Source organism: Stieleria bergensis (assembly GCA_007745635.1).
GTDB classification, from domain to species: domain Bacteria; phylum Planctomycetota; class Planctomycetia; order Pirellulales; family Pirellulaceae; genus Stieleria; species Stieleria bergensis.
The window spans coordinates 2,537,266-2,594,936 of sequence record CP036272.1 but is presented as its reverse complement, the minus strand read 5'-3'; the positions used below and the strand labels follow the sequence as shown (position 1 = coordinate 2,594,936).

Sequence of the window (57,671 nt, the reverse complement as noted above, 5' to 3'; positions counted from 1 at the left end):
GGGCCTGAATCTGCAACCCGGCTTTGCCGCGGAAATGGTCTACAAGGTCGACAAGAGTAAGTTTGGCTCGTGGATCACATTGGTTTTTGATCCGCAGGGTCGGTTGATTGTTTCCGACCAAGGTGGTGCAGGTGTCTTTCGCATCACCCTTCCGAAGGTTGGCGAGAAGTTCTCCGAAGCAAACATCGAGAAACTGAATCTAAAGAATTCCGTGCAGGGATTTCTGTTCGCCTTTGACCATCTTTACATGGTTCGATTTGGAACACTGTCTCGAGCGCCGGTTTCAGCCAGCGGCGAGATTGGGCCCGAAGAGGTGATCTCTGAACTGAACGGTGGCGGTGAACATGGACCGCACTCGGCGATTGTTTCCGAAGATGGAAAAAGCATCTACGTCATCGGCGGCAACATGACCCAAACGCCCGAGCACGAGTTTTCTCGTATTCAACGCAATTGGAAAAACGATGTCCTGCTGGGGCATTACACCTACGGGCACAACGCCGGGGGTAAAGCGCCTGCTGGATTCGTGATGAAGTTCAGCCCCGACGGCAAACGTCGCGAACTGATGCACATGGGATACCGCAACCCGGTCGACTTTTGCCTGAACCGTCATGGCGAAATGTTTGTCTACGATGCCGACATGGAATATGACATCGGTGCACCTTGGTACCGACCGACACGAATCAACCATGGTGTCTCTGGTGGCGAAAACGGTTGGCGAGCGACGACGCAGAAGTGGCGAAAATACTACGCCGACACGGTCGGCTCTGTGGTCGACCTTGGCCCCGGTTGCCCAACGGGAGTGATTGCCGGAACCAACGCCAAGTTCCCCACTCACTATCGCGACTCACTGTTTGTTTGCGACTGGACCTTCGCAACGATGTATTCCGTTCATCTAACGCCCAAGGGTTCGTCCTACACCGCAGAAAGTCGAGAGTTCCTGTCCAACACCAAGGGCGCCTTGCCGCTGACGGACGTCCAGATTGGCCCCGATGGACACATGTATTTCACCGTCGGAGGTCGCGGCGGCCAATCGTATCTGTATCGAGTCTATTACAAGGGCGATGAATCCACCGAGTTGTCCAAACTGGACAACACCGGATCCGAAGCCCGAGCGACGCGACACCTGTTGGAATCATTCCACGGACATGCCGATGCAAGCGCCGTCAAAACCGCGTGGCCTTACCTTGGAAGTGATGATCGTCACCTGCGATATGCCGCTCGCATCGCAGTCGAATGGCAGGACACAGCGACCTGGGCAGACAAGGCGTACAACGAACCGAACGATTTGATCGCGATTCACGCCCTGCTTGGCCTCAGCCGACGCGACGTCGAAGGCAGTCTGCCCGCGATTCTTTCACGACTGATCAAGGTCGACTTTGATGCCTTGACCAAAGAAGGAAAGCTCGCCTTGCTGCGGACGTATGCCGTTGCCATGAGCCGCCACGGTATGCCCGAGGCAACGCTGCAGAAATCCGTGGGCGATCAACTCGACGCTCAATTCCCCAGTCAGGACGACAACATCAACGAGGAACTGTGCCGCGTACTCAGTTACCTTGAACATCCCAATGTCGTGCCGAAAACCGTGGCCTTGATGAAAGTCACCAAAGCCAAAGCGTCGCAGTACAACGCTGACATTCTGAAACGCAACAAAGGCTATGGCGGCAAGATTCTCCAGTCGATGGAAAACTCCCCCAACATCTTGAACATGCACTATCTGTTCTGCCTAAAAGATGTCAAGGCGGGCTGGACCATGGACGACCGCAAGTTCTACCTGGGCTGGGTCAAAGATCTAGCGTCACGCAGTGGCGGCAACATGTACCGCGGCTACATCGACAAGATTCGTGAGGCTGCCATCAACTCCGTCCCAGAAAAAGACCGACTGGCGCTGAAGTACCTGACCGGTGACATTAAAACCGTCGACATTGGCACCCTGCCCAAACCAAAGGGCCCTGGTGTGCAGTGGACCGTCGACTCCGCGCTTAAAGTGCTGACCGAACATGAGCTAACAGGCCGCAGCCTGGAGAACGGCAAGAAAATGTTCATGGCCGGCCAGTGCGTGGCTTGTCATTACCTGGGCAACACCGGCGCCGGTGTTGGCCCCGACCTGACAAACCTTGCCAAACGCGCTGATTACAAGTCGATGCTGGAATCGATCATCGCTCCCGACCTTGTTGTGTCTGATCAATTTGCACAACACATTTTCCTGTTGTCCGACGGACAAGTGGTCTCGGGACGCATCGTTTCCGAAGACGACAACGAAATCGCAGTGATGACTTCTGGAGTGACTCCAGACAAGTTGACACGTTTCAACGGAGAGGACATTGAATCAAGACGGTTGTCCAAAACCTCCATGATGCCCACCAAGCTGATTGACGGGATGAACGCTGAAGAGTTAAAGGACTTGATCGCCTACTTCGTTTCGCAGGGCAACCCGTCGCATGCGGTTTACAAACGGCCTAAGACGGTCAACCTGTCCGTCAAGAAACTGAATATCGAAATCATCAGTGCAATCTACGGAGCGCCAGACGACTCCAGCAAAAGCATTGATGTTCGCAAAGTGTTGCAGCGACAACTTGATCTGCGAGATTACAACTTTGCCATTCGCAATGATCTTGTTGGCAAAGATCCCGCACCGGGGATCGTCAAGGCTCTTACCCTGAAGTACACACTCGACGGTAAGACCATCACCAAGACGGTCCCAGAGAATCAGACGATTCAGTGGAAATAGTCCCTGGCGTATCTGTCCTGATGATCGCCACCGCTCGTTTCAGACCCCATGCTCGCCGGAGCGTGGGGCCTGACCCGTTTATTCGCTGACCCGTTTATTCTCATCGGGCAGCCCAACGCCACCTTCTCGCGCGAGTGGATACAAACAGAGTGTCAATTGAGCCACAACTGAATAGCATCATGAGCAAGCAGAAATCACGACGGACACTGCCTTTGAGATTAGGGCTCTTTTTCTTTTGCCTGATCGTTGGACACGTTGCGCCAGGACTGGTTGCACCAGTCAGTGCAGACCAACCGAACGTCATCGTCATCCTGACCGATGATCAAGGCTGGGGCGATCTGAGTGTGCATGGCAACACCAACATGAGCACCCCCAATATCGATCGACTCGCTTCACAGGGCATGGCACTGGAACGTTTTTATGTGTGCCCCATCTGCTCGCCAACGCGAGCTGAGTTCATGACCGGTCGCTACAACCCTCGCACCGGTGTCAAGTCGGCCAGTCGCGGTGAAGAACGCATGGATTTAGACGAGACAACCATTTTCGAAGCTTTCAAAACCGCCGGCTATAGAACGGCAGCGTTTGGAAAATGGCACAATGGAATGCAACCGCCTTACCATCCCAATGCCCGTGGTATCGACGAATACTATGGTTTCTGTTCCGGACACTGGGGGCATTACCATTCACCGATGTTGGAACACAACGGTCAGATCGTCACCGGCGAAGGCTTTGTGATCGACGATTTCACGAACCGAGCGATGAGCTATCTCGAAGAACACAAAGACGCTCCGTTCTTTGTTTATCTCCCTTTCTGCACGCCTCACTCTCCGATGCAAGTTCCAGATCGCTGGTGGGACAAGTTCGAAAACCACGACCTGCCACTTCGCGCTCGTGAAGATCAACCAGAAAACCTCTCCCACGCTCGGGCCGCACTGGCGATGTGTGAAAACATCGACTGGAACGTTGGACGCCTGATGAAAAAGTTGGACGATCTAGAAATCGCCGACAACACCATCGTCATCTATTTCTCGGACAATGGGCCCAACGGATTTCGCTGGAATGGCGATATGAAAGGCAAGAAAGGCAGTGTCGATGAAGGCGGCGTCCGCTCCCCTTGCTTTATTCGCTGGCCAGCAAAGATCCCCGCCGGTAGCAAAACGGACACCATTGCTGGAAGCATTGATTTGAAACCAACCTTGCTTGATCTCGCCGGCATCCGTGACACCGGAACCTTGCCGATGGACGGAGTCAGTCTCAAACCACTTCTTTTGCAGGACACTGTTAACTGGCCTGATCGACTGTATATCAATCACTTCAGGGGCAAAACCAGCGTGCGAAGCCAGCGCTTCAGGCTTGGGTACAAGGGCGGGCTGTACGAGATGCAGAACGATCCCGGGCAGCGCGTTGACGTAAAAGACAAGTTCCCCAAAGTCTATCGTCAGCTCACTGCGGCCGGAGAGAAGTTTGACAGGGAAGTTGTGGGCGAACTACCCGAGGGCAACGACCAGCGTCCGTTCACCATTGGTCATCCTGATCTCACCTTCACTCAGCTACCTGCGCGCGACGCCGTTGCGACCGGACAGATTCAGCGCTCCGGCAGAGCCCCAAACTGCTCGTTCTTCACGAACTGGGTCAATCTCGAGGACAGCATTTCCTGGAACACCGATGTGCAGATCGAAGGTGATTATCAAGTCTGGGTCTATTACACGTGTTCAGAAGCTAATTTAGGGACAGTCCTGGAACTACGCTGCCATCATTCAGCCATTACCAAAGAAGTCACCATCGCAAACGATCCACCTCTCGTGGGCGAAAACTCCGATCGCTCGCCCCGCAAAAGCGAGTCCTATGTGAAAGAGTTTGTTCCTCTGAATTTCGGCATCCTTCACTTGGAAAAAGGAAAGAACCCCTTGGTACTTTCAGCGCAAAAGATTCCAGGCGATCAATCGATCGAGATGCGACTCATCATGCTCAATCGCCTTTCGAACGTGAAAGAATGAAGCAGGCAGAGCAGGGGACCAGAGCCGGAACCGGCTCCCTTCCGACGTCCCGCTCCAACAGACAAGATAGCGACAGATTGGCATAACATTCATGCTGGAACCCACATTCCTTGCGCGACTTCCTTCACAGCATTCCATGACCACCGTGAGACACGTCGTTCGCTTCACGACCTTCGCCGTACTCTTTCTGCTGGCCGCCCCGTTGCTGGCCGATGAGCCAACGGCCGATTCCAAACGCAGGCCGAATCCCAACGGGGAACAGGTGGCGTTTGAAAAGGCCGCAATGAGCGTTACCTGGGCGGAAGCCTTGGCCGATCCCTGTGATAGGGACTGGCGGAAACATTGGTTCCTTGATGGCAAAGTGGGCACCGTCACGAATCGCCCCAACGGCATGACGCTGACCGCCGGCCCGAAATTCAAAAACGATGCTCATCACATGGTGCTGTGGACACAGGACAACTTTGTCGGTGACTTGAAAATCGAATACGAATACACGCGACTGGACAAGGCCCCAAACTGCGTCACCATTCTGTACATCCAGGCCACCGGCAGTGACGCCGGCCCTTACGCCAAGGACATCACAAAATGGAGCGAACTGCGTCAGGTGCCGGCGATGAAGATGTATTACAACCACATGAATACGTATCACATCAGTTATGCCGCCAACCCCGAAACAGAGGACGCCTACCTGCGCGGGCGCCGATACATGCCTGAGAAACAGGGATTAAAGGGAACCGGCTTGAAACCGGACTACTCTGCGGCCGGACTGTTCGCCACCGGAGTCAAACACCACATCACAGTGATCAAGAAAGAACGCGACCTCTATCTGAAGATCAAAAATCCAGACACGGTACGCTATTTCCACCTGGCAAACCAAGATCTGCCCGTGATCATCGAAGGCCGCATCGGATTGCGTCATATGTTCACGCGTTCGGCCCGGTATTCGAATTTCCGCGTCAGCCGAGCGACGGCAGCACCGCAAGCAGCACAGGACGGGAATCTTGCAGAGCCACTTTCCGAGCTTCGTTGCGACCTTCAAACGTCCGCGAGCGAGTCCGCGACCTTGTCGGACACTGCGGAATTGGACACCGTAAAGACACACTTCGGAGCTTCCGACTCTGAATTCCAGCAGCTTCAACCAAATGCTGACACCCGCTGTCGAGCAATGCTTGAATCCGAATCCGGCAAACCGTCCGCTCCAGGGAAGATTCAAAAAGGACTGGACTCGCCGAGTGGCCACCATCGCGTTCGGTGAGAAGAAACGCGTCCTCGATTTCAACGAAAATAAAAAGCAATGATATGAGAATCCTCGTCTTAGTCTTCGCAACCTTTCTTGGCCTCTCTGCAGTAGAGGCTCAGCCGAAGCCTGTGCTGGTCGGTTTGATAGGCGATTCGACCGTGGCGGTGCAATCGGGCTGGGGGCCTGCTTTTTCAAAGCGTTTTAATCGTCACGCAACGATTGTGAACGACGCCAAGAACGGAGCCACGCTGCAAGCCTTATCAAAGAAGCTGGATGAACTTGTTCTGCGACAACCCGATTATGTTCTGATTCAATTCGGACACAATGATCAGAAACGCTATGACACCGCTGTCTACAGCGCTCATCTAAAATCTTACGTCCAACGCATCAGGCAGTCGGGTGGCAAGGCGGTGATTGTAAGCTCGGTCACTCGTCGCAGTTTTGATAAGCACGGCAAAATCGTGTCCAACCTGGTCAACAACGACAAGTACAGCTACAAGGGAACGCTGACAGACTACGCCAAAGCCGCCGAAGCGGTGGCGCAAGAATTGAATTTGCCTTTCATCGACCTGCATCGAGCGAGCATTGCGCACCATAATCAGATCGGCTACGAAGCCAGCATGACTTACAACTTTGCAGAAGGTGACACGACCCACTTCAATGAAACTGGTGCCGAAGCGATCACCGATCTAATCATTGAAGAACTCGCAACAAACCTCCCGGAGCTAGCGAGCTACCTAAAGGTGCCAGTGCCTGCAACCCGAGCAAACAAAGCCCCAACAGAACTGGCAACCGGTCGCCTGCGACGCGTCCCCGGCGAGAACGCCGACAAGCTCTTTGAATCCGTGCTAAGTGCGAACAAGCCCTGGCCGCTTCAAGGCGGTTTCGCACATCTGTGGCTCAACCGTGATCTGGTTAAAGGCAACCAACTGATTCGCCAAGCTCAACAGGCAATCATCACCAACGAGGGCGGTGCAGATGAAATGACGCCGGAGATCGCCGCGTCAGAGCATGTTAAATGGCAAATGCGGACGTGGAACCGAATCTACCTTCTCTTTAACGATAAAAGCCGCTTCCATCCCGGGCGTCTCGATCCCGAAACGCAGGCGATGATCGAGAAAATGTTTTGGCACTACGTGTGCGACAAGAGTCGCTATCAGAGGGCTGCTCTCCAGCATGTGTGGGGCATTCATGGTTCCGAAAACCACGAAATGATGCACTACAGCAATGTGCTGCTGGCCTTGCAGGCGATCAAGGATCGGCCCGCTTATCAAGATCGCAAACTTCCCGACGGTCGCAGCATCACGGAACATCACCAAGCCTGGAACGCCTATTACAAACGCTACTGCGTCGAGCGTGCCAAGCATGGCCTGTTGATTGAAATCTTTTCCGGCTACGGCAAATACACCATGCCGGAACTCTTCAACATGCACGACCTGGCCGAAGATCCAGTGCTACGTTCGCGCATGGGAAAACTCATCGACTTGATCTGGGCCGACTGGGCGATCAGCCAGTTGAATGGCGTGCGCGGCGGCGGACGACTGCGTCTGTACCAGGATGACCCTGCGAAACCTGAAAGCAGTTTCCAATGGGGTGCCAGAGACACATGGCTTAGCATGAGCCACTTCATTCTTGACAACAAACCGTGGTGGAATGCACGCTCCTATCACCCCCATCCCATCATCGGCTACCCTTGGGTTTTGGCCACGACACAGTACCGCCTGCCGGATGTGATCAAGGACATCGCAAGCGATGCCGAGGACCGTGGCGAATACAATGCTGTCGCGCGACGAGTTGCCAAACAGCGCCCAATGGATGGCAAACAGGTCCCCGTCACCGAATCTCCCTGGTATGCCCTGGACCCTGAAGACCCGCGTATGCTGAGCTACGATCACTGCACACCGGACTATGTGATGGGTTCGCTGTTAATTGACCCGACGTTACCACGTGTCGGTTCCCACGATTATCTGGCGGGAAATGATCTGATCGAAGGCTATCCTGCGTTGACTTCACAAAACCGTTACCACGGCGTCACCTTCGCCTCGGATGTGAACGCGCGAGTGATCCCACAATGCGAAGGCCTGGCCAACGGCAAGACCTATGGCGAGCAGCAAGCAGTGCAACATGACAATGTCTTGCTGGTGCAACGTCACAAACAATCCAAGCAAACCGGAGACATGCGCATCCTGTTCGGCCTCCGTGGGATGAAGGCACGTCTTGTCGAGCAAGATGGCTGGGTCATCCTTCAAGAAGGCAATGCGTGGCTGGGGATCAAGGGATTCTCTCGCACCGATCCCAATCGATCATGCGGTTATCAGTGGGATAACGAGATCTTCCTGCGCATGGCTGACGGCAACGCCCCGGTGGCTCTGATCGCCGGTCGCAACACCGAGTTCGCGGACTTCGAAGCGTTTGCAAGCTACCTGGAAAGCTTTTCCGGCACCGCGCAGGACGGATGGTTTAAACTCTCGGGCGATAAGCTGACCCTTTCCCTGCAACTCGAATCCCTGGCGCTTCCAAGGGTCAATGGGACCGCCATCGACCTGCGTCCCCCAATGCTGTTCGACAGCCCATGGATGAGTTCAGAGCACGGCAGCGGAATCATTCGAATTCACAAGGACGGACGAGAACTGAAAATTGACTTGAATGAATGAGTCAAACGATGGGAACAGAATCCTGCCCCGTCAACACCGGGCAGATTTAGTCCGCCGAATCCCTTCAGGTACCAACCATGCTCCGGTCACTTTTGCTGCTCTGCGCTGTCTCAATCGCTACTCAAACGCTTCGTGCGGAAACGCCAAACGTCCAGGAAACTCGGATCTCATTCCTGGTTTGTGGCGACCCTCAGTACCTGGCTGAACACGCCGATCAACCGATGCAATTGGACCCACTTTCAGAGCAGGCCAATCGCGGGTTCGTCAAACGCGTGCTCGCGCTACCGGGATCAACGCTGCCTGAAGCGATGGGTGGTGGCGTTGTCGCCTCTGACCTGCGTGGTCTAATCAATACCGGTGACCTGATTGATAGCCTAGATAAAACTGGGGGACAATACCCCGCAATGCAGCGTTATGAGTGGCAGCGATTCCTCGCTGACTATGGTCTGACCGGACAAGATGGACGGATTCCTCTGCCCGTTTACGAGATCCACGGCAATCATGATGGACCACAGGGCGACACCTTCGTCGTTGACGCCATTATCAATCGCAACAAGCAGCGGCCCGGCGTCCTTCATCTCTCCAGCAACGGACTGCACTATTCATGGGATTGGGGGCCAGTGCACCTCATCAATCTGGGAATCTTCGTTGGCGCAGGCGAACGTCGACGGAAAGATCACCATTACGCACCGCGGGCGAGCTTGGAATTCTTAAAAGCAGACCTCGCTAAGCACGTCGGCGACAGCGGCCGGCCGGTGATTATTTCTCATCATCTGCACTTAGACGCGCCGGAGTACGATTGGCCCGCGGAGGACCTTGCTGCGTACTATGACGCGATCCGTGGCTACAACGTCGTCGCCATATTCAATGGACATACTCACGGCTCACCTCCAAAGCATCGGCGCTGGAATGGCAAACAGATCAGCCCAACGATCGAAGGCATCGACAACTACGATCCCGACGACGCGGGAGCCTCCAAGCTCCACAAAGGCAAGCCCGTCGGCCTCGCTCACGGGTTGCTATACGTCCAGATCATTGATCGCCCAGGCACCCAGCAGGACACGATGCTCGTTCGCTCCTATGTCACCCGAGACAACTGGAAAACAGCCCACTGGGACCGTCTCTGGAAGAAGCCGATCAAGTCACCCGACGACGACGACGCCCCCCGCTAAATCGCGTCTCGCCGATGGTCAACACGCTGTCGCCTGGTGTTCCGCGAATGATCAGACGACAGAACGAAGCTTCGCATCAGGCTTGACCAGCCACCAAGTTGCAACGGGCTCTTCTGCGTCGGTGTTTGAATCGTCTTGGCAAAGCTGGACCTCGATTTTGCACAGCAGGGCCAATGATTGCACTTCAGCGAACGGTTCACCATTTTATGGGGAAACCTGATCCCTGTTTCGTTGTTTCAACAAGAGGACTCCGCGGGCGTCGAGACAGCCAAGCGGAACCGGTATCATGGTAGACGTTGAATGAATGTGGTGCACTCGAAACGGTAATGCGTGTCTTCAATTCCCGTCCCCGCTGTGTTCCACCACACGCTTGTCATGACTTCCCCAAGCTTCCCCCCCAACCTTGAGTTCAAGATGAATCAACGCTGCATTCTTTGTTTCCTACTGGGCGTCTTGTTCGTGACCGGTGCACGGGCACAGCAAGCTGATCGTGCACCGGCCGCTGGTCAGACCCTGCTTGAGAATTGGCTCAAGATGGACAGGGACGGAGATGGAAAGCTTAGCAACGATGAAACAACGGGGCTGATGAAGCGATTCTTCGATCGCAATGATGCGAACAAAGATGGCTTCCTCGATCGCCAGGAACTGGAGGCTTTGCAGAAACGGCTCGCGTCGAATCGGGGACAGTCAACGCAAAACGCCAATCGAAACCGGCAGCAAGGCATGTCCACCGAACAGTTGCTAAAGAACGCACCGGAGGATGTGATCATTGAAGCCGGGATCGCTTATCGCCCGGGAGACAGCAAGGCCTGGCAATTGGACCTTGTCCGCCCCAAAGCAGCCGCAAGTGAGCCTCGCCCGGGGATTGTTTTTGTCCACGGCGGTGGCTGGCGAAGTGGAGACAAACGCGCCGCAACCTTTCTGCGGGGTGCGATCGAGTACGCTCAAAAGGGATACGTGTGCATCACCGTCAACTACCGGCTGACCGGTGAAGCGCCGTTCCCTGCCTGTATAGAGGACGTTAAATGTGCGGTCCGCTGGTTCCGTGCCCATGCCAAGAAATACAACGTCGACCCGAATCGATTGGGAGGCTACGGAAACTCAGCCGGAGCTCACCTGGTCTCAATGCTTGGCTTGTGCCCGCCAGCAGCCAAGCTTGAAGGCGACGGCCCCTACCAAGACCAGTCAAGTCTGTTGCAAGCGGTTTGCGCCTCGGCGACTCCATCTGACTTTGGGCTGTTCCCTCGAAGCCCCCGGGGAGACAGCCGGTTCAAGGGAGAGGCCGATCAGCGTGAGACGCTAATCCGAGCGTGCTCACCGATCACCCATGTGCACCAACAAGCCCCGCCCTTCCTGTTGATCCATGGCACCGCTGATGGCACCGTGAACGTCAAGCACGGCGATGTTTTCGCAGAAGCGTTGAAAAAGGCGGGCGCTGATGTGACCTACATGCGCATCGACGGTGCAGGTCACGGGGTTTTCAACCAACACTCTGATCGCACCAAGCCTGCAATGGAAACGTTCTTCTCACGAACGTTGGGCAAGCAGAAACAGACTCCCTGATGGCCGCAGCTGAAAGGGCGAAATGGGATCAGCGGTAAATTGGCCAGTCGAGGCTTATCTTCGGCGGCGACGGACTCCGGCATACAGTCCCAGGACTGCAAAGACGGCCAGAGAACTCGGTTCCGGGACTGCATTCAGAAGGATCGTTTCAGAAGCATCGGGATACCAGCCAGGCCCTCCCCATCGGGAAAGCACCACCGACTCGGCATGCGTTTCTGGAAGGACGAATCCGGGAATTTCTGGAAGTTCGAATTCACCTGCTCGGATGATCATTTGGTCGCGACCACCTTGGTACAGCGCCCGGACTCGCTGAAAGGTATCGCTAAAGTAGATGCGAGTCTTTGTTCCGGTTCCCAGCAAGAGTGGACCGCTGCTAAGAGTGTCACTGCGGTCGTTGGTCGAGCCAACGTTATGGACAAATGGTTCATCACTCCACGGAATGTTTGCATCAATCTCCAGCGTGCCACCGGTGGTGGCAACCAGATCACTGTCACTGGAGAGGTTGGGCCACCGCGCTGTCCCCAGTCCCGTTTCCCATTCCAGCGTCATCATGAAGGGATCACTATTGGTGGTCATGTCAAAGACCAAGTCATCGCTGATGACTAGTTTGCCAGTTCCATTGGAGATCTCGCCGCTGATATAGATCATTCCAGCACCGGCTCGACTGGTCAAAAGCCCGGCCATTAGCACAGCGACAATCAGTCTCAACGTCAAACGTTGCATGGTGGTTCTCGTTACAGGAAAATGACGATCCGCCGAATCTTTCAGCGAGTCACGAGGTTTTGGGCAACTTCAATGCCAAGCACAACCAGCTCAATCTGCCAGCGGCACAAACATTCACAGCTTCGTGCATTTTAGTGAGAAGAGTTTACTTTTCAACACCAACGGAGCAGACTCTCCTGCTGTTTAGACTTGGTAGACGACTCCCCGACACCCACATAACCGCATCGCCAGCCACAAGAACAATCGCCCCCGCCAGCGCCCCCGCCAGCGCCCCCGCCAGCGCCCCCGCCAACGCCCCCAGCGCCAGCGTCCAAGCCCATTCGGACAGGGCTGTGGTTGCGACACTGGCGAGCATTGAACTCCATCACGAAGAGCAAGCGCAACGGTGACGGAGTTGCACTCGGTCCAAAATTCTGGGGCAGGTCAACGATCTCATGTCGCCCGCTTGGTAGCCAGGAAACTCAGATCGGTGATGTCGTGAAAACCACTGATTGGCGACCAAGTGACGATGCCACGGATCACGACTGGCGCAGGCAGCGCTCCCACTGAGGCGTGCTGCTTCGGCCCGGTGGCTTCGGCCCGGCAATTTGCCTGCGCAGATTCCCTGGTTGCTGCGTCTGCCAGAACACTAACAAGGTGAGCAATCAGATGATTGCGGCATCGGATTGCGTCAGACACGGCAGACGCCCTATCTCCCGGCTTGAGACGCAGATGATGTGCGAAAAATCCACGGCAAGGCTCCACGAGACGGAGATTTCTATCCAACCGGTGATCAGGGTCTGTTAAACTATCAGTCCCACCTGATTCCTACCTATTACTGCTTACCGATCGAGACTCGCCATGCTTGGATTCGGAAGTTTCAAAGCCCAAGACTGTTCGGGCCCGACTCGTCGTAGCTTCATCAAGACAGCCGCGGCGGTGCCGTTCACCGTTGGTTCCACCCACCAGGTGTTGCAGGCCGCTCAAGCGGCGCAGCAAGAGGGCCGCGTCAAGTCCGTGATTGTGCTATGGCTATGGGGCGGCCCCAGCCATATCGACACATTTGACCCCAAGCCGGATGCTCCGATGGAGTACCGTGGACCGTTTGGAACCATTCCCACCAAGACCTCAGGGATGCACTTCACGGAACTGCTGCCGAAAATGGCCTCCCGAAGCGACAAGTTCACGGTGATTCGGTCCATGGTCACCACCAACGGCGGACACCCTGGTGCTGGTACGGTTGGACTGACAGGTTACGAAGAAAATGCCGGTCCGATCCAACCGAACTTTGGTGCCATCGTTGCCAAGGACCGTGGGTCTACCGAAGCCTTGCCTCCTTTTTTCTATGTGGGACGCGGGATTCCTCGCGACTTGCCTCGGCGCATTGAAGGCTACGGTGGCGGGACACTGGGCAAAGCTTATGATCCGTTCTTGGTACGCGCCGACGAACGCGGGCATGTCAGTATTCCACAACTCGATCTGCTGGAAGGCATCACTCCTAAACGCATCCAAAACCGCAAAGCGCTCCTCAATCAACTCGACAACGCTCGTCGGCAACTTGATTCCGCTGGGATTGAACAATGGAATCGAACCCATCAAAGTGCCTACGGATTGCTTGCAGATGCAGAAGCTCGGCAAGCATTTGACTTAACACAAGAATCCGACAAAACACGTGGCCGCTATGGACAGACCACGTTTGGCCAAGGCTGCCTGCTGGCGCGAAGACTGGCCGAGGCCCGAGTCCCCTACATCCAGGTTAACTGGAGCGAATACGTCGAGACCTTTTCGCCCAACTGTGACTTTGGCTGGGACACGCATATTTTCAATTTCGAGTTACTGCAAGACCGACACTGTCCCATTTTGGACCGCGCTTACTCGGCGTTGATCGACGACTTACAAGATCGTGGCATGCTGGACGAGACGTTGCTAATCGCGATGGGCGAATTTGGCCGCACACCTCGAATTAGCAATCGAGCTGCCCGCGAACACCATCAGCATTGCTACTTCTCGATTTGGGCCGGCGGTGGAATCGAACCCGGCAGATGCATCGGAGAGAGCGACCCGCGTGCCGAGCATCCGATCACGCGGCCCATCACCCCCTTACAAGTCGGTACAACGATCGCCGAATTGTGCGGCATTGGAGCCAAACGACGTGCGGAATTGAAGGTGCTTGACGGCGGGAGCTTGATTCATGAACTGGTTTAAACTGCAAACGCTTGCCGGACTCTTGCTGATCATTCACTCGGCTAACCTTCCTGTGGCCGCTGACGAAATCAAACTCACCCACGACGGCAACATCAAACGGGACCCTCTTTTCATTCACGAAGGCAAGACACTGGTCTACAGCTATGACCAGCGTGAAGACCTGATCCGCGCGGTGCAGATCCCAATGGATGATCTGAGCAGTGCCCCCGAACCGCTGTTCGGCGAAGAACGCAGCCATCAAACGGAGATCGCCTTTTCGCCTGATGGTCGTTACGTCTCATTCGATCAGTGCACGGGAAACCTGACCGGAAAACTGGTGATTCGTGACTTGGAGTCTGAAAAGGAGGTGTCCATCTCCCATAGCGGTCGCGGTGCCTACCGCACACCAACGTTCACTCCCGACGGTCAACGCGTGATCTATGCCTTTGCAGAAAAAGGCCCCATGCAACTCTGGTCGGTCAACCTAGAAGGCAAAGACAAGCAACAGGTGACCGAAATCGAAGGCATGACTCACTGGCCCGGATTCACTCCCGACGGAAAACGGCTGGTGTTTTCCAACAGCCGCGAACACAACTACGAAATTTACATCCGCGACACCGATGGCAGTAACGAAACCAGACTGACCAACAACCGGTTGATGGACATTCGTCCACGAGTTTCTCCGGATGGAAAACGCATTTGTTTTGTCAGCACGCGAGATGGCAATTACGAAGTCTACGTGATGAACCTCGATGGCAGCCGAGTCGTCAGAGTCACCAACAACTCCGAACGCGACGACTATCCCAATTGGCATCCCAACAGCCAACAGCTTGTTTATGTCAGTGAGCGAGATGGACAGATGGACTTATATTTAGTCGATGTGCCACCTGCGGAATCAGCCCCGGAGGTTCACACGCGATGAGTTTTGGTGCCTTCTCTCGCCCCTGGGCCATGATTGCCTTGGCGTTCCTTTGTCTCGCCGGCCAAGCCAGCGCTGAACCGGTCATTCACCGCATCGAACCGCTGAACCTGACCATTGGTCAAACCACTCTGGTCACTGTCTTCGGCGATCGCCTGACCCAAGACGGGCGGGAACCGATTCTCTGGTCCAACGCCCCTATCACCTGGACCGTGGCTGAACCAGAGGATCCCAAACAAAGCAAAGACAACTCACGGGAACGACGTTTTTCGGTCACCGTAACCGATCAAGCCTCAGCGGGCGTTTGCGCGATCCGGCTTGCTAACCGTGATGGCATCTCTGCACCGGCGATGCTGTTGCTGGACACCGAACCAACGACAAAAAGCTTGCGACTGGAGAACAATCGTCCCTGCATCCAGACATTCACAGCGAAACAGGGACAAACGTTCTACTGTGAAGCGTGGTCACGGCGTCTGAATCAGGACACCGATCTGATCATGAGCGTCAAGAATGAAGCGGGCACCACCGTAGCCTCCGCAGACGATGACGAAGTCATTGGCTTTGATCCACAGCTCTCGTTTCGAGCGCCGGCAACGGGCACGTACACAGTGGAAGTCCACGACAATCAATGGCGTGGTGGTGGGCAATGCTGTGTCCGTGTCTCATCGAATCCGCTGATCACTTCTGATCCAACGGCAGCCGAGTTCATCACCCAGCAAACCGCGTCCCCGATCCCTCTGGAATTGGAATCCGATCAATACCTGACGGTCACACCACAGACTCGGGCGATCGGTTCCTCTGCCATGTTGCTAATGGAACTGCATAACACCGCTGGGCAGCGAGTTGCCCAGACCGGCACAGGCGACACTTCGGATGAACCGCTACGATTCAAAGTCACGCAAGCTGGCCAATACCAGTTGCATGCTTACGATTTGGTCGAGCGCGTCGGTTTGCCCTTTGACCTCAATATCTCGACGGATCAAGCTCCATTTGTTGTGCAACTTGATGGCGGTTCTAAAGATCGGCACGTGATCAAGCCAGAGGACGAGTTCAAGGTTCGGTTTCGGGTGACAAGATTTCGCTACGACGGGCCGATCACCATCACCTGCCCAGAACTGACACTCAAGGACAACATCATTCCAAAAAAACGCAACGACATCGAAGCCAAGTTGCAACTCCGCTCGCCCGCATCGGCAAACCCGCTGCTAACGTTTCAGTTCCAAGCCACGGCAACCCTGGATGGCAAAACCTATACAACCCCCGTGCGAACACCCCAGCAACTGAAGCGAGTCTCTAAAGGCATCACGCAATGGCCTCCTGGACTCGATGGAACCTGTTTTGCGTTCATCAAACAAGAGGGAGCAAAGAAATGACCATCCAAAAGCTCATTGCCAAGTCAGTGCTCGTTCTTCTGATCGTTGTGTCTGGCACGCCCCTGCAAGCGGAAAACGAACTGCATGAGGAAGCTGATCTCAAGATTGACACGATTCAAGTCGGCCAGCCAGTCAAACTGGTGATCTCCCCGAAGACGTTTACGCTCGATGGAAAACATCAGCAGTTACAGTTGATCGTCACCGGATTGTACGCCGATGGATCAGTGGCCGACCTGACTCGGGCCGCGAGTTATCAGCTGGATCAACCAGAGATCGCGACCGTGAATCAACGCGGCGCCGTGGTTCCCAAGTCCAACGGCGAAACAACGATTCGCGCGAAGGCTGGCGATGCAAGCATCGAAATGAAGCTCGCTGTAACGAACGCAGAGTCACCCGACCCCGTTTCCTTCCACTTCCAAACCCTGCCGATTTTGTCGAAGACGGGCTGCAGCATGGGCGCCTGTCATGGATCACCTCATGGCAAAGGCGGTTTCCGACTTTCCTTGCGTGCCTTTGATCCAAGCCTGGACTACCGCACGATTGTGGAAGAGGAATTTGGCCGCCGTGTCAATCTATTGGAACCTCAGCAGAGCCTGCTTCTAGCCAAACCACGAACTGAAATCGCCCACGGTGGTGGACAGAGGTTGCGTCCCGATGACGTCGAATACCAGCGACTGGTCCAGTGGATTCGGGAAGGATGCCAAGTTGATCCAGAGCCTGCGAGGTGCACGTCGATTCGTTTGGAGCCGGGTGAAGGACGGTTCCTGCGTCGTCCACATCACGTGCAACAGATGCGTGTCACCGCTTATTTCGACGATGGCTCCAAACGTGACGTCACGCACTTGGCGGTCTTTGAATCCTCCGACGACACCATTTGCAAAGTGAGCCGTCATGGGTTGGCAGTGGGACAACGTCGTGGCGAAGTCGCCGTCATCGCTCGCTTTCTTGATCAGATCGAGAGCACGGTCCTGGGCTTCATTGATACGGTGCCCAATTTTGATTGGCAGGCTCCTGAGCCCAAGAGCTATGTGGACGAACTGGTTTACCAGCGTCTGAAACAGTTCCAGTATCTGCCGGCAAAGATCTGCAGTGACGAAGTCTTTCTACGGCGAGTCTCTTTGGATCTGACCGGCCTGTTGCCGTCGGTCGAACAAACGGAGGCCTTTCTAGCCGATCCGTCCTCAGAGAAACGTCCCCAACTGATCGACCAGCTACTGGCATCAGATGAACACGCTCTGTTTTGGAGTCAGAAATGGGGCGATCTGCTGAAACTGTCCACCAGACAAATGGGGCACAGCGGTGTCTTGAAGTTTCACCGCTGGATCAAGCAATCGGTTGCCAACAATCAACCGTATGATCAGTTTGCTCGTGAAATCCTGTTGGCCTCTGGCAGCACGCTCAGCAACCCGGCGGGCAATTTTTATCGCACAGGTTCAGACACCTCCGACATCACTGAATCCACCTCCCAACTGTTCCTGGGAACTCGAATTGGCTGCGCCAAGTGCCACAACCATCCCTACGAGCGTTGGACTCAGGACAACTATTATGGCCTCAGTGCGTTCTTTCATCGTGTGGCGACGCGGCAAACCGGTCGCGGCGATGAAGCGGTGGTTTGGATGCGCCGTGAAGGCGAAGTCAAGCATCCGGTCAGCGGACAACCGGTGAGCCCTTGGTTACCAGCCGCTCAAGAGCACGACTTGGTCTCGCAGTCGACCGATCGCCGAGAGGCCTTTGCTCAGTGGCTGACCTCTGCCGGCAACCCCTTCTTTGCCAAGGTAGAAGTCAATCGCATCGCCGCCTACTTACTGGGACGGGGCATTGTGGAACCGTTCGATGACCATCGGGACAGCAACCCTCCGGCCAACGGACCGCTCCTGGAGGCCTTGGCCAAAGACTTCACCGATCACAAATTCGATCGCCGTCACATCATTCGCACGATCGTGAACTCCAACACCTACCAAGCGACGGCAGAAACCAACCGCTACAATGTCGATGATGCTCGGTTCTATTCGCACTTTCAACCGCGCAGGTTGACCGCCGAGCAATTGCTCGATGCGCTGGGGGAAGTCACGGGAGTGCCAGAGCGGTTTGTCTCGGTGCATCCCGATACAAAAGCAACGCAGTTGCCGGCCCCTGATCTAAAGGAACACAATCGCGGCCAGATTGGAGAGATTGAATTTCTAAAAGTCTTCGGCATGCCGGAACGACAAACCGTTTGCCAATGCGAACGGGGAACCGATTCTAGTCTGGGGCAAGCGCTAGAGCTCTTTAATGGCGGAACCGTCCATCGCATGGTTTCCAGCAAGCAAAACCGAATTCACCGCAGCCTTGCCGCTGGCGAACCTCACGATCAAATCTTAAAGGAACTTTACCTGCGTGCCTTTTCCCGAGCCCCCAATGCTCAGGAATTGCAAATTGGACTGGATTACTTGAGTCGCTCAGAAGATCCAGGCAGCGCGTTGGAAGACATTCTCTGGGCATTGATCAATCAAGACGAATTCCTGTTTCAACATTGAAATGATTTCCCAGATGCCTCCTTTAGTACGACGTTGTGCAGGCTTGACCCTGGCCTGCCTATTGCTTATCCACCCCGCCTGGCAACCCTGCGTTTGCGGCGACGATGTGGTTTCATTCCGTAACGACATTGCACCCGTCTTGATTGCCAAGTGCCAACCCTGCCACGGTCCCAAGAAATCTTCTGGAGACTACCGTGTGGATAGCTTTGAACGCGCCATGGTGGTGGGCGCTGATGAGATCGTTGACCGCATCGAGTCCGAAGATGACGACTTTCGAATGCCACCCGACGGCGACTCACTGCCCAAGCAACAACGAGAACTGTTTGCCCGCTGGCTAGATCAGGAGGCAACCTACGACGACTTGAACCCCAAGGCTTCCTTGATTTCAATCGTGCCCGGCATTCAGCATCCGGCTGCTCCTGGGCACTACCTGCGTTCAATTCCAGTGACAGCGTTGGCATTCAGCAAGAGTCACACAGAGCTGTACGTCAGCGGCTATCGCGAACTGCTGGTTTGGAACATTCCGGAACGAACGCTGACAAAACGCATCCCCAATCTGCCACCACGAATTCGCTGCATCGATATGCACCCCAGTCGCCCTTTACTAGCCGTCGCTGGCGGCATTCCAGGACGCCTGGGAGAGGTCCGCATCATTGACCAAAACACATCGCAGGTCCTGCGAGTTCTGCATCGATCCGATGACATGTGTTTCAGCGCTCGCTTCAGTCCTGACGGCCGCAAACTAGCCACCGCAGGGGCAGATGGCACCGTGCAAGTGTTCGAGACAGACAGCTGGATCCGAACGCATCGTTTTGCCAATCACTCCGACTGGGTGCAGCAGATTACCTGGAATCAAGCCAGCACGCGTCTGGCGTCGGCCAGTCGTGATCATACTGCAAAGGTCTTTGACTTGGAGTCGAATAAGCGATTGACCAGCTACACCGGCCACGACGGCAATGTTTACAGTGTTTGCTTTGCCCCCAAAGGAGATGACGTGTTCTCCGGCGGATCAGATGGAAAGCTTATGCGTTGGCGAGTGGAAGACGGAAAAACCGTCCGAGAGTTTGCTCGCCAACAAGAAGCCGTCTACCAAATCGGATTGCTGCCGCAAACACAGCGGGTGGCGATCGCAAGTGGAGACCCTTACCTGCTGTCGATCATTGCTCATAACGCTGGCGAACCCAAGCGTTTTTCACCCGGTGACACCGAAGGCCAAGCAGCAAACTTGAGCGCTGCAGTCTCGTTCGACGAACGACTGATTGCCGCCGGAGATCGTCACGGGACCGTCCGTGTCTGGACAACGGAGAACCACCAACTGATGGCAGAGTTTGCCGCCCGGCCTGAATAGCCTAAACCAAGACGTCATCGCAGATTCAAACCTCAAACCACGATCCCGCCCTCCGTGGTTTCACTGTGCTGAGTTGGTCCTGTGCTGAGTTGGTCCTGTGCTGAGTTGGTCCTGTGCTGAGTTGGTCCTGTGCTGAGTTGGTCCTGTGCTGAGTTGGTCCTGTGCTGCATTGATCTTTGTGCTCTTCGCGCCCGGGCTGGTTTCAACGCGACGAGATTCGCGGAACATCCCCGACCGCCAGCGGAGCAACACTCAGGGCAGGGCAGTGGATACAATGTGAAGCTTGCTGTGATCCACTGAACTGGAAAGCAAACCGCCCCAACAGAAAATGGAATCGTTGCCACAGCAACCGCTCGCAATCACTTCCCTGCCGTATCAGCTCACTTGATGGTTGCTTGTTTATTTTGGGCCTCACGATGCAACGTTGCCAATTGTTCCAAGGCAAGACGAAAATGAGAAGCATGTCACGAACGATTCAATCGGCGATTCGCATCATAGCAACTCTTTTAGCATGGACACTGCTGATCGGCAGTGTCAGGGTAGCCGATGCGCAGCAGAACGCAGCAGACAGCGTCGCCAAATCCGAGACCGAGTCCATCCCTGACGAAGCTGCTCGACGGGCTGATGCAGAGAAGACCTTCAAAAAGAACGTTTCTCAATTCGTCAACAAATACTGCGTCGATTGTCATGGCACGCGACCCGAGGCTGGTATCAATCTTCGCTCGGCACTCAATACGCCGGGGGCTGCATCGTCCGCCCTGCATTGGAAAAAATCCGTCGCCAACGTCAAGGTGCACGACATGCCGCCGCACGACGCCGCGCCACTGCCAAGCGACGCGGAGCGTCAACAATTCATTCAGTGGATCGGCAAGCTCAAGTATCTGGCCCCGCGCGATCCTGGCACCTTTGTCATTCGTCGTCTCAACAAAGTTGAATACGGCAACACGCTGCATGACCTGTATGGCGTTGACACATCGATCGCCAGCAGCCTGCCGGACGAGGTCGTTGGGGAAGGGTATCTCAATTCAATCTCTCCGTTGCAATCAGAGCGGTTCCTTGAAATTGCCAACAAAGTCGTTGGTCAAGTCATCGCCCCCGAGGGAAAGGCTCCCACGGCCGTTCAACAGCGTCTGTTTGGAACACTGCCTGCTGAGGGCACTGAGCTTCGTCAAACAGCCCGAAACATTGCTCGTTCTCTGGCTCGCGATGCTTACCGAAGGCCGCCCACCGAATCAGAGTTGGATGTCTTGGTAGAGATCTTCGATCTTGGCCAAGAGCATGACTTAAGCGAGATCGATTCACTTGGGCTGATGTGGAAAGCGGTTCTCGTCTCTCCTCAATTCCTGTTCATCACGCCCGCTGCAAGCGTCGACTCGAAAGAATCAATCGTGCCGCTAGACGACTATCAGCTAGCGTCTCGCTTGTCTTACCTGCTGTGGTCCGCGCCGCCTGACGCCGAGCTTTCGGCGCTCGCTGACAAGGGACAGCTCCACAACCCCGAGGTACTGCGAAAGCAAGCCGAACGTCTGCTGATGCATCCTCGTTCCCGAGCCCTCTTTGACGGCTTTGGTGCCCAATGGCTGGGGATCGGCCAGCTTGAACAGCAAACGTTTGACCCGGAAGTCTTTCCGCAAATGACGCCAGCATTGAGCCAGTCGATGGTGGATGAAGCACGTTTGCTTTTCCAGAACATCGTGCAAGAGAACCACACTATCTTTCGCTTTGTCGATAGCGACTACACTTTTTTGAACGCGTCGCTGGCGAAACTTTACGGGCTGAATCAAGCGATTGAAGGTCAGCAGATGCGACGGGTCAAGTTAGCCAACCCCAATCGCGGCGGCATCATTGGCATGCCAGCCACACTGGCCTCCACTTCCTTTCCCAACCGGACCAGCCCCGTGAGACGCGGCGTCTGGGTGCTGGAGCAAGTTCTGGGAGAACGCGTGCCTCCGCCTCCGCCAAACGTTCCCGAGCTTGATGACCTGAAACAGGAAAACCTTGATGGCTTGACCCTGCGTCAACAGACCGAGCTCCATCAATCAGAACCGACTTGCGCGAACTGTCACAAGGTGCTCGACCCGATTGGATTTGGGTTAGAAAACTTTGATGCAATCGGACGCTGGCGAGCAACTTACGACAACGGACTTGCCATTGATGCGACCGGACAGCTTCCGGCAGGAGAACGTTTCGCCACTCCCGCGGAACTGAAACGGCTGCTGGCAAACCGCAAAGCAGACATCGCTCGAAACCTGACCGAAAAATTGATGGCCTACGCACTTGGCAGACAACTGGAAGGCTATGACGAAATCGTCGTCGACAAGCTCATGCTTAAGATGGCTGAGGACGATTATCGCATGCGGACGATGATCACCGAAGTCATCACCTGTTATTTGTTCACGCACCGTAAAGTCAAAGGGTAAAGACTATGGACCACTCGTCGTCGATCAATCGTCGTGCGTTGCTCAAGAACGCTGCGTTAAAGGGAGCTGGCGTTTCACTCGCACTTCCGCTGATGAATTCGGTCAGCTGGGCTGCCGGTGCCAAGCCTGCCAAGCCGCCTGTCAGACTCGGCTTTATGTACATGCCTCACGGCGTGATCATGGACGAGTTCTGGCCTAAGAATCCGGAGTCGTTTCTCAAGTCACCCCCGCCAGCGATTGCATCACTGCGACCGATCCTGGATCAATGCTTGATGATGAAAGGGATTTCGGGCGTACCGATCACGCCTTTCAGCGGTGCCCCACACGCACTGGAGCTATCGACCTGGCTGACGGCACAACTGCCGGACGCAGATACCCGTGGCCGCGTCAATATCGCCATCTCTGCTGATCAAATCATGGCCAACTACGTGGGCGCGCACACGCTGTTGCCCTCGCTCGAACTGGCGACCATGCCGCAAACGTGGAAAGAGAACCAAGCCGGGCTTCACGAAGCCTACTATTCCCATTGCAGTTACCGCTCCCCGACTCAGCCAGTCCCCGCAGAGACCGATCCTCGGAATGTACTCAACAGACTGTTTGGCAAGAGAGGAAAAGCGGGACAGGTCAGCGAGGCGAATCCGCTGGATCGCAAAATGCTAGATCGCGTGCTTGACGGCGCACGCGACCTGCGCCGAACCCTGGCAAGCACCGACCAACAGAAACTGGATCAGTACCTCGACAGTGTGCGTGCCGTTGAACGACGGATTGCTGCGATTGAGCAACGACAGCAAGAAGCTGCATTAGAAAAAGCCGGCGTTCGCGCTTCCAAACGCGCTGCGAATGATTCGCCGCCCATCGAAGTCAAGATTCCTGAAGGAGAGAAACGCAGCGAATACATGCAAGTCATGTGCGATTTGACGGTACTGGCTTTTCAAACCGACACCACGCGGGTCAGCACGTACATCGGGTCGACACCGAATGGCGTGTCGTATCCGGAACTGGGATTCACTGACAAACACCACTCGCAAACTCACCACAAAAACCGCCAGGAGATGGTTCAAAAAGTCGCAGCGATCACCAAGTTTAATATCGATCAGTTCGCCTACATGGTTAATAAGATGGCAAGTCTTCGCGAAGCGGATGGCACGCTGCTGGACAACTGCATCATGATGTGGGGATCGGGCCTGGAAGACGGTGACAAGCATAGCCGCAAGAACTTGCCATTCATCGTTGCCGGTCGTGGTGGCGGTGCCATCAACACCGGTCGTTTTCTAAGCGATGTGAACGGCAATCAAGGTGATTTGCTGACAACGCTGCTCGCCTGCGCCGGCATCCCGCTGGATCGTCCTATCGGCATCGCAACCAAGCAAATTCCTGGAGTCGCTGCGAACGGCTAAGCACCAGTGACCGTCAGGCCGGAGTGTAAAAGAACGCAACTTTTTGACGTTTTGCGCGTAACCGATCTCTGAATGGCGTTATTTCCTAATAGCCGTTCCAAAGCTCCCCCCGTTTGCCGCGCAACATGTCCGATCATCAGCTTGAATTTGTCCAACTGCTGACCTCCCATCAGGGAAGGCTGTACGCCTATGTCATTTCGATGCTGGGCAATCCGGATCAGGCTCGCGATGTCATGCAGGAAACCAATGCCGTCCTCTGGCAGAAGTCAGACGATTTCCAGTCAGGCACCAACTTTGCCGCCTGGATGATGCAAACGGCCTACTATCAAGTCATGGCGCATCGACAAAAAATGAATCGAGAGCGTCTGGTGTTTGATGACGCAATGACTGCCGAGTTGGCCGAGGTGGCTGCCCAGCGCAACGACTTGATGGAACAACGCCATGCTAAGCTTCAAGACTGCTTGGCGAAGCTATCGGACACCCATCGCGACCTGATTCGAGCTCGATATCAAGACGGTTTTGAATTGGCTGTGATCGCGCAAACGATGAACCGTAAAACCAATGCGATCAAGCAAGCTCTGTTTCGCGCGCGTGCCGCGTTGATCGATTGTGTAAAGCTAAATTCCGATGACGCTCTTACCGGAGGCTCATCATGAGCGCCCGCGATTCCGATTCGGAACTACAACGACTGTTGACCGAGCTGTTCGATGGAGCACTCGACAACGATTCAGCAACACGGTTGCAGCAGCGACTAAGCACCGATGCGGATGCGCGGGGCTTGTATTTGGATTATTGCGAAATGCACGCCGCGCTAGCCTGGGAACACGGGCAAGTCATTGTGGACATCGAACCGGTAGCGGTGCCGCCAGAACCCTGGCGTCTTCGCGCGTCAATGATTTGGCTGGCCGCGATGGCTGCATCGTTACTTCTGATCGGTGCTGCGTCTTGGTGGCTGGACGACACCCATGCGGTTCCATCTGGGCCGGCAATTGCCTCGATTGAGCAACGGATTGACGCCAAAATTGTCGCTGGCGGACAGGAATGGAATCGCGACGCACTTTGCAAGGGCAGCTACGACTTGCGTCAAGGATTGTTGCAAGTCAAATACAACACCGGCGTGACGGTCTGCATTGAAGCTCCCGCTCAGTTCGAGGCGATCAGCGCCGACCGTTTAGTGCTTCATTCAGGGCGAGTGTCGGCCAACGTGCCGGCCGAAGGCATCGGCTTTACAGTGGAAACACCTGAGGCTGACGTTGTCGATTTTGGCACCGAGTTTTCCGTCGAAGCTGGCACGGGCGAAAGTGAAGTGCATGTCTTTGATGGACACGTCCAGGTTCAGCCAAAGGCCTTGCCCGACCAGCCAACAGAAACCGTGGACTTGCGAACCGACCAGGCAGTGCGAATCGCCGATGCGACGCACCAAGCATTTGGCATCGATTTGGCGAAAGACCGATTCATCCGCAGCTTTGTCGAACCGAAAGTCCAGTACGTTGAAGCAGTTCGTGCGCTGAATCCCACCGCCTACTACCGGATGCCGATTCGCCAACGGGGCTTGCTGTGTTCCCCCGCAGACTACTCAGGCCAAGTGCTAATCGGCGAAGGCCAACGGCCAGCATGCGCCCCTGGTTTTGTTGGAAGCTCTCTCCGGGTAGGCGGCAGGTCGATCGGGCGTGGCGCACGGGTTGAGAATACTCCAGAGATCGGCAGCCAGTTCACACTGATGGCGTGGGTCTACGCGGACGGGCGGCCAAACAACGCGATCTTGGCAACAAATGTGACGAAGAAGAGGGGATGCTTTGAATGGACATTGGACGACAAAACCGGACGATTGAAGATTCGTGTTGATAACCAAAACGGGGACGCAGTAGAGTGTTTTGATACAGAACCGATCAAGCTGCAGACCTGGCAGCACTACGCGGCAACTTGTGATGGCAAGATACTGAAATTATTTCGTGCCGGTCGGATGATTGATTCCAAACCGTGCGTTCCAATCAGCAAACAAGCTAGCCAACCGCTTTACTTCGGAACGAATTGGCGTGGTAAACACTTATGGGAAGGTCGCATCGACGAGTTTGCGATCTTCGATTACGCCGTTAGCGAAGAACAAATGAAAGAGTTGCTTTAATGTTTGCACTGACTGCCAAACAAACAAAGCAATTGCCAGCCAACTCTCCGCGAGAATCCACTGCAACGACGGTGGGCGCGGACAAGCAAACAAAGTCTCGCCAAGGAAAACGATCCACTCGATGAATCCAGAAACTTGATGAACAATCTGGCTGAATGAAATCCTGTGTTCAACAAAGCATTTTCCGCACTGCGAAAAGAACTGGAACTCCAAGCCATGCGAGGTCATCCGCTTGACATCAATGATGTTCGGCGCGATCTGCACGAGCGGCAATCATCTCAAAAACGTCTTCAACAGGACCGACCGAGATCAGTCTGGAAGCCTTAGTCAGCAAGAGACCACAGCCTACGTTCGAAGTGTCACTCATGGAAACCGGAGCAGCAAAACAAAACGCAAACGGGACTAGATCCTCCCACTGCACGTCAGCTCTGATCGAAAATGTAATTCAACTCCTCTTTCAGTTCACGCCATCGGCTTGGACCGCAACATCACCTAAAGAACAGTCATGAAAACTCGATCCATCCTTTACGCATTGGGCCTCAGTTGGTTCGCCGTCTCCTCGGTCACCTGGGCTGGCGAACAACCCAACATCGTCATCATTCTGACCGATGATCAAGGCTATGCCGATGTTAGCTACAATCCGGAATCACCACCGGAAGTCAGCACACCCAATATCGATGCCCTGGCACAGTCGTCGATCGTCTGCACTCAAGGCTACACCAGCGGACACGTCTGTTCACCGACGCGTGCCGGACTGATGACTGGCCGCTATCAGCAGCGATTTGGAATTTACACGGCGGGCGAAGGAGGCTCCGGAGTTCCCCTTGATGAGATCTTCATCCCTCAACGGTTGAAGCCAGCGGGTTACGTCTCGGGGGCCTTAGGGAAGTGGCATCTCGGACTGACAAAAGAATATCACGCCATGAATCGCGGGTTCGATGAGTTCTATGGCTTCATGGGACGCGGCGCCCATCCGTACTTCGATCACTCTGACATGGAGCATCCGATCTACCGTGGACTCAAACCAATTGAAGAAGAAGGCTACCTGACCACTCGCATCACCGAGGAAGCCGTAGATTTCATCAATCGCCACAAAGAAGACCCGTTTTTTCTCTATGTGGCCTACAACGCAGTTCACTCCCCACCAGAAGCGCCCGAAGAAGACATCAAGCACGTGACCGGCGACGAAACACGCGACACGCTGATGGCGATGATCAAGCATCTTGACATGGGAGTCGGGGAAATTGTCAACTCACTGAAGCAGAACGAGTTGTTTGACAACACGCTGTTGATCTTTCTCACCGACAACGGTGGTTCAGGTGCAATGCATGCGAATAACGCTCCACTTCGCGGCTTCAAACAAATGGACTACGAAGGCGGAATTCATGTGCCGTTCATCGTCTCTTGGCCAGCTCAACTCGAAGGTGGGAGCACCTGCGACGTTCCCGTCTGGTCCATCGATTTGTTTGCCACGGCTCTCGATGCGGCGGGGCTTCCCATGCCAGCGGAAAAACCTCTGGACGGCAAAAGCATTTTGCCCGCACTCAAAGGTGAAACCGACAAGCTCCACGACGAGTTGTACTGGAGCTCTGGGGGCGCGAACGGCAAGTGGGCCATACGCAGTGGAGACTGGAAACTGGTGGCGGTGAAAAACCAACTTGAACTCTTTGATCTCGACAAAGACCTCAGCGAAACGACCAACCTCGCCGCAAAACATCCGCAGGTGGTTGCTCAACTGAAGGACAAATACAACGCCTGGCTCGACGAGATGGCAGCACCGGTCAGCAAGCAAGCCAAACGCTGGAATCCTGATGCCAAATCACCGAGTAAAAAGATGACCAAAGAGGAAAGGAAAGCAGCACGCGAAAAAGCAAAAGCTGCTCGCATCAAAGCACGCGAAGCACAGAAGAGCAGCGAAACGTCTGAATCCTCCTAATGCCTTTGTCTGTCGCAGTCACTGTCTTTCGCGTTCACTCCCCCACACTTTCTTTCAGCCACCGGTCTCACCGTGAAAACGCTCCTTGCACTTTCCACACTCTGCTTTCTAACCGTGATTTCGACAACGACTCGGGCGGAGCGGCCAAACATCATCATGTTTCTGATTGATGATCAGAACCCCTCAAGCATCGGGGCGTTTGGAGGCGACACCTACACTCCGAATCTGGACCGCATGGCAGCCGAAGGCATGAAGTTCACGCGTGCCTATGTCAGCAGTTCGGTTTGCACTCCCTCGCGATACAGTTTCCTGACCGGTCGCTTTGCTGGCAACTCCCATAGCAAGCTCTATCTCGACGCTGTAGGCGGCAAAGAGAACCAAGGGCTTCCGAATTTTAATGTCGCGTTGGAACGCGATAAGATGAACGTGGGAAATGTTCTCCGCGAGGCTGGCTACACAACAGGGTTCGTAGGAAAATTCCATCTTAACTCCAAGTTGGATTTCCCAGAGTTCTACAAAGGCAAAGGCGGCTGGAGCGACATCCCCAAAGACGCCAGCCCTGGCCCCGAAACGTCGGCTCAGTTCAAACACAACGAACGCTGGATGCGCCGTTACCTCAACACCCTCGGATTCTCTTGGGCGAAGAACGTCTATCCAGAAAACATTCACTCACCCTATTCGATGCATAACCCAGAATGGACTACGGTGGCCGCTCTGGAATTCATTGAAGAGAATAGGGACCGTCCGTTCTACCTGCATCTGTGCAGCACACTACTGCATGGGCCGGATGGATCCTGGCGGAAATCAATGGATCACCCGCTGGTGACTGGGGAAGGGCAGGTTGAAAGTCTTCCAGAAGTGATGACGCCCCGCGCGGAGCTGCTCCAAACCATCGCTGAAAAGGGACTCGATCCCGACAGCCATGTCGCAGGCGAGGCGTGGATTGACGACTCCCTGGGTGCGATTCTGCGAAAGCTCAAGGAACTTGGCATCGACGACAATACGCTGGTCGTTTTTGCGCCCGATCACGGTCGCGATGGCAAAGCATCTGTGTTTTCACACGGTGGTTGTCAAGTGCCCATGATCATGCGGTGGCCGAATGAGATTCCCGCGGGACTGGTCTGTGAAGAGCTGGTGCAGAACATCGACTTGGTGCCTACTTTTTTCGAACTGGGTGAAGCCAAGAAGCCCGACTCGTACCGAATCGATGGCCAGAGCCTTCAACCGCTTTTCAAAACCGGAACAGCCGACACGTGGCGGGATCATCTGTACTTGGAAATGGGAGCCGCGCGTGCAACGGTCACCAAAGACTGGTCGTACATCGCCGTTCGCTACACCCAGGAACAGATCGCTTCCATCAAGAAAGCTTCGCTGCAGAACTTACCCAAATCCATGTCCTACATCGGACGTTTAGGCATCGGAGTCCGAGGCGCCGACCACCCCGGCTTCTTCGACGAAGATCAACTCTATCACCTGAAGCGTGATCCCAAAGAAATGGAGAACTTGGCTGGCAATAGAAGTAGCGCAGGTCGCCTACGCGAAATGCAATCTTTGATGCAACAAGACCTTGAATCGATCGGTCGGCCTTTCGGAGAATTCATTCCGGGAAAAAACACCACTGAACCCGGCCAATTGAATGAGCAGATTGATCTGGTGAAACAACTTGAAATCAAGGGTAAAACGGTGACGGTGCCAAACGCTCTGCGCAACGAATCCGATGCCAGCGATGAGTCGACGGATCAATCGACTGGGGACGACAAAGCCAAGCGAAAAGCGGAACGCGAAGCGCGCCGGAAGACGCGTCAAGCGACTCGATCAAACAACCAGAACGATTCAGAGAACTGAACCAAAGCATGATCGCTGATGCAGACGACAGCATCTGAGAAGACAACGATCGGATGGAACGGCGGTTGACAACCAAATGAACACCGCTGGGCCTTCGCCGCTGGGCCTTCGCCGCTGGGCAGCGAAGCGCAAGCCGTCACAAGCTTGCCACTGATTCGATTGAAACGCGATCCGCTCTTTACGGAGCGATTTTCACCAAACTTGCTTCAGCATTGATTCGTGATGTTGAGGCGGTGTCGATAATCACGTCTAAGCGATCATCGACGCGTACTCGGGTTGCTCCCAGCAATTGACCATGGTGTTCGTTGCCACTGAGATCTTCCACTTGGTCGTCGCGTTGAGCGCTAAAACGATAGAGCGCCAACGTGTCATCATCGGAGTCAAACATTCCTTGGGGCTGGTACTGGACCCCATAACGGGCAACCGCCTCAAACGCTGACCCACACTGGCACGAGTTCCTGTACGATGGAAGCACCGGAGCACAGTTCTTTGACGACGATTCCGATGGAGACGCTGATCGCGTGGTGCTGCACTACGTCGATGGCGGACGCGGCGATGATGACTTGGTAACCAATGGAACCATTGCCAATCTCGGAGCTCCAGGGGTCACACTGAACCAAGCGCCAACCATCGAAGCACAGGGCTTCGAGATCCTGGAGAACGCAACGGCAGTCGGGACCGTGATTGCCGATGACGCAGATCTTCCCGACGAAAGCTTGTCCTTCGAAATCTCCGGCGGAGCGGACGCAGATCAGTTCTCCATCGATGCCGACGGACAACTCAGTTTCAATGCTGCACCAGACTTTGAAAACCCAGCGGATAACGATGGCGACAACACCTATGAAATCGAAGTCCAAGTGACCGACGCTTCGGGGGCCAGCGACACCGCAACCGTTAGCGTCGTTGTCAACAACCAAACCGCAATCATCAGCGGACAAGTTTTCATTGATGTCGATGCAGACGGTGCCTTCGATGTCGGATCGGACAGCGCCATGGACGGTGTGGCCATCGATCTGATCATGGGCAACGAAGTCCTCGCTAGCGACGTCACCGAACTGGGCGGCGTGTTCGCCTTCGAAGTGGCCGACGAAATGGCAACCTATCACCTTTTGCAGCATCAGCCGTCCGGGGTTGCCGATGGGATCACCGTCCTTGGGGATGCTGGTGGCACCGTCATCAGCAGCAACGAAATGCAGGTCACGCTGACCGGTCAAGACGCTTCGGATTACATGTTCACCGAAACCGGTCAGGGAATCCAGCAGGGCGATACGGCCCCCATCTGATTCTGGCTCAGCCGACGCGGCCGAAGCCTGATCAAGCAAGGTGGACAGGAACTTGTCAACTGGCTGAACGACAACTTCAGCAACATCTTTGGTGACTCCTTCAGCACCGCCGAAGAAGTGGCCACGTTCTACCGTCGCGAATTCTTTATCAAGAAGTTCCGCGGCCAGAGCCTCCGAGAGCTGTTCCGCTCATCACCCAAAGCCGACGCTCAATTCATGGCAACTGCGTTGTCCACGTTCTTCACCAATCAAACTCTGGCCGGGAACGCCGCCACTCGCTATGGGTTTAATGTCACCGGCACCGGACTGGGAAGCAAACTCGTCAATGTCGGAGACAGCGGCGAAGCCTTTGGAGTTCAAGACGGCACCAGCATGACCGTCATGTCGCTTCTGTTGGCAACCAACACCCTGACCGGCGTGGACGATGATGATGACGACAATCATTACAGCTACATCTACGACACCAACGGTGATGGCATGTTGGACGAGACTGAAAAAGGCCTTCGCGACCTTGCCAATCAGATCTATCGCCGCATCAATCACAGTGGGAGTTAAGGTTAAACCCACGAGAGCTGGATCTGGCAACCAACGCGGGGAGACCCAATGGTGACGCCAGCGCAATAGCAGAAACCAAGGTCAACACGACGAGCACGAAGTCGGAAAACGAGCCGACTGTGCTGGTTGGGGCGACCTTTCAGCGATGTGTCTGCGGGCTCCATTGTCCTGCTGCTTCCATTGTCCTGCTGCTTCAAGTGTCCTGCGACTTGCTGTGTCAGTGGGCTTCACGAGTGACTCACAAGCGTTCAGAATGTGCGAGGCGTCTTTGAACCGGTCCCGTATCCGTTTTCGGCTGCGTGGTGACGGACGGTTGCCTCAAACACTCTTGCCAACCAGGATTCACTTTGCCCTCTGCCTCAAGTCAAATCGTTGCCCAGCGCCGACCCTGTATCGGCGTTGTCGGCGGGATGGGTGCCATCGCCACCTGCTACGTGGTCGAGACCATTCTGCGGCGCAGTGGCGGGCAGACCGATCACACGTACCCTCGCACGTTGGTTGATTTTAATTCGACGGTGCCCAGTCGCACCGAAGCGATTTTGGGTCATGGAGAATCACCTGCGGCGGTGGTTTCGCAAAGCTTGCAGACCTTGGCGGATGCCGGTGCAACGGTGCTGGGAATCGCCTGCAACACGGTTCATCATTTTTTGCCGAGCATGACGATTCCTTCGGGTGCCGTCTTTGTAAACATCGTTGAAACGGCATTGTCTGAAGTCACGCATCGCTGGGAAAACTCACGAATTGGGCTGTTGCAGTCACCCGGTGCAGCCCGTGTGTGTTTCTGGAGTGAGGCGTTGTCGACCTGTCCTCAGGTGGATGTCGTGACGGCCACCCCGGAGCAGCAGTTGGCTGTGAACGAGGCAATTGAGCGTGTGAAAGCCGGCCGACCGGTCGCCGCAGATCTGGTCCGCGAAGTCGCGAAGCAGATTCAGCAAATGGAAGTCGATGCGGTGTTGGTGGGCTGTACGGAACTTTCGATGGCATTCGAAAACAAACTGCCCGTTCCCAGCATCGACACGACTGATTTGTTTGCCAAAGAACTGATTCGTGTCTGGCACCAGCAGCAGCAAACGCCAGAGCCCTAGCACCGCCTCGTTCGCCGGCAATGCCCTTGCCGGCAATGCCCTCGCCATGATCGAGCGAAGTACGATCCGAGTGAGGACAACCGCACGCGAACCTATCACCATTCATCGAGCATCAAAAGGCCTGGCGAAATGGTGTTTCAAACCAACCGACAAGACGATGCGTCTTTCAACGCCAGGCCGAGCACGCATTTTTCTTGACGGCCCAAAAAATGCCGTCGTTTGCACGATCACTGATTGTGGATTTAGTATACTTCAGATGGTTTGGTGGCGCCATCCAACTGGATAGCCGACGGGCGCCAAAGCTCTCGGCTATCATTCCTGCCTGACAACCTTCTCTTGGTGGCCGCTAGCGGTACGCAGAAGCCTGCCAGCAAATGCTAACGGTCTTGCACCAATCTTATCCCAGTGTATTCCTTGCGACCATCGATCAGGCCGATGTACCGCAGGACAGAGAACGTGTCTCGTTCGCGATCATCGATAGAACATGCAATGACGAATCAACCAGATGACATTCAGGCCGTGGAAAGACTCGGCCAAGCAAGGGATGCAATTGTCGGCGAACTGCGCAAGACCATCGTTGGGATGGACGATGTCATCGAGGAGATGATGATCGCGATCTTTTCACGCGGGCACTGCCTTCTGGTAGGCGTGCCAGGACTGGCCAAAACCTTGCTGGTCAGCTCGCTAGCACAAACCATGTCGCTGTCATTTAAACGCATTCAATTCACTCCTGACCTGATGCCTTCGGACATTACCGGCACGGAATTATTGCAGGAGGATCCAGAAACGCACGCGCGGCGTTTTCAATTTGAAAAAGGACCGATCTTTACCAATCTATTGCTTGCCGACGAAATCAACCGGACCCCGCCCAAGACACAGGCGGCGCTGTTAGAGGCGATGCAAGAGAAACGCGTTTCCTCAGGCGGAGAGGACTACAAACTAGACGAGCCGTTCTTTGTGCTCGCGACGCAAAATCCTATCGAACAGGAAGGCACGTACCCGCTTCCCGAGGCGCAACTCGATCGGTTCCTCTTTAATGTTCTGGTCAAGTACCCCACGCGATCGGAGGAGCTTGACATCATGAAGAGCATCACCACCGATAGCGAGCCCGAGTTGAAAGAAGTGGTCGATGCCCCAACGATCATTGAATTCCAACATCTTGTCCGGCGCATCCCGGTGGCCGACCATGTGTTTGAATACGCAGCGTCGATCGTCCGGGCTACCCGTCCCAACGAACCGGATGCCCGTGACTTTATCAAGCAGTTTCTGGCTTGGGGCGCCGGCCCGCGCGCATCGCTTAATCTCATCCTGGCTGGCAAAGCGCGTGCCGCACTGCAGGGGCGAACCCACGTCGCAATCGAAGACATTCAGAAGGTCAGCCTGCCGATCTTACGCCATCGTATTGTCCCCAGCTTCGCCGCTCGATCCGCAGGCATGACTCCCGACGCGTTGATCGAACGGTTATTGGAGGCCATTCCTGCCGACGAGAAGCTCTACGCCAAGAGCGCTAGCTAATCTGGACTGGGACAAACACATGTCAGAGCATTTGAACCGAGTCCACTATCTCAAGCCGGAGATGCTTCACCAGCTTGATGACCTGGAAATGATCGCCCGTGAAGTTGTTGAGGGTCTGCGAGTTGGCAGCCACCGCAGTCCCCTGCGCGGTTTCAGCACGGAGTTTTCTCATCACCGTCAGTACGCCCCCGGCGACGCGATTCGCGACATTGATTGGCGTGTCTACGGGCGAACCAGTCGATACTACACCAAGCTCTACGAAGCGGAGACAAACTACGACTGCACGATCTTGATCGATGGCAGCGCGTCGATGACGTATGGCTCCGCAACGGTCAGCAAGCTGGAATACGCCAAGTACCTGGCCGCCTCACTGGCCTACATTGTGCTCAAGCAGCGTGATTCTGTTGGCCTGTCTGTGTTCGATTCAGAAGTACGGGCCTACCTGCCACCACGCTCGTCAATGAACTTATTGGTGCAACTAGATCGTCTGCTGCATGAGATCAAGTCAGAGCCGCGCACCACGATTGCCAAACAACTGCACGACATCGCATTAATGATGAAGCGCCGGTCCGTGGTTGTCGTGATTTCAGATTTTTTTGCCGATGTGAACGACATCATGTCCGGACTGGATCACTTACGACATGATGGCCACAACGTCATCGTTCTCCATACACTAGATCCTTACGAGCTATCCTTTCCGTTCAAAGGGACTTGGCAATTCGATGGTCTCGAGCAAGAAGAACCTCTGACGACACAGGGTGAACGGATCCGCGAAGACTATTTGCGGCAGTTCAACCGCTACCGCGAAGCATTTCAAACCGCGTGTGGTGGCAGTGGAATCGAGTACGCACTTGTCGAGACATCCCGTCCGCTTGATGGCGTTCTCAGTGAATTCTTCCATCAGAGAGAGGCGATGCTCTCTGGATCAGCGATTGGGGGGCGAACATGACGTTCCTCAACCCGCTGCTACTGATCGGCGCCTTGGGGTTGGCGTTACCAATCCTGGCGCACCTCATCAACCGACAACAAGTCCAGCGTACGGACTGGGCCGCGATGCAGTTCCTCAATCGCAGCATTCGTGTCCGTTCGCGACAGATCCGCCTACGTGACCTGTTGTTATTGCTAATGCGATGCCTTGCACTTCTGCTCCTGGTCATTGCGCTCGCGCGTCCCGCCACCACCGGTGAAGGTTTTGCCTGGCTGCCTGGCGAAACAAGGGCTGGCGTGGTGATTGCAATCGATGGGTCCTTCAGCATGCAACATCGTGACGGGGATGCCTCACGGTTTGATCGAGCGTTGGAGCTCACGAGATTCATTGGCGAACGCCTTCAGCCCGGCGACCTAGTCTCGCTGGTTCTGTTGGGAGGGACGCATCGCGTCGTGCTGCGCAATGCGGCCTATGATCCAGCTCGGTTCGCGAAAGCCATGGAGGATTTGCAGCCGACCCCACAAGTGTTGGACCTAGAGAGCGTTCCCAAGCACCTCGCTGCACTGGTCGATGAGATGGACGCGATCCAGAAAGAGGTCTACCTGATTTCTGACATTCAAACGCGTCATTGGGAGCGGACTTCGGTTCCCTTGCGTGAATCCTTGGTCCAACTCGGGCACTCAGCGAAAGTGTTTCTGATCCCCGTCTCTGGGTCTGCTGAGAATTTGGCCGTCACGGATCTGGACTTCGTCTCGGGCTTTTTGCGCAAGGACGCCGTTGCTCGCTACCGGGCCACGGTGAACAATTTTGGCGAAAGCCCCGCGTCAGAGGTTGAAATCCGGTGCCGGGTGGAAGGTGTACAGATCGACACCAAACGAATTCCAATGATTGCTCCCGGACAATCCGAGACCGTGTCACTGTTTGTACCGTTCTATAACGCTGGGCCAAAGCGAATATCAGCGGAGGTCACCGATGCTTCGTTGGCTGTCGATAACGTCTGCCGCGTCGTTGCCTCCGTGCGTGAGCGTGTCTCGGTCTTGTGCTTTGATGGTTCCGGTGGCGATGCGAGCCGTCTCATCAAAGCTGGCTTGCTAGCGCGTCCCACCGGTGCCGAAGACGAAGGGTACTCGGTTCGCACCGTTCAATGGCCCGCCTTTCCTGTCGGAAGCCTCGACGCCTTCGACGTGATCGTGTTGACCGACGTTCCGGAAATCACGGCGGAGCAAGCAAAGAAGTTGCTGCAATTTGTTCGCCAGGGCAACAGCCTGGTTTGGTTCGCGGGCGAAAGTGTGAAGGCTGCCGCATGGAACAAGCTCGCCGAAGAAAACAGTGTCCCTCTACTGCCGGCTAAGCTTGGCCAGACCGTTGACACTCGAGACGAGTTAGGTGTCGGTAAGCCACTTGCTCCCACGCTGCCTGATCATGCGTTAACCCGGCCGTTGGCATCATTGCCAGAAGATCTGCTTAGCGAAACACGCTTTCTGAGACAGATTCAGGTTGAGCCCACTGACAGCAGTTTCCCCGTATTGAGTCTAGCCGGTGGTGGCTCGCCCGTTTTGTTGGAGCACTCTCTTGGCCGCGGCCATGTTTTTCTATTCACGACGTCGGCCAACAATGACTGGAACAACATGGCATTAACGCCTGTCTTCCCGATGCTGATGCAGCAGATTGTGACGCACTTAACGGGGAGGGAGTTTGAACAACCGCGTTTTGTAGGCGATGCGCTGACACTTGCCTACGTCGATCAACCCGACGCAAACGATGCGGTCTTTGAAACTCCTTCAGAGCAGACCATTGCAGTACCCGTCCGCTCTCATCGCAACCAGTATGTCGCCTTGCTGGAGCGAGCCGACGAGGCTGGCTTTTACACCGCCAAGGTGAGCGTTCAAGCACCAGGAATGCCAATTGCGGTGAACGTGGACTCCAAAGAGTCAGACGTTTCATGTCTGACAGCCACAGCGTTATCACAAGTCTTGCAAGGCACAGGAATCGAAGTGGCGGCGAACGAGGTTGAACTTGATGCTCGCATCAACATGGTTCGAACGCGTCGGTCATCGTGGCGTTTTTTCCTTGTTGCCGCACTCTGCCTGTTGATCGGCGAGAGTCTGTTGGCAGACCGTGTCCTGGGACGCAAGACTAGCCCAGCGAAGACGGCCTCGTCATCTCCAACCGGCGAGGCAACCTGAGATGACGCAAGCATCAACCAGTAATTCCGAACTGGAACAACTTTTCTGGGCCCGTCCGCTTGAGACACCGCTCATGATCGCAGCGTTCGCAGCGGTCCTGTTGTGGAGCCTTTATCTATACCGTCGCTCCTGGGGACTTTCCCCGTGGCTGCGTTTCACGCTAGGGTTCGCACGTTTGCTTGTGCTGCTACTGATCGTGGCAGCACTTTTTGAGCCGATGGCCGTTGTCCGTGAGACTCGAACGTCCCAGCGAACACTTCCCGTGCTGATTGACGTTTCGGAGAGCATGTCCATCATCGACCCGCGAAGGCGGTCGGTTGATCTTGCTGAAGCAGCCACGGCGTTAAACCTGGTCGTGCCTTCGGCAGAAGATATCAGCCTGAACCTGGACAGTCAGCAGCGTCAGTTGATCGCGACATCGACTCGACTGAATCTTGCCACCACACTCCTCTCCGAGACCGCTCAACCAACGCTTGAAACTCTGGGACAATCGCTCGACGTGAGCTACCACGCGTTTGGGGAAGAGTCTCGTTTGATTAGCGACTCGATCGCACTCACGGCGAAAGACGCTGCGTCGCTCAACGCTCAGGCCTCGCAAACATCCATCACGAACGCATTAAAATCTGTCACAACATCGGGCGCCGGTCCAACTGCGGGAGTCGTGATTCTGTCCGATGGACTTGAGACGGGTTCCTCTCAAGAAGCCGAAGCCGTACTGCAGGATCTCAGCGCGCGTGGCATCCCTGTCTTCACAGTGCCACTGGGGCTGTCTGATCCCGATGACGTTTCGATTCAGAGCATTGTGATGCAGGAAGTTGCCTATTCGGGCGACAAGGTCCCGGTACGGGTCCAACTGCAATCCAAGGGCTACGAAAAACGCACGGCAACACTCTCGGTGATGCTCAACGACCGACGTGTCTCCTCTCGGACGGTCCGCTTCGAAGGCGGGCTGCAATTCGAGGACATCGATTTTCGCGTCGATGTCTACGACAAAGGTGCCGCAGAGATCGAGATCAAGATTGAAGCCTTCAATGATGAAGTCTCAGTGGAAAACAATCGGGTGTTGCGCAGTATCCGCGTCGTCAACGAAAAAGTGAACGTCCTTTACATTGAGGGCAACGCACGTTGGGAGTATCGATACCTGCGCGCGATTCTCAAACGTGATCCCCGCATCAATGCGACGTTCATCGCGTCCAACGTTGGCCCCGAAGTTGCTCGCAACTCAACGGAACATATCGAACGCTTTCCCAACAACCGTGAAGAGGCGTTTCAGTACGACTTGGTCATCCTCGGTGATGTCGACGCCGCGTTTTTCACAGATGATGAATTTGGATTGCTTGAGGAACTGGTTCGTGATCGAGGAGCCTCGTTGCTGATGCTCTGTGGCCCCATGTATTCGCCTACTTCTTACCAGAACACGCCTGTTCAAGCGATGCTGCCGGTTCGTTTTGAGCCCGAAGGTCGCTGGGAAGAAGTCGCCGACTCGGTCTATCCTGGGCTCACGGCCGAAGGTGCCAGCAGTCTCGTGATGACACTGGAGAACGACCCGGACAGCAATGACCGAGTTTGGAGTCGGATGGCGCCGATGGATCATTTGCCGCCACTGTTAGGCCCGAAATCTGGAGCAACGGTGCTCACGGTCTTGTCAGACAGCGTTGATCGAGACCAAGGATATCCGCTGGTGGCCTGGCAACGTTACGGGACCGGCAAGTGCATGTCGATTGCGACGGATCGCCTTTGGCGTTTGCGGTACCGTACGGGTGACAAATACCATTGGCGGGTCTGGTCGCAATGCATTCAGTTCATGACGCTCTCGCGGTTGATGGGTGAACACAAACGCATTCGGTTAGAAACGGACCGAGCGATCTACAACCTCGGTAACCAATGCCGGCTCTACGCCCACGTGCTTGACGATAACTTTGATCCGGTTCTGCAACCTGAGTTCGATGTGTTTGTTGTCAGCATGGATGAAGGAGAATCACAGACTCGCATCAGCCTGCGGCCGGACCGATCGCAACCGGGCCTCTACGAAGGTTACTTCGCTCCACAAACTTCCGGTCGATTCCGACTCGAATCAACGGCGGACGATCAGGAGATTTCCAACACCACTGAGTTTCAGGTGGCAAACATCAACCCGGAACTGACCGATACCAACACCGATGTTGCGCATCTCAAACGGATCGCCAAGCTGACAGGCGGACAGTGCCTGACGATTCAAGAATTCGCAACACTGCCGTCGTTCATTGATCAGTCGCCGGTCACAGCCACGGTCCGAACCGAACGAAGCCTGTGGGATAATAGCTGGATCGCTTGCCTGTTGATCGGTTTGTTAGGCATTGAGTGGATTCAGAGAAGGAGGCACGATCTACCGTGAGTACCGCTGACCCCATTCGATTAGACAAACTCAATGCAGTCATGCGTTCGGTCTGGGGCCGAGGGCAAACACTGCACTTGATTGCCGGTGCGATGACGTTCTTGTACTGGATGATCCCGCTGTTCTTATTGGGAATGCTGATCGATTGGTTGACCGATGTGCCAACTGCGGGGCGAGTGGTGATTTTAGCCACGCTGTTGTTCGTCTCGCTCCAGCGCGCCTGGAACCATGGTTGGCGACACCTACGTCTGTTCAATCCAGTGCATACGGCGCTGCTCATCGAATCTCGCCACAACGACCTGAAGAGTCTCCTTGTCTCAGCCATCCAACTCAAAAGACAAGCCGAGCCAAAGACCTCATCATTGGCGCTTAGCAACCACACCTGCCAGTTGGCCGAGCAGGCAGCCGCCGGACTGCGTCCCCAGCAAACAGTACCGTTTAGTCCACTGCATCGCCCCGCGGTCTATGCTGCGATCGGTGTCACCATCATTGGACTATTTGCTGCGTTCAATGGTTCGTTCCTGGCGGTGGGTTTCGCAAGACTCTTCCCCCCTTGGTTGTCGATCGAGTATCCGACCAAGACGCAGATCATCCTCGACCAGCCAGAGCTGGTGGTTAAAGAAGGGGACAGTGCAAAGATCACTGCTCAGCTCTCTGGGATCATTCCTGATCGAGCCACAATCTACGTGCGCACCGGAGAGGGCAGGGCTCGGGCGATCGATCTCGGTGTCTTAGATAACGCTTGTGAATACACCATCACGTCGGCCGCCCGTGACTTTGATTACCGACTCACTGCCGGCGACGATCGCACGTCATGGCATCGCGTGCGTGTGGTGCCGGCGCCACGGATTGAATCGGTCACCGTTACACTAGACTACCCTAACTATCAACAACGGGCGACTCAGTCCATTGAAGCCCTTACACTCACCGTCCCTGAAGCCACACGCTTGCACTGGTCGATCACCCTGGATCGTCCGATCGAAACGGCGGCGTTCGTACGCGACGGCGAGTCACCCGTTGTTCTCACTGTAAGCGAGGATGGCCGGTCGCTGGACTTCTCCGAAGAAGCGGTGGCCTCGCAGGGCTATCACTTCTCCTGGGTTGATCAAGAGCAGGGCGATGAGTTCACCAGCCCGAGATACTTCCTGCAAGTCGCATCTGACCAATCCCCTCGAGTCGAGCTTACCTCGCCGACATCAAACCTTGTCGCGATGCTGAACCGGCCACTGGACCTGGCAGTGCGCGTTCAAGATGATCACGGAATCGGTTCCGCTCAAGTGATCCACCGCGTGAATCAGTTCGATGAAGAGTTTGTCGAGTTGCCCGCAGACGCGTTGACGGGCCAACGTGAACAGGCCATCGACTGGGACTATCGCCAGGCCATCACAGATTTAAAAGTTGGCGACACGGTTTCATTCTCCATCCAGGTTAACGATCGCTACCCTGGCGACGACGGTCCCCATATCGTCCGTTCTGAGACCAGAAGGATTACCTTTCTCTCCAGAGAACAGTACCTGGAGCAGATCGATAAACAGCGCAACCGCCTGCTCTCGCGGGTGCAAACGATCTATCGTCAACAGCGATCAGCACACGATTTGACCAGCAGCCTGTCTCCTAGGGGCGAAGGCTTCCTGCAGGCCTGTCAACTGGAAGGAATCCGACAGGAGATGATTCGCGGGCAGCTCAATGAAATCGCAGCGCGGCTCCAAGATCTGCGCGATGACCTTGCCGCAAACAATCTTGCAGATGTCCCTGAAGCGGACGCGATGCAAACGGTTCAAGCCAAGCTGACCAAGATTGCCGAGTCCCAAGTGGCTCAAGCGGCATCCCTGTTGCGTGATCTCTCCACCGCTTCGAATGAAGAACAGAATGCGGCGAATCCCGTCCCCGCCGCACGGGCTGTCAACGCTGCTGCACGGGAACTGGGCAGCCTCGTCATGCTTCGTGGCATTGAGGCCGCGCAAGATGTCTACGCCCGCGAGGTGCGGATGCTTGCCCAGCAGCAAGCAAACCTGCGTTGGCAAACCCTCATCGCCCCGGCATCAAGCGTCTCAAGCAAGCTGGTAGAACAGCAACACGAACTCGCGCAGTGGACCGAGCAGCTGATTAACGACTTACTAGCAACGATGCGTTACGATCAACGCCCGCTTGCAGTGCTGCGTTTAGTGCGAAGCATCAAAGATCTTCAGGCTGTCAAAGTTTCCGAGCAAATGCGCCTCGCCGGCACACAGATTGACCAGAAGCAGCGGACTGACGCATCGGCGTTGCAGGCTGAACTGGTGAAGTCTCTTCTCAATGCAGAGTTCAGCGTCCGGCTCAGCGGAGCCTACGCAACCCTCATCAAAACGCGCGACCTGATCGGATCCATGTTAGTCGTCCAAACTCGCCTGCAGACGAATGGACAGAAGCTTTCAGCGACCGAGTTCACCCGTCGACGTCGTGAGACTGCGGAAGTCCAGGCGACGCTTCGGAAACAGTTGCTGACCCTGATGCTGCCAACTGTCCCCGCGCGACGTGCCAACCTCTTCGATGAGACACTGCCCAAAGCCCCTCCCATCGATGCGTTGCTGGCCGAAGCTGACAACGCCATGAGCCAGGCATTGGCCGCGATCGAATCGGGAGAGCAGCAGACGATGGTCGACCACCAACGTCAGGCTCAGCAGACGATCGACAAGTTATTCTCGGAACTCGAACGCTGGTCCATTGAGATTGGGCTGGAGTCTCAAGGCCTAAGCACGGTTGTCGCGGCAACCAGCGAACGCATGTCTCGTCTCGAGGAATTTGAAGCTCGGGTCATTGGCCTGCTCGAGAAAACGGATCTCACTGCGGCCGAGGATGCCAGCCTCGACACACTTGCCGAGACGCAGCTCAATCTAGCCAGCGACTTGAGTGCCTTGATCAAGGCGTTCAAGAAAGAGGACTTAGCTCAGAACGACCGTGATCTACCGCCCGTGCTAAGCCAGGTCGAACTGGCGGAGCAGTTGCTCAACCAAGCCACCGCCGCTCTGAAGGCCAACGATGCGGACCAAGCCATCGATCTTCAGGAGCAGGCCGCCGATGCGTTAGCGGAAGGATACGCAATCGTTGTCGCTCAGAATCAGCGATTAGCCAGCCTGCAGGGCATGTTGATGTTCCAGCGTTCGGTCGGGTTTGCCAACCGGTCGATGGCTGACATTGTCGCTGAGCAACGCGAATTGCTGGCCGAGACTGAAGCACTGAAACCGGAGGAGATGAAGGTGCTGCTGCCACGGTGCGCGCACCTACAGCAATGCATGCACGACGTCGCCCCGCTGCTAGACCTGGTTGCTGCACGCCTGGACGTTGGAACGCCTTTAGCATTCGCCAAGGCAGACTTTGAAGATGCGATAGCGGCACTGAAGACAGGAGACCAATTTGAAGCGATCGACGCGCAAGACGTTGCCGCGGAATCTTTAGGCGACGTCCAGTTGCTAGTACAAGACATTCGAACGCAAACGGGCTACCTTGCCGAAATTGTTCATTACTTGCACCAACACGTCTCCGACGCCTCCTTAATGGCCTATCAACAAAGAGAACTTCGACAAGACGTAACGGCCTTTGAGCAACAAGATCTGTCTCGCTTCCTTCACGCACAGCAAACATTGCTAAAACGAGCGATTCAGCAGGACAAACGACTACGTGCCGCAGCGGGAAACCCCAAGCGAGTCCCACCGCCGGATCCACTGTTTCCCAGCGATGAACCCAACGAAGCGCAGCCGGTGCTCTCACTACCTTCACAAGACATGCAACTAGTTCTTGATGCCTTGCAAGACAATGACAAAGAGTCCGCCGCGGACGCGATGGAGCTTACTGAGCTGCTCTACGCAGAAAACGGCGAGGCTGTCCTCGTGGTGATCACCATGCTGGAGGGCTTGCCCCAGGTTGCCATCAACTCAGAAACAGATCCGGACTTGGTCCGATTGGTCGAGACGCTTGCCGTCGCCAGTGACTTCAAGACATTATTTCGCCAAACACAGGACGCCGGAGATTCGGAACTTGAATCGCTGAGCGAGCGGCAAAACGAACTCACTGATCGCCTGAGCAAGATCGCAGGCAAGGGCGAGACTCATCCGTTGCTGAACAGCGCGAGCAAGCATCTTGGCGATGCCGCCGGTGCGATCTCGACTGCAACTCGCGATCAGCTCCGCACGAGCCAACGCGCTGCCGACGAGCAACTGCGGCACTTCATTGTCGAACAAGCGTTGATTCTCAATACCGCGATCCCCCCCAGCTCCGCGAGCGATGCTCCGGCTGCCGATGGTCCCGGCAGCGATACCGAGTCAGCGATGACGGCTGGATTCATTGCCGACTTCGTCAGCGGTGAAACACCTTCAGACAAGCGTTCGGAGTGGAAGGTGCTTGGAGAACGCAATCGCGCCGCCCTGAATCAAAACTTCGCTCGTGAGTTACCGCTGGAATATCGGGGCCTTTTAAAGAACTACTACGAGAGGGTTTCCCAGTGAATGCACTCCTTCAACAACTGACGAAGCATCTGTCTTTAGTGATAGCGTTTGCTGTTGTCTTCCTGCCAGTCCCTTGTGCCTTGGCCGATGATGACGCATTGTTTGAACTAAGCGACGACGACAAAGCGCCCGAGCTCACCGAAGACGCCAAAAAGGCTATCGACCGTGGGCTCAAGTACCTCATCGCGAATCAGAATCAGGATGGCTCCTGGTCGATGCAGAACGGGGACTACGCCATCGCTGGCACCAGTTTGGGACTGATGGCTTTCATGGTGGAAGGACACTTTCCAGGCTTCGGCGAGTACGGCGACGCCTTGGACCGCGCGAAGGAGTATTTGCTCAAGCGTTCGGAAGAATCACCCAGCGGCGCCATGGGCGTCAAGATGTACGAGATCGGTCTGTATACGATTGCGATGTCCGAGCTCTGGGGCATGACCAAGGACCCCGAAGACAATAAAAGGATCCAGAAGTACCTGGAACGGGCAGTGCAGATCATTCTTCGTTCCCAGAGCCCGCTCGGTGGGTGGCGTTATGCACCGCGGCCCGACGCGGGACAGGACACCTCAGTCACCGCAATGGTATTTGTCTCACTTGCATCGGCACGTGAAGCCGGCATCCTCGTCCCGACTGAAACCATCGAACGGCTGACCGGCTACCTGCGTGATCAAGCCTTTGATGAGCAGCGCGGCGGCTTTGGCTATCAGGGCAGGGGATTCACGATTGCGTGTACAGCGGGCGGCGTCTATGCCGCACAGCTTGCAGGCAATCGTGAGACGGAATGGGTGCAAGCTGCCCTCAACACCCTAGAAAATGATCCCAAGATGTTCTCGCGCAAAGACAACGGCCATTTCTATTATTCGCATTACTATGCGATGCAAGCCATGGTCCAAGCGGGCGACGAGCGTTATTCCAAGTGGTATCCAAAGATCCGCGACGCACTGATCTCGTTACAGAAGCCCAACGGATCCTGGGTGGAACAAGAAGGCGACAAACCAGACTATCCGCACAAAACACCGATGGCAATCATTATCTTAGCCACCCCGAACCGGTATATCCCGGTGTACCAGCGATAACTCCACCGACCATTAAATGGAACAGAACCGAGTGATCACAAACAAGGAGCTGAAGATGACAAGAGCACGACAGAACAAGCCAGCCTTCGCGGTCAGAGGCGCGGCCTGCGTGATGCTCTATCTTGTCTCACAGGCCACATCATCCCATGCGGTTGATCCGGAACTGAATGACAAGGGGGAACAGATTCGTGATCGATACGCTGAGACGCTTGAAACGCTGAGCGCGGAGATCGCGGCAGCACTGCCGACAATTGATCCGCAAAAGCAGGCCGCTTTCGAGGACGCCCGCGCGAAGCTTGCCGCTTTAAAAAAGCCCGGCGATGACGCCGCAGGCGGTGCTCACAAAGCCTACCAGGAGTCACTGGCAACGGCCGAAGTCGCGGCACTTGCCAGCGTTCGTCCCTTGCTGGCCGATGTACAACCGATACTTAGCTCGAACTCGTTAGACAGCAAACTGGTCAAAGTCGCGATTCTTCGGCACGGCACGCCGGCGGGTCTGGCTGAGTTTGCGCAGCAGAGCGACGCACACCAAGCTCTGCTCAACAAGCTCTTCGCGGACGAAGAGTTGATGCTGCAAATGGTCCAGTCTGGCGGTGCGAACGGTGGCGAGTTCGGCGAGGCCATGCAGGTCTATACCGCGATCCTCGAGGCCAGCGAACGCGCTCGTGAACGAGGAACGATCTTCCACAGCCTTGCCTTGGGCACCGCGTTGCAACAGCCCTGGCTAGAGGGCAACGATCCAGCAAGCATCAACGGCCCGGTCTTTACAGACAACAAGACCACAGACGGCCAAGTCGCGCGTTACCTGCACTACGAGCAGGCGTTCCTGGACGAAGAACTGGATCCGGCGTTTGAAGACTTCAATGCCTGGGAGTGCCGGTTTATCACCAACGATCCCTACAGCAATGAAGAGCTCACCTGGGCGCGAGCGATGCTTCGCAATTTCCGCCCCGACCACATTACCAATCCGGATCACTCCTGGCGGTACGTGGCAATGGTCAAGAGTGACTTGCCGTACTGCAGCACCCGCCATGACGACACTCTCGGTCTACCCCAACAAGAAGCCCTCGCGCTCGGCGGCATCTGTGGACGACGTGCCTTCTTCGGTCGATTCATCACGCGCGCCTTCGGGATCCCGGCGCGACGTTCAACTCAAACCGGGCACGCAGCGATGAACCTTTGGACGCCCGATGGCTGGGTCACCCGCCTTGGCGCTTGGTGGTCGATGAACTGGTGCGGCCCCTGGGGTGGACTGGACTTTTACTTGGATTCGCGTGCTCGTGAATTTGAAAGCGACTACCTGCAAGTCCTCCGCGCACAGTGGATCGCCGATGCTTTAGACGAGGAAGACGTCAGCCTTCGGCAGTATGGAAAAGGGGGCGGGTTCTGGAATGGCCTGGCGTTTTACAAAAAGCGAACGATCGTCGAAGACAAGGCTGCGGCAAAGGTGGCCGCCGATGCTGAGCTCGCCAACCTGACCGAAGACGAAGCGCGACTGCTGGGCGAATCAGACAAAATCCTCGGCGCTGACGACGAGGTCAAAGAGATTGAGATCCCGGCAGCAGACAAGAAAATCATTGTCGCGGAAGACGGGACAATCACAGTCCCAGCAGTGGCCTGCGCAGGCCCCACCAACAGCACCGCCAAAGTCCTGTTCCTAAACAGTTTTGACGAAGGCATGCAGATCCACTACCAACGCATGGGTGATAGCCGCCCCGAGATCTTACGCTATTACGTGGAAGCCCCAGCGGCTGGCAAGTACACAGTCAGCGCACTGGTTTCGACGGTCTCTCACGAAGGCAACGAGGTGAAGTATCGTATTAACCGCCGCACGATCGTGGATTCGAAGCTGCCCTATACCAAAGGGATGTGGGAGCAAGGCAAGCCAGAAGCGATCGAGTTACGCGAAGGACGCAACTCGATCCAGATCACGTTCCGTCAAGGGAATCGTGGCATCAGCATTAAGGCACTGCAGTTCCAGCCAGTCAAGTAAAACACAAGGGAACGGAAAATGATTCACAAAGGTTGTCCCCATTTGACCAGCCTGTTCTCGCTCGCCCAGCAATCGATTGGCTGCTCAGTTTCTACAGGCGTCAGGATGCGTGCCTGCATCACAACGTCTGTTGTTTATGCAGTGTTCCTCGTAAGCACATTGTTCACGGCCACTCAGGTGGTCGCGCAGCAATCGATTCCTGCCGAAAAGATCGAAACGCTACAAACTCAACTCAGCGAGGCGATCACAGCTTCGTCCTCTGCGCGGAAAAAACTAGGTGTTCGGAGGGCGATCCGCGCCTGCGAAGCCTTGCTCGAAGAGAACGAGGCATCACCCAATCGTTTCGCTGTCTTGGGCCTGCTCTTCCAAGCCCAACAGGCGCAAGTCAAGCTTGACAATTCGGCCACCAATCGGCGTGCCTTTCTTACAACGTGTGAGAAACTTCTCGCAGCCCCCGACGAATACGCTGCCGTTCGTCTCGATGCAGACCTACTGCTTTCGCAAGCAAAGCTCGCCCAACAGGGCGCTGACCAGAAGGCGCGAGCGCAAGCGATCAAACCGTTGGTCCAACGCTATTTGGGGACTGAGGTCGATACCAAGGCCGTACGTGTTGCCTTGACCATGGGGATTGAGATGGGTGATGCGGGCCTGATCGGTCACCTGCGACAGGTCATCGCCGAGGAATTCCCGGGCGATCGGGAAATGATCAACTTCCAACGTGACAAGCTCGCCGGTCAGGTTTTCGGAGCGCCTTTCATCGGTCAGTTCAAGGGCGCCGATGGCAAAGCTTATCGCTTCCCCATGGACGCGCTCGGTAAGACCACTGCGCTGTACTTTTGGACGAAGGAAGGCGACGGGATCGAGGCACTGAAGGAAATGGTGGCCGGCTGGAACATTGTCTCGAGTGAAGCAGAACGCAACACGCCACTTCGGTACCAATTCATCAGCTTCAATCTCGACAACCTTCCCGACGCGGGAGCGAGCATTCTAAGTGAGCTGGGCTTGGACTGGCCGGCCCTGCATTTACCGAGCGGCACCGAGCATCCCGTCTACAAAACCTATGTTCGCAACACGCCCAAATTGCTCACCATGACACCGTCTGGATACACCGCAATGGTCATGAGCGGATCGACCCGAGTTAAACCAGGTGGTTGGGAACGCTCCTTCGGTTCGAGTCTCGCCCGCGTCTGGACCAAGCAAGACTACACAGCGCAAACTCGGGCCATGCTCAGTGGCGAGTTTACCGTCGTCGATCTTACGGGCGCGTTCGACCCGACGGCGCCTCCCGAGTGGCAGGCGATTCACGAGACGGGGATCGACTCAGCCAAGAAACTGACGCGAACGTCGACGTCCGTCCCAGAAGACACACTGAACGTGATCCAGGCATGCTTCTTGAAGCCACCAACCCGCTACGAACAGTCTTACGAACAGATTCACGCGAGGTTTCGCCGGGCTAATGAACTTTGTCAACAAGCGATCACCGCGCACCCGCAGGCCGAGGACCTCTGGATTGTCCGTAACCGCCGGATCGTCGCGCTCTTAGCCCTCTGGAAGATTGAGGGCAAACGCCAGCACTTCGATGCTGCCGCCCAGGAAGCGCAGGCCACGCTCGACAACGACTGCCCAGCGGGGACCGATGTCATCGCAAGGTTTTGCCTCGCACGTCAAACGCTGCGTTCTCACGAAGGAGACGCCCGTGACGTGATCGAAGAGTTTGCCCAGGTCGATTCTACCAAGCCTAGAGCCGTGACGACTGATACCCTGGCGTCACTACTGGCATTGGACATCGGAGATCGAGCCCTGCATGAGCGTTACCGGCGAGCGAGCCTCGACCAGTATGCTAACCACCCTGCGCTTTGGACCGCCACGGCGTGCCAACTGGATCGCTATCATCGATACTGGCTCTACCACCCTCCGTTCACCGCCGGCTGGACTTATGGTCGGAGAATGGATTACTTCTTTGGAATCGGCGACCATGAAAACGCAGAGCGGCGGATCAAGGGCGAGTTCATGACGCTTGACGGCAAGCCATTCCGAATTCCTGAGGATCTCAATGGTCAATTCACCATGCTTGAGTTCCTGCAAGATGCGGCTGCGAACCCCCGGCTGCGCCGTTATGGCACGTTTGTCAACCAGCGCCCGTTCGATGATGTCCAGACTGTGTACGCGGTTCTTGATGATGACGCCAAGGCGATGCGTGAGGCGCTCGAAACGTATAACCAAGAACAGCTCAAACGCAAGCAACCACCAGATTCCAGCACCTACATTCTCGTTCCCGATGGACTGGATCACCCAATCGTTGGTCAACTTAACGTGACACCTGGTGAGAAGCGGAACAACATTGCTTTCTTGCATTCCGACGGCAGAGTTGCCGCATTCAAATCAGGTTTGACGGCCGGTAGAAGCACCATGGCGCAGAGTGTCGTGGAGTGGAACGATGAGCAACTGGTAGACGACGCCTTAGCGCGAGGCGACCTCAAAGAAGCTCAGCGATTGGCGTTCGCCCATGCTCCGGTCAATCAGCAACCACCGCCTGACGCCCCGAAGAACTGGAAACCAAAGGAAATTGGCACGGTGCATCTGCGTGCCCGAGCCAAAGTCTATGCAGCCATGGGCGAGTGGGAGTTGGCAAAGGAAGATGCACAGGCAGCCTACCTCGCCATCAACAGCAAAGCCGGTCACATCAGCATGCGCACCGATGACTTGGACGAGATCGAGAAACTGCGTGACAGCATTCAAGCAGAACTCAATCAATCCGCCGCTGGAAAGTGATGGCAAGCTAGCTCATCACACGACGATCAACCTGCGTCGCCTGCAACAGTCACACACCAGCGTCTTGACAAGCCATTGTTGAAGCACACCTCGATGCCACGTGCTCAGCAACCGACGGCAAAGGACGACCCTGAAACGTTGGCAAACGATAAGGGGCTGAGTGCGATACCGGTGAGAAAGGACAAGCCGCAAACAGCGGGTTCATACTTCGACCGGTCTCAATCGAAACCAACGGCACTCGGTTCAAATACAGCCTGGTCACAGGAAGTAACAATCCAATTTACCAAATGAAACAGCGGGAACCTTGACGTGCTACGAATGGCCAACGCGCCCGCGCCTTGGATACTCGGGCATTCGCAATCATTCGCCACTCGGACTTATTTCGCAGGAATCCCGTGAGCATTTTTACTAGGTTCGCACAGCAAAATCCCAAGGGCGCGTTTGAGCTCAATAATTGCGAGTTCATACCTGACTTGGCTGGCGACAAAGTTACTCTCCTCTTCTGCCATGCGATCCTGGGAATCGAACAGGGCATCCAAGAACTGCAGTGACGCTCCGTCAGAGGCAACGTTACGCCATCGTGTCTCCGCGTACTCCGTTTCACGCGTTGCTTGGATCATTGAATTGTAGCAAGCCAGCATTTCGACGTAGGCACTGTTGACATCATTCACCGCCTGTTCGGTCTCGACCAGCCCCGTTTCTACGACGACCTCGAATTCCTTGAACGCTTTGGTCAACAGGAGTTCTTTTTGCTCTTTCGCAGCACGAGCCTTGCGATTACCAACAGGTAGCTCGTACACGAGCCCAGCTCCGACACCGGGGCCGTTAGAAAACTGATCCGCAAAACTGGAGCGGACCCGCTGGATGCCAGCGGTATACATGTAGAGATCAAGGTCGAATCTTGGCAGTAAATCGTTCTTCGACACCTCTAATTGAATGCTGGTGCGATGGATTTGTTTGATCGCCGCTGCAATGTCTTGTCGCTTTGTAAGCGCGGTTTGGAAAGAACCCTGCATCGATACCGATAGAGGATCATTGTTGGGAAGATCAAACGGTAGCAACTCCGCACTCAGATTGTTCTTTAGATCAGGAGAGTTGACGAGAAGACGCAATTGGGCCTGCGAATTCCTGACGGCAGCTCGTAACCGTGGAATCTCTGATTGTCGTTTCGCCACGACTGATCGTGTCCGCATGAGTTGGCCTTGGGTCGCATCGACATCTTGCCTCGCTTGGATGACCTTCATAATGTCACCGCCCTTTTCGAGAGCTTTTAGCTTTTGGAGCAAACTTGCGCGCTCGCGATAGAGAATCCAGTACGCCTCATGGACATCGCAGATGTGATCCTCGATGCTAACGACGGTATCATTCTCGCCGATATCACGGTTCAATCGGGCAATCACAACACGACTCTGATTCACCGCGAGCCCATTCCCACGGAGAAGCGGCTTTTTGACGTTGATTTCAAACCGCGCGGTGTTCGCTGGATTGGGATCAAGGAACGGTTGGTTATTGGAGAGAGAATCAAACTCCTGATACAGCTCCACTTCGCCTCCTTTACGAGACATCTTCCTCATGCCGCCTTGGACATTGAATTCATCGCTTTTCAAACGATCTGGGTTATAAACGATGCCCGGAACACCGCCGATAACGAGCGCATTATTGTAAATCCACGGCTCATCAAGATGGTCGTACGTGCCCTCGACGAAGGCGATCCAATCGAATTCGGCATCCTCTTGGACGATCCTTGTTTCATGGATTGCGGGATCGACTTGTAACGCAGCGATCTGGGGGGCAAACTGCATTGAAAATAGGACCAACGATTCAACGTCAACAGGGATGGAAGCTGCTCCTTCTCCCTGAAACGATTGCGTGACCGCATCGTGCCACCAGGCCCGATAGTCGCTCGGTAGTCGCTTCTGTTCTACAAAAACGGTTGTCTCCGAGTCATCCGGATAAGTGGATGCTCGGGCTTGATACTCCCCTAACAGCGAGTTTCCATCGATTACGGGATAACACTCGGGAGGATGGAAAATGTTGTCGCAAAGTCTGGAACGCGTTTGGAACCTCGTGTTATGACTGCATTGAGGACCGCAAGTATGAGGTTGGGTATATTGCTGGACAAACGGAGAGACCGTGCCGTGTTCAATGACCACTGGTGCGGGCGACGCAATATGGTGGACAACCTCTGGCGTGCCTACTGGCGTTGGTAACGCTTCGGCTGTCGACAGCGTTGACGTTGCTGTGGTCATGCCGGCGACAGAGGCTGAAACATTTCCAGCCGAGCTTGAATTCTCGCCAGCGACCACGGGTTGCGTCACGTCGAGGATCCCTTTGGCTAAAGACGACTGGACTTCGCCAAGCTGACCATCATTCGTTAAAGGCTTAAGCAGTTGAAACGTTGATGAATCCCGGTCGTCGCTAATCGTTGCGGCGGGACGCAACTTCGGACCCGCTGCTTCATCACCGAAAGCATGAGATGCCAGTCCAATCGCCCCGGGCTTGTCTACAGGCCTCTCCTCAGAGGCGACAGACAAAGCACCGCGGCCTTTTCCGTTGGCCGAACCAAACGAAACAGGCTGCCTCCAGTCAAGAGCAGAGTAGCTCGACTTTTCTTCGGACTTTGTATCTTTGGCGATGGACACCTTAACCCTCGCCCAACCAAGAGCGTCCTTTGGCCGATCGCTTTCTGAGTTGCTCGATTTACCGTCCAACTCCGACATTCGTCCAATGATTTGATCGACAAGTGTGTCCTTGACTGAATTCAGTAAGAGACCGTCGGGCGCTACCAATGCAACACGCCGCGCGGATTCGGTTGGAATTCGTTCGACATCGGCTCTGAGCTGTCGCGAAAACTCGTCAACTGCTTTGCTCACTATCGCGTACTCATCCGACCTACTGTGAGACGAAATTGAGTGCTTCACCCTGTGCTCAAATATTCCTAGAATCAGGTTAGACTCCCATTCCCGGGTCCGTGCCTCTGCAACCAATCTAGGAAGGATCTGCTGAGCGAAAGCGTCCACTGACTGGAGCATGGAACGCAGCTCAGCATGCTTCCGCAAATTGCCCGAGGCAGTCGTCTCAGATTTGACTTCCGTTTCCTGTGCGAACGAGATAGACGCCGGCGATCCCCAGATGCTTAAGGAGAGGACAGTGCCCGCGATCGTACCTTTAAGAATTTTTCTCGACATGTTTGATTGACTTAAACTGGCAACGGTAGTCGGGGCTAAGCAAATTTGCGCTGCCCGGTCCTACCATTCGTTCGGACAGCACTTTTTAAAACGAAGTTGTCCTTTGTATCGGCCATTCTGAATGAGCCACCCAAATATTTCGTGCAAGTCATCCGTGAGGGTATTCAGTCAAGCGTCACAGGAACTCTTTAAAACTGGAAACAGTGGGCTTAATCACTGTGTCTTTCCTCTGGCCTGCTGAGCGTCCGCCGCGCCCACTGCCGGCGTGCTGAACAATCAACGAATTAACTGCTGGAGTTGTGACAGTACCAGGCACCGCCTCCAGTTGCCGTGATCCAAAATAGGCGATACACCGGTAATTAAGAGTCAAGGGGCAAGACAAACAAAGGAAGAGTTTGCTCCCGATGAAGCATGAACGGGAAACGCGAGCGACTTGCTAGAAACACCTGAGAAAGCAAACGGTTGCTAGCGTTGGACAAGATCGATGAGTGGTAAATCGGTCTTACCTTGACAATCTCTAGCCAATTCACAGAAGTAATCTGTTTGGTCCCCTATTGGAGATGTAAGCGATCCAAGGCGATCCAATATTCAGGCGATGTGACAAATGACCTGAATTCCTCAGTGGGCACAACTGCAATTATCTCGCACAAATTCATCGCATCGGGGCCCTTTATCGCCTCTTCCAGTTGCTGGATGCATGGTCCGCCATGGGTTTCAACGGTCTGGCTCGCGGTGAGCGCTTATCATGCCAAGCATCCAGTGGTAGCGTTTGCTGAAGCGCATCCTTGGGTCGGCCACTGAAGATCGTTCAAACAGTCACTTCTACACAATGCCCAAGTTAAGCCTGTCTCCTGCGAAGTTGGCAGTCCAATTCACTGCTAGACAGTCAGTCGCGATGCTCATGACTTCGAGCCAGCACAAAAGACGTGGTCCACTAAAGTAAACGCTGCCTTCAAGACCGCGGACCAAGTTGCGACAGCCTCCCACGCCCGCTCGCAATTTGTCTTCAGATTCCGTTTTAAGATGCTCAACACTCTCCCGAGCCAATCTGATGCAACAGACTCTCGCCACCGTTCGCGAGTACCAACGATTCGAAAAAGGGACAGAGACTTATTTTCACATTGGAATCAGAGCGGCAAATCCTTCTAATCGGCATCCAGAAATGCAGTTCATGGCATAAAGACAACATCGGCTGAAAAAAAGAGACGGCAACAAGCCCAATGTTTCATTCGGCCAACATGCGTTGCACTTCTGAATTCCGAAAAAAACAGAGCAAATCACGATAAATACCGGCTGCAAAGAGACTTGCGCAAATCCGACATCAGTTTTCATTCGTTTGGCGCGACAGGTGCTTTTACCACGAGCAGAATCAAGCCCGGCGGCTTTGCAAACCCATCAATCGGTTCGTGAGCGGCCGGCTACCGACTCGAAGATCATCGCGACAAAGAGCTTCTAAAGCCGCAGGGCCACTTTACCCCAAAGCATCCCGAACGGCTTTAAACTCCGCCTGGCAAAGTTCAACGAGTTAACCCCTACCATTCGCTTACGCCATTAGTGTGACGCACAGCGATCATTTTTTTCTCGTTCCCAAATACTGACCGAAGCCATCTCATCATGAACTTGCTCTCTCTACTTCAACAGATTGAAACAACCGACATCCAAACCGCACTTACTTATGTCATTGGAGTGGTCTTGGTATTTAGCGCCACGACGGTTGGAATCATTTGGTTAACTCGGGACCTTAGCTCGCTTAGCCCCAGTGGTCTCGAGTCCCACACATAACATAACAAGTCACAATCGAAGACTGATCGCGACCGGTTCTCAAGTCGCCAAAAATTCACCGCTCAGTCAATGAGCATCTCTTCTCGGAATTCAACTTATCTGACATGACTACTCTTGCAGGACACTCCTTGACCATGAACACTCTCTCTTTAATAGGGCAAGCTGATCAATCGCAAATCCAAAACGCACTCTCGTGGGTGCTCGGAGTTGCATTCATCGCCACCATTCTTATCGTGGGCATCATTTGGGTCGCGAAAAGAGCCCCGTCGATGGTATCGCTCGCCTTGTATGGGATCGCCTTCCTACTTCTTTGCCTCCCCATTTTCGGACTAACGACACAGACCCAACAAAAAGAAACTTACAAAGCTGTCGCGATCCCTTGGAATATTACCGCGGTTCGATCCACTGCGGGAACGAAGTCCATCGAGATGGCTCCCTATGGTGAGATTAAGAAAGGAGACATGCTGCTCAAGGCTTCGTCTCCCGAACTCGATGCTAAACGCAGATCACTTGAATCACAAGCACGTAAATTAGAGTTCGACAAACGACTCATCGAAGCGAATCTCGCGTTACCCGGTGAGAAACCGATCTTGGACATCGATGGGATGCACGAATCGGAACCGAGCGAGGGGAATCGCCGCTTGCTACGCCAATATCGGGCAGAATTGCAGTCACTTGAGCTGCAAGGACTCCCGTTGAAACGAGAAATCGCCCGCTTGGAAATCGATTTGCAACATGCGAACGAGGAATGCGAACAGTTCCGTCGATTGCAATCGGACGGGTTCGCGAGCTCGGCGGAAGTTCGAGGTAAGGAAAAGGTGGCACTGAAAGTGAATACCGATGCGTCAGCGTACAGAACTCACTTGAAATCCATCGAAGTCCAATCCGCCGCGATTCAGGAAAAGATCGCAGCTTTGGACAGCGACGAAACGTTGATTGCTTCAACGGATGATGCTCAATCCGCCTCGGCAACCGCTCACCGCTCAACAACGCATCAAGTGATGCGCGATCATAAAACTACGAAGTTGGCCCAAATCGATTTGCAACTTGAGGCGATTCGCCACGAGATCGCATCGATCGAAAGCAAACTGATTCACGTTGCTCCTCACGATGGAGTCGTCGTGTGGCAACACCCGTCGCCTCGGTCGGCCGTTCCCGGCACTCCGCTTGTAGCCATGAGTAAGGCAGGCGAATCAGGTGTCTTGCTAAAGGTCTGCGACGAGAAGATGCGGAATGTACTAAATCAAGGAGACTCGGAACTTTCAATCGACGTGGTGCAACATGACTTCCGCAGCAAGGAATCAAAATTCGACGCAAAATGCGTTGTCTACCAAACGGGCTCGGAACAAGACTGTACCGGGACTTGCGAATTGTTGCTGACCACTCCGGCCCCTGCCGTACTCGTTCACAGCTTGCTAACGCACGACTCCATGCCGCTGGAGGTACTAGTCGATCAGGAGACCGACTCGGACGCCTCGTGGGTTAGTTTCATCCAATGATTTGACACCTGAGCACCTTCAGGAACAACCTCCACCAAGGCCTTTCTACGACGATCTTCCCCGCGTCCGGAGAGGCCTGTTTAAGCTAATCAAGCTACTGGCCTGCGAGCGAGTAGATCGAACGGCTCCCCTACAGCTGGTTTGACTACACGCCGGGGCTCTTCTCTATACAGCACCTACCCTAAGAAGTATTTAGAACGTCAGAGTTAATACAAATGACAACCAAATCTACCAACCGACAACCATCATTTCTGCTGGTCGCGTTAGTGCTCCTCATCTCTACCGTTGCCATTGGCAGGAACGCCTTCGCCTTGCTCTCAGACCTGAATGATGTAGAGAGTCTCGGAGACAATCCAATCTTTGTCCTTTTGACCATTGCCGCCACGATTAGCCTCGCCCTGATCACCATTCGCTGGGTCTTCCATATGATCCTATTGATGATTCCGAGCAGAGCAGCGCCGAGCACACCGGTCGATCTATCGGTCACTGCGGTAGTCCCCGCATACAACGAAGAGAAAGGAATCCTACGTACCATCGAGTCACTTGCTGGTCAAGACTACCAAAACTTAGAAATCATCGTGGTTGACGACGGGTCGACCGACAACACACTCAAAATCGCCCGAGAATATGCTAAAGAATCGAACGTCAAACTAAGCGTCTTCACTCAAGAAAATGGTGGCAAGTCATCCGCGCTAAATCATGGATTTGAGCAAGCTACCGGATCGTTACTTCTAACCGTTGATGCTGACAGTGAGCTCGCGGCGGACGCCGTGACAACGCTTGTACGTTGGTTCGCTTCCCCAGATGTCGATGCGGTAGCGGGCCAGGTCAAGGTGAG

At 55.0% G+C, this 57,671-nt stretch carries 34 protein-coding genes (1 of these 34 running past the window's edge); 31 read left to right on the top strand and 3 right to left on the bottom strand.

The window, feature by feature from the left end; genetic code table 11:
* From SV7mr_RS08815 to SV7mr_RS08790, 6 genes are all read left to right on the top strand, one after another.
* Positions 1–2,728, top strand: partial view of a c-type cytochrome gene (locus tag SV7mr_RS08815; protein ID WP_145271160.1) — the 3' portion only. 107 nt of this gene lie to the left of the window's left edge; 2,728 of the gene's 2,835 nt are visible here — the last part of the coding sequence; the start codon falls outside the window, past its left edge; the stop codon is at positions 2,726–2,728.
* A gap of 179 nt (positions 2,729–2,907) precedes the next feature.
* Positions 2,908–4,725, top strand: coding sequence for an arylsulfatase (locus SV7mr_RS08810; protein WP_145271158.1), 1,818 nt, complete (start codon positions 2,908–2,910; stop codon positions 4,723–4,725).
* 136 nt (positions 4,726–4,861) lie between these two features.
* Positions 4,862–5,980, top strand: a complete 1,119-nt coding sequence (locus tag SV7mr_RS08805; RefSeq protein ID WP_419188285.1) for a DUF1961 family protein — start codon at positions 4,862–4,864, stop codon at positions 5,978–5,980.
* 44 nt (positions 5,981–6,024) lie between these two features.
* Positions 6,025–8,619 (top strand): rhamnogalacturonan acetylesterase, encoded by a 2,595-nt coding sequence (locus tag SV7mr_RS08800; RefSeq protein WP_145271154.1) that lies wholly within the window; start codon positions 6,025–6,027, stop codon positions 8,617–8,619.
* Positions 8,620–8,696: 77 nt separating this feature from the next.
* Entirely contained in the window at positions 8,697–9,791 is a 1,095-nt protein-coding gene (locus tag SV7mr_RS08795) for a metallophosphoesterase (protein WP_145271152.1), read from the top strand.
* Between the two features lie 414 nt (positions 9,792–10,205).
* Complete coding sequence (locus SV7mr_RS08790; RefSeq protein ID WP_419188284.1) at positions 10,206–11,354, top strand: alpha/beta fold hydrolase; 1,149 nt, start codon at positions 10,206–10,208, stop codon at positions 11,352–11,354.
* A gap of 54 nt (positions 11,355–11,408) precedes the next feature.
* Here SV7mr_RS08790 and SV7mr_RS08785 read toward each other — a convergent pair whose 3' ends face one another.
* The gene (locus SV7mr_RS08785) at positions 11,409–12,077 is read right to left on the bottom strand and encodes a PEP-CTERM sorting domain-containing protein (RefSeq protein WP_145271149.1); all 669 of its coding nucleotides are present in this window, start codon (positions 12,075–12,077) and stop codon (positions 11,409–11,411) included.
* Positions 12,078–12,917: 840 nt separating this feature from the next.
* Between SV7mr_RS08785 and SV7mr_RS08780 the strand changes: the two genes are divergently transcribed.
* The 11 genes from SV7mr_RS08780 (at position 12,918) to SV7mr_RS08730 (ending at position 30,119) form a co-directional block, all read left to right on the top strand.
* Entirely contained in the window at positions 12,918–14,261 is a 1,344-nt protein-coding gene (locus SV7mr_RS08780; protein WP_145271147.1) for a DUF1501 domain-containing protein, read from the top strand.
* Positions 14,248–15,162 carry a TolB family protein gene (locus SV7mr_RS08775; protein WP_145271145.1) on the top strand — a complete coding sequence of 305 codons (915 nt, stop codon included), beginning with the start codon at positions 14,248–14,250 and terminating at the stop codon, positions 15,160–15,162. Before SV7mr_RS08780 ends, SV7mr_RS08775 begins: the two co-directional genes overlap by 14 nt.
* A complete protein-coding gene (locus SV7mr_RS08770) occupies positions 15,159–16,532 on the top strand; it encodes a PPC domain-containing protein (protein WP_145271143.1) in 1,374 nt (457 codons plus the stop codon). Before SV7mr_RS08775 ends, SV7mr_RS08770 begins: the two co-directional genes overlap by 4 nt.
* Positions 16,529–19,048, top strand: coding sequence for a DUF1549 and DUF1553 domain-containing protein (locus tag SV7mr_RS08765; protein ID WP_419188283.1), 2,520 nt, complete (start codon positions 16,529–16,531; stop codon positions 19,046–19,048). The genes SV7mr_RS08770 and SV7mr_RS08765 overlap by 4 nt, the downstream gene beginning before the upstream one ends.
* Before the next feature lie 13 nt (positions 19,049–19,061).
* Entirely contained in the window at positions 19,062–20,396 is a 1,335-nt protein-coding gene (locus tag SV7mr_RS08760) for a c-type cytochrome domain-containing protein (RefSeq protein ID WP_419188282.1), read from the top strand.
* A 461-nt stretch (positions 20,397–20,857) separates the two neighbouring features.
* A complete protein-coding gene (locus tag SV7mr_RS08755) occupies positions 20,858–22,816 on the top strand; it encodes a DUF1592 domain-containing protein (RefSeq protein ID WP_419188281.1) in 1,959 nt (652 codons plus the stop codon).
* 5 nt (positions 22,817–22,821) lie between these two features.
* Entirely contained in the window at positions 22,822–24,213 is a 1,392-nt protein-coding gene (locus SV7mr_RS08750) for a DUF1552 domain-containing protein (protein ID WP_145271135.1), read from the top strand.
* 125 nt (positions 24,214–24,338) lie between these two features.
* Positions 24,339–24,869 carry a sigma-70 family RNA polymerase sigma factor gene (locus tag SV7mr_RS08745; RefSeq protein ID WP_145271133.1) on the top strand — a complete coding sequence of 177 codons (531 nt, stop codon included), beginning with the start codon at positions 24,339–24,341 and terminating at the stop codon, positions 24,867–24,869.
* The gene (locus SV7mr_RS08740) at positions 24,866–26,338 is read left to right on the top strand and encodes a LamG-like jellyroll fold domain-containing protein (protein ID WP_145271131.1); all 1,473 of its coding nucleotides are present in this window, start codon (positions 24,866–24,868) and stop codon (positions 26,336–26,338) included. Before SV7mr_RS08745 ends, SV7mr_RS08740 begins: the two co-directional genes overlap by 4 nt.
* Positions 26,339–26,843: 505 nt before the next feature.
* Complete coding sequence (locus tag SV7mr_RS08735; protein WP_145271129.1) at positions 26,844–28,274, top strand: sulfatase; 1,431 nt, start codon at positions 26,844–26,846, stop codon at positions 28,272–28,274.
* Positions 28,275–28,346: 72 nt separating this feature from the next.
* Complete coding sequence (locus SV7mr_RS08730) at positions 28,347–30,119, top strand: sulfatase family protein (protein WP_419188280.1); 1,773 nt, start codon at positions 28,347–28,349, stop codon at positions 30,117–30,119.
* Positions 30,120–30,297: 178 nt separating this feature from the next.
* On the opposite strand, the gene SV7mr_RS08725 is transcribed toward SV7mr_RS08730, so the two are convergent.
* Positions 30,298–30,507 carry a hypothetical protein gene (locus tag SV7mr_RS08725; protein ID WP_145271127.1) on the bottom strand — a complete coding sequence of 70 codons (210 nt, stop codon included), beginning with the start codon at positions 30,505–30,507 and terminating at the stop codon, positions 30,298–30,300.
* 133 nt (positions 30,508–30,640) lie between these two features.
* Here SV7mr_RS08725 and SV7mr_RS08720 point away from each other — a divergent pair, with 133 nt between their 5' ends.
* The 11 genes from SV7mr_RS08720 to SV7mr_RS08670 all read left to right on the top strand — a co-directional run bounded on the left by SV7mr_RS08720 (position 30,641) and on the right by SV7mr_RS08670 (position 50,364).
* Complete coding sequence (locus SV7mr_RS08720) at positions 30,641–31,402, top strand: Ig-like domain-containing protein (protein ID WP_419188279.1); 762 nt, start codon at positions 30,641–30,643, stop codon at positions 31,400–31,402.
* 117 nt (positions 31,403–31,519) lie between these two features.
* Positions 31,520–31,957: a hypothetical protein gene (locus SV7mr_RS08715; protein WP_145271122.1), complete on the top strand. Its 438-nt coding sequence runs from the start codon at positions 31,520–31,522 to the stop codon at positions 31,955–31,957.
* A gap of 347 nt (positions 31,958–32,304) precedes the next feature.
* Positions 32,305–33,042, top strand: coding sequence for an aspartate/glutamate racemase family protein (locus SV7mr_RS08710; RefSeq protein ID WP_145271120.1), 738 nt, complete (start codon positions 32,305–32,307; stop codon positions 33,040–33,042).
* A gap of 489 nt (positions 33,043–33,531) precedes the next feature.
* Complete coding sequence (locus tag SV7mr_RS08705; RefSeq protein WP_145271118.1) at positions 33,532–34,557, top strand: AAA family ATPase; 1,026 nt, start codon at positions 33,532–33,534, stop codon at positions 34,555–34,557.
* A 19-nt stretch (positions 34,558–34,576) separates the two neighbouring features.
* Positions 34,577–35,506: a DUF58 domain-containing protein gene (locus SV7mr_RS08700; RefSeq protein ID WP_145271116.1), complete on the top strand. Its 930-nt coding sequence runs from the start codon at positions 34,577–34,579 to the stop codon at positions 35,504–35,506.
* The gene (locus tag SV7mr_RS08695) at positions 35,503–37,671 is read left to right on the top strand and encodes a BatA domain-containing protein (RefSeq protein ID WP_145271114.1); all 2,169 of its coding nucleotides are present in this window, start codon (positions 35,503–35,505) and stop codon (positions 37,669–37,671) included. Before SV7mr_RS08700 ends, SV7mr_RS08695 begins: the two co-directional genes overlap by 4 nt.
* Position 37,672: 1 nt before the next feature.
* A complete protein-coding gene (locus SV7mr_RS08690) occupies positions 37,673–40,045 on the top strand; it encodes a hypothetical protein (RefSeq protein WP_145271112.1) in 2,373 nt (790 codons plus the stop codon).
* On the top strand, positions 40,042–44,526 hold the full coding sequence (locus SV7mr_RS08685) for a hypothetical protein (protein WP_145271110.1): 4,485 nt from the start codon (positions 40,042–40,044) through the stop codon (positions 44,524–44,526). Before SV7mr_RS08690 ends, SV7mr_RS08685 begins: the two co-directional genes overlap by 4 nt.
* The gene (locus SV7mr_RS08680) at positions 44,523–45,599 is read left to right on the top strand and encodes a prenyltransferase/squalene oxidase repeat-containing protein (protein WP_419188278.1); all 1,077 of its coding nucleotides are present in this window, start codon (positions 44,523–44,525) and stop codon (positions 45,597–45,599) included. Before SV7mr_RS08685 ends, SV7mr_RS08680 begins: the two co-directional genes overlap by 4 nt.
* A 55-nt stretch (positions 45,600–45,654) precedes the next feature.
* On the top strand, positions 45,655–47,592 hold the full coding sequence (locus SV7mr_RS08675) for a carbohydrate-binding protein (protein ID WP_145271106.1): 1,938 nt from the start codon (positions 45,655–45,657) through the stop codon (positions 47,590–47,592).
* Positions 47,593–47,697: 105 nt separating this feature from the next.
* Positions 47,698–50,364 carry a hypothetical protein gene (locus tag SV7mr_RS08670; RefSeq protein ID WP_419188277.1) on the top strand — a complete coding sequence of 889 codons (2,667 nt, stop codon included), beginning with the start codon at positions 47,698–47,700 and terminating at the stop codon, positions 50,362–50,364.
* Between the two features lie 377 nt (positions 50,365–50,741).
* Here the strand turns inward: SV7mr_RS08670 and SV7mr_RS08665 are convergent, their stop codons facing one another.
* Positions 50,742–53,237 carry a TolC family protein gene (locus SV7mr_RS08665; RefSeq protein ID WP_419188276.1) on the bottom strand — a complete coding sequence of 832 codons (2,496 nt, stop codon included), beginning with the start codon at positions 53,235–53,237 and terminating at the stop codon, positions 50,742–50,744.
* A gap of 1,366 nt (positions 53,238–54,603) precedes the next feature.
* On the opposite strand from SV7mr_RS08665, the gene SV7mr_RS25205 reads away from it, so the two are divergent.
* From SV7mr_RS25205 to SV7mr_RS08655, 3 genes are all read left to right on the top strand, one after another.
* Positions 54,604–54,732 carry a hypothetical protein gene (locus SV7mr_RS25205; RefSeq protein ID WP_419188275.1) on the top strand — a complete coding sequence of 43 codons (129 nt, stop codon included), beginning with the start codon at positions 54,604–54,606 and terminating at the stop codon, positions 54,730–54,732.
* 736 nt (positions 54,733–55,468) lie between these two features.
* Positions 55,469–56,833 carry an HlyD family secretion protein gene (locus SV7mr_RS08660; RefSeq protein WP_419188521.1) on the top strand — a complete coding sequence of 455 codons (1,365 nt, stop codon included), beginning with the start codon at positions 55,469–55,471 and terminating at the stop codon, positions 56,831–56,833.
* A gap of 215 nt (positions 56,834–57,048) precedes the next feature.
* A partial coding sequence (locus tag SV7mr_RS08655) for a glycosyltransferase family 2 protein (protein ID WP_145278234.1) occupies positions 57,049–57,671 on the top strand: 623 nt, incomplete at its 3' end.

Bases quoted from the DNA above. Each gene is read 5' to 3' on its own strand.
- SV7mr_RS08775 (WP_145271145.1), top strand. From the start codon at position 14,248: ATGAACTGGTTTAAACTGCAAACGCTTGCCGGACTCTTGCTGATCATT.
- SV7mr_RS08760 (WP_419188282.1), top strand. From the start codon at position 19,062: ATGCCTCCTTTAGTACGACGTTGTGCAGGCTTGACCCTGGCCTGCCTA.
- SV7mr_RS08795 (WP_145271152.1), top strand. From the start codon at position 8,697: ATGCTCCGGTCACTTTTGCTGCTCTGCGCTGTCTCAATCGCTACTCAA.
- SV7mr_RS08670 (WP_419188277.1), top strand. From the start codon at position 47,698: ATGCGTGCCTGCATCACAACGTCTGTTGTTTATGCAGTGTTCCTCGTA.
- SV7mr_RS08740 (WP_145271131.1), top strand. From the start codon at position 24,866: ATGAGCGCCCGCGATTCCGATTCGGAACTACAACGACTGTTGACCGAG.
- SV7mr_RS08675 (WP_145271106.1), top strand. From the start codon at position 45,655: ATGACAAGAGCACGACAGAACAAGCCAGCCTTCGCGGTCAGAGGCGCG.
- SV7mr_RS08725 (WP_145271127.1), bottom strand. From the start codon at position 30,507: ATGTTTGACTCCGATGATGACACGTTGGCGCTCTATCGTTTTAGCGCT.
- SV7mr_RS08705 (WP_145271118.1), top strand. From the start codon at position 33,532: ATGACGAATCAACCAGATGACATTCAGGCCGTGGAAAGACTCGGCCAA.
- SV7mr_RS08745 (WP_145271133.1), top strand. From the start codon at position 24,339: ATGTCCGATCATCAGCTTGAATTTGTCCAACTGCTGACCTCCCATCAG.
- SV7mr_RS08735 (WP_145271129.1), top strand. From the start codon at position 26,844: ATGAAAACTCGATCCATCCTTTACGCATTGGGCCTCAGTTGGTTCGCC.
- SV7mr_RS08700 (WP_145271116.1), top strand. From the start codon at position 34,577: ATGTCAGAGCATTTGAACCGAGTCCACTATCTCAAGCCGGAGATGCTT.
- SV7mr_RS08660 (WP_419188521.1), top strand. From the start codon at position 55,469: ATGAACACTCTCTCTTTAATAGGGCAAGCTGATCAATCGCAAATCCAA.
- SV7mr_RS08690 (WP_145271112.1), top strand. From the start codon at position 37,673: ATGACGCAAGCATCAACCAGTAATTCCGAACTGGAACAACTTTTCTGG.
- SV7mr_RS08780 (WP_145271147.1), top strand. From the start codon at position 12,918: ATGCTTGGATTCGGAAGTTTCAAAGCCCAAGACTGTTCGGGCCCGACT.
- SV7mr_RS08695 (WP_145271114.1), top strand. From the start codon at position 35,503: ATGACGTTCCTCAACCCGCTGCTACTGATCGGCGCCTTGGGGTTGGCG.
- SV7mr_RS08770 (WP_145271143.1), top strand. From the start codon at position 15,159: ATGAGTTTTGGTGCCTTCTCTCGCCCCTGGGCCATGATTGCCTTGGCG.
- SV7mr_RS25205 (WP_419188275.1), top strand. From the start codon at position 54,604: ATGCAACAGACTCTCGCCACCGTTCGCGAGTACCAACGATTCGAAAAA.
- SV7mr_RS08790 (WP_419188284.1), top strand. From the start codon at position 10,206: ATGAATCAACGCTGCATTCTTTGTTTCCTACTGGGCGTCTTGTTCGTG.
- SV7mr_RS08750 (WP_145271135.1), top strand. From the start codon at position 22,822: ATGGACCACTCGTCGTCGATCAATCGTCGTGCGTTGCTCAAGAACGCT.
- SV7mr_RS08785 (WP_145271149.1), bottom strand. From the start codon at position 12,077: ATGCAACGTTTGACGTTGAGACTGATTGTCGCTGTGCTAATGGCCGGG.
- SV7mr_RS08800 (WP_145271154.1), top strand. From the start codon at position 6,025: ATGAGAATCCTCGTCTTAGTCTTCGCAACCTTTCTTGGCCTCTCTGCA.
- SV7mr_RS08755 (WP_419188281.1), top strand. From the start codon at position 20,858: ATGTCACGAACGATTCAATCGGCGATTCGCATCATAGCAACTCTTTTA.
- SV7mr_RS08765 (WP_419188283.1), top strand. From the start codon at position 16,529: ATGACCATCCAAAAGCTCATTGCCAAGTCAGTGCTCGTTCTTCTGATC.
- SV7mr_RS08810 (WP_145271158.1), top strand. From the start codon at position 2,908: ATGAGCAAGCAGAAATCACGACGGACACTGCCTTTGAGATTAGGGCTC.
- SV7mr_RS08805 (WP_419188285.1), top strand. From the start codon at position 4,862: ATGACCACCGTGAGACACGTCGTTCGCTTCACGACCTTCGCCGTACTC.